The sequence below is a fragment of the Marinobacter persicus genome, assembly GCF_900114155.1.
GTDB classification, from domain to species: Bacteria; Pseudomonadota; Gammaproteobacteria; order Pseudomonadales; family Oleiphilaceae; genus Marinobacter; species Marinobacter persicus.
Genome location: NZ_FOSC01000008.1, coordinates 112,227 through 167,130, shown reverse-complemented (window position 1 = coordinate 167,130; position 54,904 = coordinate 112,227). Strand labels below are relative to the sequence as shown.

55 protein-coding genes (2 of these 55 only partly in view) are annotated in these 54,904 nt (G+C 59.3%); 19 read left to right on the top strand and 36 right to left on the bottom strand.

The features are described from left to right. Together sufB and trhP are read right to left on the bottom strand one after the other, a co-directional pair. Nucleotides 1-1,327: the 5' portion of a Fe-S cluster assembly protein SufB gene (gene sufB / locus BMZ63_RS10420; RefSeq protein WP_091705294.1), read on the bottom strand. 122 nt of this gene lie to the left of the window's left edge; only the first 1,327 of its 1,449 coding nucleotides appear in the window; its start codon is at nucleotides 1,325-1,327; its stop codon lies beyond the left edge, outside the window. 291 nt (nucleotides 1,328-1,618) lie between these two features. Next, complete coding sequence (trhP, locus tag BMZ63_RS10415) at nucleotides 1,619-2,935, bottom strand: prephenate-dependent tRNA uridine(34) hydroxylase TrhP (protein WP_091705292.1); 1,317 nt, start codon at nucleotides 2,933-2,935, stop codon at nucleotides 1,619-1,621. A 185-nt stretch (nucleotides 2,936-3,120) separates the two neighbouring features. On the opposite strand from trhP, the gene BMZ63_RS10410 reads away from it, so the two are divergent. Continuing rightward, a complete protein-coding gene (locus BMZ63_RS10410) occupies nucleotides 3,121-3,477 on the top strand; it encodes a helix-turn-helix domain-containing protein (protein ID WP_091705291.1) in 357 nt (118 codons plus the stop codon). Here the strand turns inward: BMZ63_RS10410 and fabB are convergent. The 3 genes from fabB to BMZ63_RS10395 form a co-directional block, all read right to left on the bottom strand. Further along, nucleotides 3,464-4,675, bottom strand: coding sequence for a beta-ketoacyl-ACP synthase I (fabB, locus tag BMZ63_RS10405; RefSeq protein ID WP_091705289.1), 1,212 nt, complete (start codon nucleotides 4,673-4,675; stop codon nucleotides 3,464-3,466). The genes BMZ63_RS10410 and fabB overlap by 14 nt on opposite strands. A gap of 11 nt (nucleotides 4,676-4,686) precedes the next feature. Further along, nucleotides 4,687-5,196, bottom strand: coding sequence for a bifunctional 3-hydroxydecanoyl-ACP dehydratase/trans-2-decenoyl-ACP isomerase (fabA, locus tag BMZ63_RS10400; protein WP_091705287.1), 510 nt, complete (start codon nucleotides 5,194-5,196; stop codon nucleotides 4,687-4,689). Nucleotides 5,197-5,296: 100 nt separating this feature from the next. Next, nucleotides 5,297-6,481 carry an NnrS family protein gene (locus BMZ63_RS10395; protein ID WP_091705286.1) on the bottom strand — a complete coding sequence of 395 codons (1,185 nt, stop codon included), beginning with the start codon at nucleotides 6,479-6,481 and terminating at the stop codon, nucleotides 5,297-5,299. Nucleotides 6,482-6,605: 124 nt separating this feature from the next. Here BMZ63_RS10395 and BMZ63_RS10390 point away from each other — a divergent pair, with 124 nt between their 5' ends. Beyond that, entirely contained in the window at nucleotides 6,606-6,983 is a 378-nt protein-coding gene (locus BMZ63_RS10390; RefSeq protein WP_091705284.1) for a SirB2 family protein, read from the top strand. A gap of 15 nt (nucleotides 6,984-6,998) precedes the next feature. Here BMZ63_RS10390 and BMZ63_RS10385 read toward each other — a convergent pair whose 3' ends face one another. Beyond that, on the bottom strand, nucleotides 6,999-7,823 hold the full coding sequence (locus tag BMZ63_RS10385) for an ion transporter (RefSeq protein WP_091705282.1): 825 nt from the start codon (nucleotides 7,821-7,823) through the stop codon (nucleotides 6,999-7,001). A gap of 81 nt (nucleotides 7,824-7,904) precedes the next feature. Here BMZ63_RS10385 and BMZ63_RS10380 point away from each other — a divergent pair, with 81 nt between their 5' ends. Continuing rightward, the gene (locus BMZ63_RS10380; RefSeq protein ID WP_091705279.1) at nucleotides 7,905-8,531 is read left to right on the top strand and encodes an ankyrin repeat domain-containing protein; all 627 of its coding nucleotides are present in this window, start codon (nucleotides 7,905-7,907) and stop codon (nucleotides 8,529-8,531) included. Nucleotides 8,532-8,588: 57 nt separating this feature from the next. On the opposite strand, the gene trhA is transcribed toward BMZ63_RS10380, so the two are convergent. Further along, nucleotides 8,589-9,236: a PAQR family membrane homeostasis protein TrhA gene (trhA, locus tag BMZ63_RS10375; RefSeq protein ID WP_227663619.1), complete on the bottom strand. Its 648-nt coding sequence runs from the start codon at nucleotides 9,234-9,236 to the stop codon at nucleotides 8,589-8,591. Nucleotides 9,237-9,484: 248 nt separating this feature from the next. Here trhA and wrbA point away from each other — a divergent pair, with 248 nt between their 5' ends. Next, on the top strand, nucleotides 9,485-10,084 hold the full coding sequence (gene wrbA, locus BMZ63_RS10370) for an NAD(P)H:quinone oxidoreductase (protein WP_091705274.1): 600 nt from the start codon (nucleotides 9,485-9,487) through the stop codon (nucleotides 10,082-10,084). Between the two features lie 80 nt (nucleotides 10,085-10,164). Here wrbA and BMZ63_RS10365 read toward each other — a convergent pair whose 3' ends face one another. The 9 genes from BMZ63_RS10365 to BMZ63_RS10325 all read right to left on the bottom strand — a co-directional run bounded on the left by BMZ63_RS10365 (nucleotide 10,165) and on the right by BMZ63_RS10325 (nucleotide 18,422). Beyond that, nucleotides 10,165-10,809 carry a Crp/Fnr family transcriptional regulator gene (locus BMZ63_RS10365; RefSeq protein ID WP_091705272.1) on the bottom strand — a complete coding sequence of 215 codons (645 nt, stop codon included), beginning with the start codon at nucleotides 10,807-10,809 and terminating at the stop codon, nucleotides 10,165-10,167. Between the two features lie 80 nt (nucleotides 10,810-10,889). Next, nucleotides 10,890-12,332: a cytochrome D1 domain-containing protein gene (locus BMZ63_RS10360; RefSeq protein WP_091705359.1), complete on the bottom strand. Its 1,443-nt coding sequence runs from the start codon at nucleotides 12,330-12,332 to the stop codon at nucleotides 10,890-10,892. Between the two features lie 106 nt (nucleotides 12,333-12,438). Further along, nucleotides 12,439-13,302 (bottom strand): uroporphyrinogen-III C-methyltransferase, encoded by an 864-nt coding sequence (gene cobA / locus BMZ63_RS10355; RefSeq protein ID WP_091705270.1) that lies wholly within the window; start codon nucleotides 13,300-13,302, stop codon nucleotides 12,439-12,441. Nucleotides 13,303-13,313: 11 nt separating this feature from the next. Beyond that, the gene (gene nirJ / locus BMZ63_RS10350) at nucleotides 13,314-14,513 is read right to left on the bottom strand and encodes a heme d1 biosynthesis radical SAM protein NirJ (protein WP_091705267.1); all 1,200 of its coding nucleotides are present in this window, start codon (nucleotides 14,511-14,513) and stop codon (nucleotides 13,314-13,316) included. A gap of 167 nt (nucleotides 14,514-14,680) precedes the next feature. Continuing rightward, nucleotides 14,681-15,205 (bottom strand): siroheme decarboxylase subunit beta, encoded by a 525-nt coding sequence (gene ahbB, locus BMZ63_RS10345; RefSeq protein WP_091705264.1) that lies wholly within the window; start codon nucleotides 15,203-15,205, stop codon nucleotides 14,681-14,683. Next, complete coding sequence (locus tag BMZ63_RS10340) at nucleotides 15,180-15,680, bottom strand: Lrp/AsnC family transcriptional regulator (protein WP_091705261.1); 501 nt, start codon at nucleotides 15,678-15,680, stop codon at nucleotides 15,180-15,182. Before BMZ63_RS10340 ends, ahbB (BMZ63_RS10345) begins: the two co-directional genes overlap by 26 nt. Beyond that, a complete protein-coding gene (gene ahbB / locus BMZ63_RS10335; RefSeq protein ID WP_227663621.1) occupies nucleotides 15,664-16,209 on the bottom strand; it encodes a siroheme decarboxylase subunit beta in 546 nt (181 codons plus the stop codon). The genes BMZ63_RS10340 and ahbB (BMZ63_RS10335) overlap by 17 nt, the downstream gene beginning before the upstream one ends. Beyond that, nucleotides 16,206-16,670, bottom strand: a complete 465-nt coding sequence (locus BMZ63_RS10330; protein ID WP_091705258.1) for an Lrp/AsnC family transcriptional regulator — start codon at nucleotides 16,668-16,670, stop codon at nucleotides 16,206-16,208. Before BMZ63_RS10330 ends, ahbB (BMZ63_RS10335) begins: the two co-directional genes overlap by 4 nt. A 27-nt stretch (nucleotides 16,671-16,697) precedes the next feature. After that, nucleotides 16,698-18,422, bottom strand: a complete 1,725-nt coding sequence (locus BMZ63_RS10325; RefSeq protein WP_091705256.1) for a nitrite reductase — start codon at nucleotides 18,420-18,422, stop codon at nucleotides 16,698-16,700. 290 nt (nucleotides 18,423-18,712) lie between these two features. Here BMZ63_RS10325 and BMZ63_RS10320 point away from each other — a divergent pair, with 290 nt between their 5' ends. From BMZ63_RS10320 to BMZ63_RS10300, 5 genes are read left to right on the top strand one after another with little or no spacing between them, the layout of a single operon-like run. Beyond that, a complete protein-coding gene (locus BMZ63_RS10320; RefSeq protein WP_177187065.1) occupies nucleotides 18,713-18,982 on the top strand; it encodes a c-type cytochrome in 270 nt (89 codons plus the stop codon). Between the two features lie 39 nt (nucleotides 18,983-19,021). After that, entirely contained in the window at nucleotides 19,022-20,218 is a 1,197-nt protein-coding gene (locus BMZ63_RS10315) for a cytochrome D1 domain-containing protein (RefSeq protein ID WP_091705251.1), read from the top strand. A 1-nt stretch (nucleotide 20,219) separates the two neighbouring features. Next, nucleotides 20,220-20,963: a PhnD/SsuA/transferrin family substrate-binding protein gene (locus tag BMZ63_RS10310; protein WP_227663622.1), complete on the top strand. Its 744-nt coding sequence runs from the start codon at nucleotides 20,220-20,222 to the stop codon at nucleotides 20,961-20,963. Further along, nucleotides 20,960-21,742 carry a CbbQ/NirQ/NorQ/GpvN family protein gene (locus tag BMZ63_RS10305; RefSeq protein WP_091705247.1) on the top strand — a complete coding sequence of 261 codons (783 nt, stop codon included), beginning with the start codon at nucleotides 20,960-20,962 and terminating at the stop codon, nucleotides 21,740-21,742. Before BMZ63_RS10310 ends, BMZ63_RS10305 begins: the two co-directional genes overlap by 4 nt. Beyond that, nucleotides 21,714-22,088 carry a hypothetical protein gene (locus BMZ63_RS10300; protein ID WP_091705245.1) on the top strand — a complete coding sequence of 125 codons (375 nt, stop codon included), beginning with the start codon at nucleotides 21,714-21,716 and terminating at the stop codon, nucleotides 22,086-22,088. The genes BMZ63_RS10305 and BMZ63_RS10300 overlap by 29 nt, the downstream gene beginning before the upstream one ends. A gap of 181 nt (nucleotides 22,089-22,269) precedes the next feature. Here BMZ63_RS10300 and BMZ63_RS10295 read toward each other — a convergent pair whose 3' ends face one another. From BMZ63_RS10295 to BMZ63_RS10270, 6 genes are all read right to left on the bottom strand, one after another. Next, nucleotides 22,270-22,509: a cytochrome C oxidase subunit IV family protein gene (locus BMZ63_RS10295; RefSeq protein ID WP_091705242.1), complete on the bottom strand. Its 240-nt coding sequence runs from the start codon at nucleotides 22,507-22,509 to the stop codon at nucleotides 22,270-22,272. A gap of 12 nt (nucleotides 22,510-22,521) precedes the next feature. Further along, a complete protein-coding gene (locus BMZ63_RS10290; protein ID WP_091705240.1) occupies nucleotides 22,522-23,097 on the bottom strand; it encodes a cytochrome c oxidase subunit 3 in 576 nt (191 codons plus the stop codon). A 9-nt stretch (nucleotides 23,098-23,106) separates the two neighbouring features. Further along, complete coding sequence (locus tag BMZ63_RS10285) at nucleotides 23,107-24,930, bottom strand: nitric oxide reductase activation protein NorD (RefSeq protein WP_091705237.1); 1,824 nt, start codon at nucleotides 24,928-24,930, stop codon at nucleotides 23,107-23,109. A gap of 13 nt (nucleotides 24,931-24,943) precedes the next feature. Further along, nucleotides 24,944-25,912, bottom strand: a complete 969-nt coding sequence (locus BMZ63_RS10280) for a 4Fe-4S binding protein (protein ID WP_091705234.1) — start codon at nucleotides 25,910-25,912, stop codon at nucleotides 24,944-24,946. 97 nt (nucleotides 25,913-26,009) lie between these two features. Continuing rightward, the gene (locus BMZ63_RS10275) at nucleotides 26,010-27,425 is read right to left on the bottom strand and encodes a cbb3-type cytochrome c oxidase subunit I (RefSeq protein ID WP_091705231.1); all 1,416 of its coding nucleotides are present in this window, start codon (nucleotides 27,423-27,425) and stop codon (nucleotides 26,010-26,012) included. 10 nt (nucleotides 27,426-27,435) lie between these two features. Continuing rightward, complete coding sequence (locus tag BMZ63_RS10270; protein WP_091705228.1) at nucleotides 27,436-27,885, bottom strand: c-type cytochrome; 450 nt, start codon at nucleotides 27,883-27,885, stop codon at nucleotides 27,436-27,438. A 186-nt stretch (nucleotides 27,886-28,071) separates the two neighbouring features. Between BMZ63_RS10270 and BMZ63_RS10265 the strand changes: the two genes are divergently transcribed. Then, nucleotides 28,072-28,989, top strand: coding sequence for an AEC family transporter (locus BMZ63_RS10265; protein WP_091705225.1), 918 nt, complete (start codon nucleotides 28,072-28,074; stop codon nucleotides 28,987-28,989). A 144-nt stretch (nucleotides 28,990-29,133) separates the two neighbouring features. Here BMZ63_RS10265 and BMZ63_RS10260 read toward each other — a convergent pair whose 3' ends face one another. Next, a complete protein-coding gene (locus BMZ63_RS10260) occupies nucleotides 29,134-30,033 on the bottom strand; it encodes a cation efflux transmembrane domain-containing protein (RefSeq protein ID WP_091705221.1) in 900 nt (299 codons plus the stop codon). A 132-nt stretch (nucleotides 30,034-30,165) separates the two neighbouring features. Between BMZ63_RS10260 and BMZ63_RS10255 the strand changes: the two genes are divergently transcribed. Then, nucleotides 30,166-31,788: a BCCT family transporter gene (locus tag BMZ63_RS10255; protein ID WP_091705218.1), complete on the top strand. Its 1,623-nt coding sequence runs from the start codon at nucleotides 30,166-30,168 to the stop codon at nucleotides 31,786-31,788. Then, a complete protein-coding gene (locus BMZ63_RS10250; RefSeq protein WP_091705215.1) occupies nucleotides 31,760-32,233 on the top strand; it encodes a universal stress protein in 474 nt (157 codons plus the stop codon). The genes BMZ63_RS10255 and BMZ63_RS10250 overlap by 29 nt, the downstream gene beginning before the upstream one ends. Here BMZ63_RS10250 and BMZ63_RS10245 read toward each other — a convergent pair. The 5 genes from BMZ63_RS10245 to BMZ63_RS10225 all read right to left on the bottom strand — a co-directional run bounded on the left by BMZ63_RS10245 (nucleotide 32,230) and on the right by BMZ63_RS10225 (nucleotide 37,088). Beyond that, a complete protein-coding gene (locus BMZ63_RS10245; protein ID WP_091705212.1) occupies nucleotides 32,230-33,759 on the bottom strand; it encodes an FAD-binding domain-containing protein in 1,530 nt (509 codons plus the stop codon). The two genes, BMZ63_RS10250 and BMZ63_RS10245, sit on opposite strands and share 4 nt — an antisense overlap. Next, a complete protein-coding gene (locus BMZ63_RS10240) occupies nucleotides 33,756-33,905 on the bottom strand; it encodes a DUF2256 domain-containing protein (RefSeq protein WP_177187064.1) in 150 nt (49 codons plus the stop codon). Before BMZ63_RS10240 ends, BMZ63_RS10245 begins: the two co-directional genes overlap by 4 nt. Before the next feature lie 98 nt (nucleotides 33,906-34,003). Next, nucleotides 34,004-34,597, bottom strand: a complete 594-nt coding sequence (locus BMZ63_RS10235; RefSeq protein ID WP_091705208.1) for an SCO family protein — start codon at nucleotides 34,595-34,597, stop codon at nucleotides 34,004-34,006. After that, entirely contained in the window at nucleotides 34,594-35,445 is an 852-nt protein-coding gene (locus BMZ63_RS10230; protein ID WP_091705356.1) for a cytochrome c oxidase assembly protein, read from the bottom strand. The genes BMZ63_RS10235 and BMZ63_RS10230 overlap by 4 nt, the downstream gene beginning before the upstream one ends. Before the next feature lie 110 nt (nucleotides 35,446-35,555). Continuing rightward, a complete protein-coding gene (locus BMZ63_RS10225) occupies nucleotides 35,556-37,088 on the bottom strand; it encodes a cryptochrome/photolyase family protein (RefSeq protein WP_091705206.1) in 1,533 nt (510 codons plus the stop codon). A 192-nt stretch (nucleotides 37,089-37,280) separates the two neighbouring features. On the opposite strand from BMZ63_RS10225, the gene hemN reads away from it, so the two are divergent. Further along, nucleotides 37,281-38,699, top strand: a complete 1,419-nt coding sequence (gene hemN, locus BMZ63_RS10220; RefSeq protein ID WP_091705203.1) for an oxygen-independent coproporphyrinogen III oxidase — start codon at nucleotides 37,281-37,283, stop codon at nucleotides 38,697-38,699. A gap of 54 nt (nucleotides 38,700-38,753) precedes the next feature. On the opposite strand, the gene BMZ63_RS10215 is transcribed toward hemN, so the two are convergent. The 6 genes from BMZ63_RS10215 to BMZ63_RS10190 are packed head-to-tail and all read right to left on the bottom strand — an operon-like array spanning nucleotide 38,754 to nucleotide 44,550. Further along, entirely contained in the window at nucleotides 38,754-39,017 is a 264-nt protein-coding gene (locus BMZ63_RS10215; RefSeq protein ID WP_177187063.1) for an amphi-Trp domain-containing protein, read from the bottom strand. Next, nucleotides 39,014-40,330, bottom strand: coding sequence for a metallophosphoesterase (locus BMZ63_RS10210; RefSeq protein ID WP_091705198.1), 1,317 nt, complete (start codon nucleotides 40,328-40,330; stop codon nucleotides 39,014-39,016). The genes BMZ63_RS10215 and BMZ63_RS10210 overlap by 4 nt, the downstream gene beginning before the upstream one ends. Before the next feature lie 12 nt (nucleotides 40,331-40,342). Further along, nucleotides 40,343-41,023 carry a histidine phosphatase family protein gene (locus BMZ63_RS10205; protein ID WP_091705196.1) on the bottom strand — a complete coding sequence of 227 codons (681 nt, stop codon included), beginning with the start codon at nucleotides 41,021-41,023 and terminating at the stop codon, nucleotides 40,343-40,345. Next, entirely contained in the window at nucleotides 41,023-42,126 is a 1,104-nt protein-coding gene (locus BMZ63_RS10200; RefSeq protein ID WP_091705194.1) for an HprK-related kinase B, read from the bottom strand. The genes BMZ63_RS10205 and BMZ63_RS10200 overlap by 1 nt, the downstream gene beginning before the upstream one ends. Beyond that, nucleotides 42,123-43,019, bottom strand: coding sequence for a GAK system ATP-grasp enzyme (locus tag BMZ63_RS10195; RefSeq protein WP_091705193.1), 897 nt, complete (start codon nucleotides 43,017-43,019; stop codon nucleotides 42,123-42,125). Before BMZ63_RS10195 ends, BMZ63_RS10200 begins: the two co-directional genes overlap by 4 nt. Further along, on the bottom strand, nucleotides 43,012-44,550 hold the full coding sequence (locus BMZ63_RS10190; RefSeq protein WP_091705190.1) for an aminoglycoside phosphotransferase family protein: 1,539 nt from the start codon (nucleotides 44,548-44,550) through the stop codon (nucleotides 43,012-43,014). The genes BMZ63_RS10195 and BMZ63_RS10190 overlap by 8 nt, the downstream gene beginning before the upstream one ends. Nucleotides 44,551-44,740: 190 nt before the next feature. Here BMZ63_RS10190 and BMZ63_RS10185 point away from each other — a divergent pair, with 190 nt between their 5' ends. Further along, the gene (locus BMZ63_RS10185; protein WP_091705188.1) at nucleotides 44,741-45,958 is read left to right on the top strand and encodes a GAK system CofD-like protein; all 1,218 of its coding nucleotides are present in this window, start codon (nucleotides 44,741-44,743) and stop codon (nucleotides 45,956-45,958) included. Between the two features lie 20 nt (nucleotides 45,959-45,978). Here the strand turns inward: BMZ63_RS10185 and BMZ63_RS10180 are convergent, their stop codons facing one another. Together BMZ63_RS10180 and BMZ63_RS10175 are read right to left on the bottom strand one after the other, a co-directional pair. Continuing rightward, on the bottom strand, nucleotides 45,979-48,723 hold the full coding sequence (locus tag BMZ63_RS10180; protein WP_091705185.1) for an EAL domain-containing protein: 2,745 nt from the start codon (nucleotides 48,721-48,723) through the stop codon (nucleotides 45,979-45,981). A 16-nt stretch (nucleotides 48,724-48,739) separates the two neighbouring features. Continuing rightward, entirely contained in the window at nucleotides 48,740-50,764 is a 2,025-nt protein-coding gene (locus BMZ63_RS10175) for a methyl-accepting chemotaxis protein (protein ID WP_091705182.1), read from the bottom strand. Nucleotides 50,765-51,044: 280 nt separating this feature from the next. On the opposite strand from BMZ63_RS10175, the gene ubiU reads away from it, so the two are divergent. The 5 genes from ubiU to BMZ63_RS10150 form a co-directional block, all read left to right on the top strand. Continuing rightward, nucleotides 51,045-52,040 carry a ubiquinone anaerobic biosynthesis protein UbiU gene (gene ubiU, locus BMZ63_RS10170; RefSeq protein WP_091705180.1) on the top strand — a complete coding sequence of 332 codons (996 nt, stop codon included), beginning with the start codon at nucleotides 51,045-51,047 and terminating at the stop codon, nucleotides 52,038-52,040. Between the two features lie 12 nt (nucleotides 52,041-52,052). After that, nucleotides 52,053-52,952, top strand: coding sequence for a U32 family peptidase (locus BMZ63_RS10165; RefSeq protein WP_091705177.1), 900 nt, complete (start codon nucleotides 52,053-52,055; stop codon nucleotides 52,950-52,952). Nucleotides 52,953-53,050: 98 nt separating this feature from the next. After that, entirely contained in the window at nucleotides 53,051-53,563 is a 513-nt protein-coding gene (locus BMZ63_RS10160; RefSeq protein ID WP_091705174.1) for a hypothetical protein, read from the top strand. Nucleotides 53,564-53,568: 5 nt separating this feature from the next. Continuing rightward, nucleotides 53,569-54,540, top strand: a complete 972-nt coding sequence (locus BMZ63_RS10155; RefSeq protein ID WP_091705172.1) for a putative bifunctional diguanylate cyclase/phosphodiesterase — start codon at nucleotides 53,569-53,571, stop codon at nucleotides 54,538-54,540. Nucleotides 54,541-54,625: 85 nt separating this feature from the next. Continuing rightward, nucleotides 54,626-54,904, top strand: partial view of a DUF488 domain-containing protein gene (locus tag BMZ63_RS10150; RefSeq protein ID WP_091705170.1) — the 5' portion only. It continues 84 nt past the right edge of the window; the window shows 279 of its 363 coding nt (coding positions 1-279); the start codon lies at nucleotides 54,626-54,628; the stop codon falls past the right edge of the window.

The following is a 54,904-nucleotide window of genomic DNA, read 5'->3' as shown; positions in this document are numbered from 1 at the left end:
CCGGGTCGATACCACGCTGACGGCACAGGAACATCTGCTCGTCGCTGACCTTGGAGGTGGTGGCCTCGTGCTCCACGATGGCGGACTTGTTCTTGCTCTCGATGTACGGGAACGTATGCGCCCCGCAGCGGTCGCCGATCAGCAGCGAGTCGCACTGGGTAAAGTTGCGCGCGCCTTCCGCGCCGGGCTGGAACTTGACCAGGCCCCGGTAGGCGTTGGAGCTGCGACCAGCAGAAATACCCTTGGAGATGATGGTGCTGGAGGTGTTTTTGCCCAGGTGAATCATCTTGGTGCCGGTGTCGGCCTGCTGGAAGTTGTTGGTCAGGGCCACCGAGTAGAACTCACCCACGCTGTTGTCACCCTTCAGGATGCAACTCGGGTATTTCCAGGTAACGGCGGAGCCGGTTTCCACCTGGGTCCAGGAGATCTTCGAATTGTCTCCCAGGCAGGCGCCGCGCTTGGTCACGAAGTTGAAGATGCCGCCTTTGCCTTCTTCGTCGCCCGGGTACCAGTTCTGTACCGTGGAGTATTTGATCTGGGCATCGCCGAGGGCGACCAGCTCAACAACCGCAGCGTGCAGCTGGTTCTCGTCGCGCATGGGCGCGGTGCAGCCTTCCAGGTAGCTGACGTAACTGCCTTCGTCGGCGATGATCAGGGTGCGCTCGAACTGACCGGTGTTGGCGGCGTTGATGCGGAAGTAGGTGGACAGCTCCATCGGGCAGCGCACACCCTTGGGCACATAGACAAAGGTGCCGTCGGAGAAGACCGCGGAGTTCAGCCCGGCGAAGAAGTTGTCGCTGTGGGGAACCACGGTGCCCAGATATTTCTGCACCAGTTCCGGGTAATCACGGATGGCTTCGGAGATGGAGCAGAAGATCACGCCGGCCTTGGCCAGTGGCTCTTTGAAGGTGGTCGCCACGGAGACGGAGTCAAACACCGCATCCACCGCAACACCGGCCAGCTTTTCCCGCTCGTGCAGAGGAATGCCCAGCTTTTCGTAGGTGCGCAGCAGTTCCGGATCGACTTCGTCCAGGCTCTGGGGCATGTCTTCCTTGCGCTTGGGGGCTGAGTAGTAGGAAATCGAGTTGTAGTCGATTTTCGGGTAGCCCACGTGCGCCCAGTTCGGTTCGTCCATTTCGAGCCAGCGACGGTAGGCCTTAAGGCGCCACTCCAGCATCCATTCCGGCTCCTTCTTCAGGCCGGAAAGGCGGGCGATGACGTCTTCATTCAGGCCGGGTTCGAACGTGTCGGCTTCTATGTCAGTGACGAAGCCGTGTTCGTATTCCCGTTTGATCAGCTCATTCACCTCTTGGTCGGTGGTCGCCATGATCGTTGCTCCGTTATTCTCTCATCGTGGGCTGGTGCCTTGGTCACCAATCCCGTGCATTCTGGCGAGTGATTATACAATACCAGAGTAAAATAGTCAGGTATTAAATCGGGCTTGCGCTGAGTATACATTAATCAGGGTGATAGCCCCATTTTAACGAGTTCGTGCTGGGTGTGAGCGGGTAGACCTTTCCAAAACTGTCTGCAGCCAGGGATGGCTGCAGTCAAGCCCTACAGGGATGTACTTGCGGGGCGTGTTTTGGAAAGGTCTACCCGCTCACTCCTTTGACCTTCAGTTATTTTCAGGCAAAATCCGTGTCAGATAGCTGAACGCCAGCGATTCCGGCAAATTGTCCGGCTTGGGTATGCGCACCACATGCCCGCTGCCCGGCGCGTATTCCATGGGCTCGCCCTTGCGGTTTTCCATGACATTTGCCGAGAACCGTAGATTGCCGGCGGGATTGATCAGCTCCAGCTGGTCGCCGACGGCGAATTTGTTTTTTACGTCGATGGTCAGCCAGTGGTCGTCCCGCTCAACCACGGTGCCCACCACCTGCTGGGTGCCCAGAAAGGACGAGCCCTGTTCGTAGGTCTGGTATTCCTGGGGCACGTGCCGGCGCAGGAAGCCCTCGGTGTAACCCCGGTTCGACAGGGCTTCGAGCTCGTCCATCATGCCCATGTCGAAGGGCTTGCCGGCCATGGCGTCGTCGATGGCCTTGCGGTAGACCTGGGTGGTGCGTGCTACATAGTAGGTGCTCTTGGTGCGCCCTTCGATCTTTAGTGAGTGAACCCCCATTTTGACCAGTTCCGCCACGTGTTGTACGGCGCGCAGGTCTTTTGAGTTCATGATGTAGGTGCCGTGCTCATCCTCGTAGGCGGGGATGTAGCCGCCGGGGCGGTTGGGTTCTTCCAGCAGGATTTCCTTGGGTTCGAATTCCTGAACGGCGTCGGCCGTGCTGGCGATCAGGTCGCCGGTCTGGTCGTGGCTGTGGGCCACTTCTTTATAGTTCCAGCGGCAGGCGTTGGTGCAGGCGCCCTGGTTGGCGTCCCGGTGGTTCATGTAGCCGGACAGCAGGCAGCGGCCGGAGTAGGCCATGCACAAGGCGCCGTGCACGAACACTTCCAGCTCCATTTCCGGCACTTTTTCGCGGATGGTGCGGATTTCTTCCAGTGCCAGTTCCCGGGACAGGATCACCCGGCTGACGCCCTGGCGGCGCCAGAATTCCACGGTGGCCCAGTTCACGGCGTTGGCCTGTACGGACAAGTGAATAGGCTGGTCCGGCCAGTTTTCCCGCACCAGCATGATCAGCCCCGGGTCGGACATGATCAGTGCATCGGGTTTAAGTTCGACAATCGGCGCCAGATCACGGAGATAGCTACGCACTTTGTCGTTGTGGGGCGCGATGTTGGAAACAAGATAGAACTGCTTGCCCAGCTCGTGGGCACGTTCGATGCCGCCGGCCAGGGCGTTGATGTCCTTGAAGCTGTTGTTGCGCACGCGCAGTGAATAGCGGGGCTGGCCCGCGTACACGGCATCGGCGCCATAGGCAAAGGCGGTTTCAAGGTGTTCGGGGGTGCCGGCGGGTGCAAGCAGTTCCGGGGTGGTCATGGTGTCTCCGGGGTTGGTCAGAACGGGAAAAGCCAGTCGGTTATTATGGAAAACTTCGGGTGCGCTGGGAAGGCGTGACCGATTTTTCATGTCGCCAAAGTATTATTGATTCTTTTCAGCTAACAAGTGTACGCTGATTGCCGTAACTCATAGTCTGCCCGTTTTGATTGCAGGAGGAAAACAGCATGGCAGCAAAGCCTGTAGGGCATGAAATTCCAAAGCGCTCACTGGGCAATAAGGTCAGCACGCTGATTCAGGTGCAGCTTGACCGAGGCAAGGTGGGCGTGGAAACGGTTGCCGGTCAGCTCAATATGAGCCGTTATACGTTGCACAAGAAACTGAAGCAGGAGGGCGTTACCTTTGCTCATCTGTTGGAGCAGGTGCGGCGTGAAAAGGCATTGGCTTACATGAAGGATAAAACCAAGCCGCTGGTGGAAATCGCCGAGCAGCTTGGTTTCTCGGAACTCAGTGCATTCAGCCGGGCGTTCAAGCGCTGGATGGGCACTTCCCCGGCTGAATACCGCTCCGTCAGACTTTCTTGAAGATCAGGGTGGCGTTGGTGCCACCGAAGCCGAAGCTGTTGCTCATCACCAGGTCCAGATTCTGGTTGTCCTGGCGTTCGCGCACGATCGGATAGCCTTCGGCACCTTCATCCAGGTCCTGAATGTTGGCGGATGGCGCCAGGAAGCCTTCACGCTGCATGATCAGGGAGTAGATGGCTTCGTGAACACCTGCCGCGCCCAGGGCGTGGCCACACAGCGGTTTGGTGGAGCTCAGCGGCGGAATCTTGTCGCCGAAGGTTTCCTTCAGAGCCTTCAGCTCCGTGATGTCACCGGCCGGTGTGCTGGTGCCGTGGGTGTTGATGTAGCTGATCTCGCCATCAATATTGGCCATCGCCTGCTTCATGCAGCGAATGGCGCCTTCACCGCTCGGCGCAACCATGTCGGCGCCGTCTGACGTGGCGCCAAAGCCGACGATTTCACCCAGAATGTTTGCGCCGCGTGCTTCGGCATGCTCCAGGGCTTCCAGTGCCAGAACACCACCGCCGCCGGAGATAACGAAGCCGTCGCGGTTGGCGTCGTAGGTGCGTGAAGCCAGTTCCGGGGTGTCGTTGTATTTGGTGGACAGTGCGCCCATGGCATCGAACATCAGGCTCAGGGTCCAGTGGATGTCTTCACCGCCGCCGGCAAACATCACATCCTGGCGGCCCAGGGCAATCTGGTCAGCCGCGTGGCCGATGCAGTGGGCACTGGTGGCACAGGCAGAGGTGATGCCATAGTTAATGCCGGTGATGCCGAAAGCGGTGGCAATGGAGGCGTTGATGGCGCTGCCCATGGTGCGCGGTACCCGGTAGGGGCCCACACGGCGAATGCCTTTCTCCCGCTGGGTGTCGATGGCATCGATCAGCTCAACGGTGGAGGCGCCGCCGGTACCGAACACGATGCCGGTGCTGTTGGCACGGATCTGCTCGTCGGTCAGGCCGGACTGCTCGATGGCTTCTTTCATGGCCAGGTAGGTGTAACCGGAGGCCGGGCACATGAAGCGCCAGAGTTTACGGTCAATCAGTTCCGGCAGGTTCAGATCGATCTTGCCGGTGATGTGACTGCGCAGACCCGCATCTTTCGCTTCCTGGCTGAACGCAATGCCGGAGCGGGACTCTTTCAGGGACTGGGTCACTTCTTTTTGATTGGTGCCAAGGCTGGAGACAATCCCCATGCCAGTAATAACTACGCGACGCATCGTATCAACTCCTAAAAATCATCAGTCGAGGTGAACAGGCCAACCCGAAGGTCCTTGGCGGTGTAGATTTCACGGCCGTCCACTTCCATGCTGGCATCGGCAATCGCCATGGTCAGTTTGCGGCGGATGTGCCGCTTGATGTCGAGGCGATAGGTAACCTTTTTGTTCTCGGGCAATACCTGGCCAAAGAATTTTACCTCACCGGCGCCCAGCGCACGGCCCTTGCCTTTGCCGCCGGTCCAGGCGAGGAAAAAGCCAACCAGCTGCCACATGGCGTCCAGGCCCAGACAGCCGGGCATGACCGGATCGTCTTTGAAGTGGACTTTGAAGAACCACAGGTCCGGGTCAATGTCGAGCTCGGCGACCAGGCTGCCTTTGCCGTAAGCGCCGTCTTCCGCGCCGATGTGGGTGATGCGGTCAAACATCAGCATTTCATCGGTCGGCAGGCGCATGTCGCCCTCGAACAGCTCGCCGTGGCCGCAGCGGATCAGGTCTTGTTTGTCAAAATGGTCAGGATGCATGTTGCCTGTTTCTCTGTTGCAAAATGATTTCCTGATACTTTAACGCCTTTCCGCTTTGGAGCTATTGACCTTTAGTGGATGATTTTGGAGTTGATCAAGTTCAGCCGGGTTTTCCGTCGGCCCGTGGGCGTGCCAGAACGCCGGTATAGCGCACCAGGAACAGCCCGTAGGCCAATACCCACAACAGGGTGCTGGTACCAATACCCGGGTGCCAGGGAATCATGTTCAGGGCTGTGATGACACGAATCACAGCTGCCAGCTGTATGGCCACAAATGCCAGCACCATGCCTTTGGGCAGAACCAGGGGACGGCCGGTATGCCCCAGTGAGACCCGGGCTATCACACCCAGGATGAGGCAGCCGATGGCACCGGTGCCCGCAGCGTGACTCCAGGCGTTGGACGGCCAGTCAGCCAGTAGCGTGCCGGCCAACAGCAGCAGTGCAACCGGCACCCAGAGAATGGAGAGATGCAGGATCCAGAGCAGGGGTTCACGGCGGGCCAGCCAGCCTTTCCAGTTGTAAAGACGCACCAGCATCAGCCCGGCGGCAATTACCGCAACCACGGCAGCCAAGGTATGCCAGCCAGCCAGCAATGTGACCAGCAGGGCGATCATTGAAAACAGTGCAGCCATGTCCAACTGCGGAATCATTTTCACCGTCGAGCCGTCAGGACTGTTCCGGTTAAGCCAGCCGTTCGTGAAAGCCGGGGTGATGCGACCGCCGACAATGCTGATCAGCGCCATGGCCATGACCAGCGCGCCATAGCTGAAGATCATTTCCAGCCGGGTAACAAAACCGATCTGCATGGCCCACAGCAGGCCCAGAACGACCAGGATCATCAGCTGACGCTTCTGCCGCGCCTTGACCACTCGCCAGCCGGCGTCAATCATCACCAGCGGCAGGAATGCCAGGTTTACGCCCTGAACCAGCCAGTCCGGCAGGCCAGCGCCCATAAGTAAAAGCAAACGGCCAGCCAGCCAGACACCCCAGAGCAAAACCAGAGGCCAGCCATGGGTGCGTTCGGTGCCGGTCCAGACGCACACTGCCGTCAGCAGAAAGCCGGCAATGGCTGCGGACAGGAAACCAAACAGCATTTCATGCTGGTGCCAGAACAGACCCGGCATGGCCAGAGGCAGGCTGAAGGCACCGGATACTTCCAACACCCAGAGTGGGATGGTCGCCAGGGTCAGCACTGTCATGGACAGGAAGAAAATCCGGAAGGGGTAGGCGAACAACTGGCCAACGCTGGCGCTGGTCTGTTCGGCGGTAGCGGTATGAGCCGGCATCGGGATCTCCCTTATACATGCATTTAAGTTGTATGTTAAATGTGAAGCCGGACGATCACCATACCTGCTTGGGGGTATTTTGCGTACAATGCCCGACTTAACCAGACTTTGACCGGGAGCCTCTATGAGCGCCTATGTGATTCTCAAGCATCTGCACATGACCACCGCCTACCTGACCATCAGCCTGTTCGCCCTGCGGCTGCTGCTGGACATGGTGGGTAAACCGGGCTGGCGGCAAACACCATTGCGCTGGATTCCCCACGCCAACGACACCGTTTTGCTGGTCACGGCGATCTCATTGCTGTTTGTTGCCGGCTACATCTCGGCCATGCCGGGCTGGATAATCGCCAAAATTCTGTTGCTGGTGGGTTATATTGTCGCAGGCACCTTTGCGATCAAGCCGGCATTCGGCAAACCGGTTCGTATTGCCGGCGCTGTTCTGGCGCTGGTTCAGGTTAGCGCCATTCTCCATCTGGCCATGGCCAAGCCGGTCTTCGGTTAACGGAGCAGAGGCGGGTTAGTCCCGCTTCTCACCCACCTGCCTGCTGAGCTCCTGCAGCTGTTCCTGTACAGCGCGGAGCTGGCGGGCGATTTCATCCCGCTCGTCGTGAGCCTGTTTGGCTTCTTTGGCATTTTGCTCCTCGCTCATCACCTCCAGAATGGCCCCGATCATCATGTTCAGGAACACGAACGCCGTCAGGAAAATGAACGTGAGGTAGTAAAGCCAACTGAGGGGATACACTTCGAGGGTGTCGTACATGACATCGGTCCAATCCTCGAACGTGGCAATGCGGAACAGCGTGAGCATGGAAATGGCCACATCGCCCCACAGGTATTCATCCACTTTGGCGAAAAACATGGAGCCCATGGCCGCATAAATGTAGAAGATGATGAACATCAGCAGGGCAATGTAGCCCATGCGAGGAATGGCCTTGAGCAGCGAATTGATTAGAAATCGCAGCTCCGGTACTACAGAGACCAGACGAAGGACCCGAAATACCCGCAACAAGCGCCCCAGCAAAACCGCCTCGGAATTGTCCAGGGGGATCAGGCTGCCGATCACGACAATGGTGTCGAACACGTTCCAGCCATCCATGAAGAAGCGTTTTTTGTTGGGGCAGGCAACGAAGCGAAACAGGATTTCTGCCAGGAAAAATACAGTAATGGCGGTATCCAGTACGCGCAGGGACCGCTCCACAAACGCCGGTAATTCGTAGGTCTTGGCGCCGATGGTAAGGGCCGACAGGATAATGATGGCAATCACCGCGCCCTGGAACAATTTGCTGGACTCAATACGTTTGAGTTGGTCAAAACTGGTGGCAGGACTCATATCCACAGACATGCACAGGCTCCGGGGTTGATTCAGAGCCGGCAATTCTACGGGTATGGTAAGGCTCAGGGTAGTTTTCTAGAGGTAATAGGCATGGAATTTGTGGAACGCTGGTCGGGTGTGCTGGGTGGTCTGGCCGCCTTGCTGGTTTTGCTGCTGGTCTGGCAGGTTTTCTCCGAAGGGGAGGATCTGGAAGCCCGCGACAGTCGCGGTCGCACACCTTTGATTATCGCTGCCGAAGAAGGCGACGGCGACCGGGTGCGAGACCTGGTGGGCAAGGGCGCGCGGGTGGATGCCGGTGATGATTGTGACTGGACCGCGATGATGCGGGCGGCGTCTCGCGGGCACACCGATATTCTTTCCTACTTGCTGGATCAGGGCGCAGACATCAACCACCAGGAGAAAACCGGTTATACGGCCTTGATGGGGGCGGTCATCAGTAACCGGCCGCAGGCTATTGAACTGCTTCTGGCGCGGGATGCCGACCCCAATCTTCAGGAAACTGAAAAGGGGCAAACGGCATTGATGATGGCGGTGCGCAACCGTACGCCGGAGCTGGTAAGCCTGCTGCTTGAGGCTGGCGCTGATCCCGAGATCAGGAACGATGAAGGCCAGAGTACCAAAGATCTGGCCTTGCAGCTGAGTGCCGGGAAAGAGGGCGTGGGCAGCGATATCCGGCAGATGCTCGGCTGCGAGCCGGAAAGCGCAGACAAAAACTGAGTTTCCCAGGGTTGCTTCAATTGTCGCTTTGTTACAGGCCGGCCCAGAAACTCCGGTTCAGGCCGTATGCGGCAGAACGCCGACATAAATGGCGGCGAAATGGCAGGCGCTGCCGCCAATCACGAACAGATGCCAGATGGCATGCATATAGGGAATGCGGTCAGCCAGGTAAAAGGCCACGCCCAGGGTATAGACCACGCCGCCGGCAATGGTCAGATACAGGGCTGTTTCACTGATGTTGGCAGCAAGGTCCGAGGCGGCAAAGATGATCAGCCAGCCCATGGCGATGTAGATGCCGACCCGGGCCAGCTTGAAGCGGTGTTTGAAGGCGATCTTGAGCGCCACGCCGGCCAGAGCCAGTGACCAGACAACCGCAAACAGCGTCCAGCCGGTGGTGCCGCGCAGATTCACCAGAACAAGAGGGGTGTAGGTGCCGGCAATCAGAAAGAAAATGGCGCAGTGATCGAGCGTTTTGAAGACCGCTCGCCATTTCGGATTACGGGAACCGTGATACAGGGCCGAGGCCAGGTAAAGCAGGGCCAGGGAGGCGCCAAACACGGCAAAGCTGACAATCTTCCAGACATCCCCTTGCCGGCTGGCGCCAATGATGAGGGCAATCGTGCCGACAATGCTGAGCACCGCGCCGATGCTGTGGGTCGCGCTGTTGATCCATTCTTCAATGCGATGATGGATGGAATCGGTCATGGTTGGCGTTGCTGATGTCATAGTGCCCGTTTGTGCCGTTGCCTGGCGTTTTCGATGTTCGCCAGTGCGCGGCAATAAAATAATAAGGTCTTTCAGCGTACAGGTGTACCGTGATTTTGGCTACGGTTGTTTGTAGCTTCATCAGAAAAACTGAATGACCTGTCGGAAAACTTCCGTTTTCCTCTCTGTCACCATGCCGTTAGGCTAACAGCCATTCATGACGGAATTCAGACAAAGGAGATCGCAAGATGGCAAAAGTTCTGGTGCTTTACTACTCGATGTACGGTCATATCGAGACCATGGCCAACACCGTCGCTGAAGGCGCCCGCAGTGTTGAAGGTGCGGATGTGGTTATCAAGCGCGTACCGGAGACCATGGCCGACCAGGCGTTTCTGGATGCCGGCGGCAAGACCGACCAGCAGGCGCCGGTAGCCGATCCGAAAGAACTGGCGGATTACGATGCCATTATCTTCGGTACGCCCACCCGTTTCGGCAACATGGCCGGACAGATGCGTACCTTCCTGGACCAGACAGGCGGTCTGTGGGCTGAAGGCAAGCTGCACGGGAAAATCGGCAGTGTGTTCACCTCCACCGGTACCGGTGGCGGCCAGGAGCACACCATCAGCTCGTTCTGGACCACCCTGGCCCACCACGGCATGGTGCTGGTGCCGCTGGGTTACGGCATTCCGGAGTTTTTCGATATTTCTGAAGTGAACGGTGGCACACCCTACGGTGCCTCCACCATTGCCGGCGGGGACGGGTCGCGTCAGCCCAGCGAAAAGGAAACCGCCATTGCCCGTTTCCAGGGCAAGCACGTAGCCGAATTGGCGGTGAAGCTGCACGGCTGATTGTTGGCAGTCACTGACGTGTTAACTCAGGTTTGAAGCGGCAGGGTAAAACCTGCCGCTTTTTTTGTTGCAACCGCTTGTTAACGGTGTCCGGTTTTCAGGCGTGAAAACGTTGCCGGTACCACGCCCAGCCAGGAGGCCAACTGGTTGTCTGGCACCCGGCGAACCAGCTCCGGGTATTCCTCCAGCAGGATTTGATACCGTTGCGTTGCGGGCATGGTTTGTTTGCGATACTCCCGCATGCTGGTCAATTCTGCGATTTCTTCCGTCAGCACCAGGGCAAATTTCTGCCACCGACCATCGCCGTGGTTCTGGATGGCTGCGCGGAACGCACTGAAATCCGCTACCCACAGTTTTGCCGGCAGGGAGCTGGTGAGGCAAAGGGTGTTACGCACGGTTCGGCTGCGACCAAACACCGGCCATACCAGGTCTCCTTCAGAAAAGAAGTGGTGCACGGCAACCTTGCCAGTGGGAGACTCCCGGAACAGGCGCAGCACACCGGATTCGATCAAATAAACGTTGGTCCATGGCGAGTCATGCTTTTCCAGCGATGTTTCGGCATCGACCTGATGCGGGTGAAAAAGCCGGGCCAGGTCGCCGAGGAAGCAGGCGTCCGGGCCGTCCTGCTTGCCATTCAGGGAAATGCCAAAAGCCCTGCTGAGTCCATTCAGCAAGGCGATATCGGTGGTCGGTGACGTTTCTGGCGGGCGGAACCTGCTGTTCATCGATTGACCCCGGTTGTGTTGATGTGGGTCAATCATACTACCACAATAAGATTTATTTAAAATAAATGTTTATTGTGGGGTCAGTGGCTGGTGCCTTCCTCATAATTGATCTTGTTCCAGACATTGTATTTGCCGGAAGGCTTGTTCATGGGAATGCGCTTTTCCTCCTCCAGCGTGTCTGCGTCGTACACGATAATGGCACCGTCATCATCCCAGATGCTCAGCAACAGTTTCTCGCCGTGGCGGTCGAATTCCACGTGGGCCGCGACCTTGCCTGGCTCCGGCTGCAGGGTTTTGACGATTTCCAGGGTTTGTTTGTCGATGATATGCACCTTGTCGGCGTTCGGGCCGAAAAAGACATCTGCCCATGCGTAGCGGGAGTTCTCGTGGCTGCGCATGAAGAAGCCCGGGCCGTCGGTTTTCAGAGTTTTGATCACTTCCCAGGTGTCCATGTCGATGATGGAAATGGCACCGGCACGGAAGTGTGGCGTGGCCATGACCCGCCGGCCCTCGTATTCCCAGGTAATGCCTGACCCAAGGTGGGGCATGCCGGGCAGGGGCAGTTCGGCGACGGTCTCGCCGGAATCCAGGCTCATGACGATACCATGCTTGCCATCCCGGGCGGCGCCGATCAGATGGTCATAGCCGGGATCAAAGAAAAAGTCGTCCAGCAGGGTGTCGGATTTCATCCTCCGGACCCGGGCCTGTTCGTCCTCCACGGTGATTTCCCAGGCTTCCGGAATGTCTTTCAGGGCAGCGATAAAGCTGTCCCGGGGCGGTGCGGTATACACGGCGCTGACCCGTGAGCTGTCGCCCGCGTCGTTTTCCACCGGGATGAAATCGAGCATTTCCAGGTTGTCGGCATCAAAAAGCACCAGGGTGTGGGGCAGGTAGTTGGCGGCCATCACGTACTGGCCATCGGCCGAGACGGCAATGTTGCGCATGTTGATGCCGGCACGTACCTCGGCCACCACTTCCAGGTTGTAGATGTCGTATTTGGTGATCCAGCCGTCCCGGGAGCCAAAATACACATAGCGGCCTTCCGGGCCGTATTTCGGGCCACCGTGCAGGGCGAAGCGGCTGGGGAAGCGATGGATGGGCTCCATTTTGTCGCCGTCCAGCAGGGTGACGTGGTGATCACCGATTTCCACCACCAGGAACAGGTTCATCAGGTCGTCCACCTCGAACACCGGTTCGTCCGGCAGCGAGCCGTGCGGGTGATTGACGATGCGGCTGTCGCGGATTTCCCTCTCGCCCCAGGTCAGCTCGTGGCTGGGGGGCTGGTAGATGTAGTCGGTCAGGTTGGCTATTTGCTGGTCGTTGAGGGTGTTCTCGTACCCGAGCATCTGGGTGGCGGGCCTCCCTTCACGGATTACTTTTTCCGCTTCGGATTTTTTCAGGCGCCCGAGGTTCTCCGGCAGCAGGGCGGGGCCCATGCCGCCGAGCCGGTCCGGGCCGTGGCAGGCGGCGCATTGCTGCAGGTACAGGTTGTGGGTGTCGTTCTGGTTATTGTCCTGCGCCATCAGTGGGCCGGACAGTGCGGCACTGGCCAGCACGGTGGCGGCCAGCTTGTGGAAAGAGAGTCTGAATGTCACCAGCAACTGCTCCCGGTTAACAATAATGGATGAATCAGGCCGGCCGGCGGCCAGCGTGGGCGGCAGCTGGGCCGGCCAGTGCGCTGTTCCAGCCGGCCTGGGCAGGGCGCGCGAGTTTTTCCGCCAGTTGCACCACTTCGCCGACAATAATCAGGGTTGGCGGCTGGAAATCTTCCCGGTCGATGGTTTCAACCAGATCGTCCAGGGTGGTCACGGTCATGTGTTGCAATGGCGTGGTGCCACGTTCCACCAGCGCTACCGGGCATTTGGCGGAAACGCCGTGGGCGGTCAGTTCTTTTACGATGGTGGGCGCGTTATGCAGGCCCATGTAGAACACCCGGGTCTGGCCAGGGGCGGCGAGGGTCTGCCAGTTCAGCTCCAGGCTCTGGTCGCCCTTGCGGTGGCCGGTGACGAAGGTCACGCTCTGGGAGTAGTCCCGGTGAGTCAGCGGGATGCCGCAGTAGGAGGCGCAGCCAGCGGCGGAGGTAATACCTGGCACGACCTGGAAATCGATGTCGTTTTCCACCAGGAATTCGGCCTCTTCGCCGCCCCGGCCAAAGATGTACGGGTCACCGCCTTTCAGCCGCACTACCCGGCGCTGGCGGGTGGCCAGTTGCACCAGCAGTTCGTTGGTTTCTTCCTGGGGCACATAGTGGCAGCCGCTGGCCTTGCCCACGTGTATGCGTTCGGCGCCGGGGTTCACCAGTTCCATGATCTGGGGCGAGACCAGGCGGTCGTACACCACCGCGTCGGCCTGCTGAATCAGCATCAGGGCGCGCAGGGTCAGCAGGCCCGGGTCGCCGGGGCCGGCACCAACGATGGCTACTTCACCGGGGCGCAGGGGCTGTTCGGCCAGCTGGAACTCCACCAGACATTTTTTCCGTGTGTTGGTATTCATGGTGTGGTTCCTTACAGGTTGTGAACCGGAATTTCGACGGCACCCGCCGCCACCCGCCGTGGCATGTCGTCCATCACGCCGATTTCCTCGTTGGTGAGGTAGCAGCCGGGGTCTTCTTCCCAGAAATCCCGGGAAATGTTGTAGGCCCGCACCCGGGTGTTGCCGTTACAGATGGGCAGGTATTTACACTCGGCGCATCGGCCCTTGACCGGTCGCGGATGCTGACGGAAGCCCTGCATCAGCGGGTCGGTGGTTTCGGACCAGATTTTCGAGAACGGTGTTTCCCGCACGTTGCCCAGGTTGTAGTCCCACCAGAAGGTATCCGGATGCACCACGCCCAGGTTGTCGATATTGGAGATGTTCACGCCGGAGGAATTACCGCCCCAGTTGAGCAGACGCTGCTCCAGAGCCGGTACCTGGTCGGGATAGTATTCTTTCGCCCATTCGATCAGGAAAGGGCCGTCCGCGTCGTTGTTGCCGGTGACGTATTCCCGCTCAATGCCTCGTTTCAGTTCGTCGTGGCAGTGATTGAACAGCAGGGTCATGGCTTCGCGGGTCATGTCGTACCAGGCATCCCGCTTTTTGTTCCGGCCGCCGCGCCCGGAGTAGTTAAGGTGCGAGAGGTAGAACTTGTCGATGTCGTGTTCATCGAGCATTTCCAGCATGGCCGGCAGTTCCGGGTAGTTGTCCTGGGTCAGGGTGAAGCGCAGGCCCACTTTGATGCCGGCCTGCTTGCACAGGGCCACGGCGTGCATGGATTCCTTGAACGCGCCTTTTTTCTGCCGGAATTCGTCGTGGGTGGCTTCCAGGCCGTCGATGCTGATGCCCACGTAGTCATAGCCAACGGCGGCGATCTTGTCGATGTTGTCTTCGGTGATCAGGGTGCCATTGGTGGACAGGCCAACATAAAAGCCCATTTCCTTGGCGCGGTGGGAGATCTCGAAAATGTCCGGGCGCATCAGCGGCTCGCCGCCGGACAGGATCAGCACCGGCACGCCATAGGCCTTGAGGTCGTCCATTACGGTGTAGACTTCGTCGGTGCTCAGCTCGCCCTTGAAATCCACATCGGCGGAAATGGAATAGCAGTGTTTGCAGGTGAGGTTGCAGCGCCGGATCAGGTTCCAGATCACCACCGGGCCGCTGGGCCCGGGCATCGGGCGCACCGGTGCCGGGTTCATCAGGCTTTTGATGTAGCGGGTCATGCGAAACATAGTGTATCTCTCTCATCAGGAGTGGCTTTTGCCTCTCCGGGCGGGCCTTTATCGGCTCTCTGCCCTTAAGCAGCCTTTTGATTAACTATCCCCCCTGGTGCCTTGCCAATCCATACCTTTGATGGAGTATATCGGGGGTACTTTTCTGTCTGTTTCCGTGCTGCTGGCTAGTTTTTATCTGTCTGTTTTCTAAGCCGTAACCCGGTTTTTTTCAGAATCGCCGAGCTGTACAGAATGGTGTGGCCGGAGCAGGCCTCGCCCAGCACGTCGGCAATCTTTCCGGCCTTGTTTTCCACTTCGTCCCGGCTGGTGCCGTGCACCATGGCGAACAGGTTGTAGCTCCAGTAGGGCAGGTGGCGCGGGCGCCGGTAGCAGTGGCTGACAAACGGCAGTTCGCCCACCCGTTCGCCCAGCTCGGCAATGGCGTCGTCCGCCACGTCCCACACGGTCATGCCGTTGAATTGGTAACCCAGCCGGTAGTGATTGGGTACGGCAGCGACCCGGCGAATCACGCCGCTCTCTTGCATGGCCTGGAAGCGCTCAAGTACCTGGTCAGCGCTCATGTTCAGCTGCTCACCCAGCTCGCCCCAGGGATCTGGCACCAGGGGCAGGCCGTTCTGCGTGGCCAGAATCAGCGCCCGGTCCTGTTCACTGAGCGTGGCAGGCTCAGACTTCGAAATGGAGGTGGACATGAAATTCCTGCTCCTTGGGCATGTTGTAGACCGGGTAGCCGGTCAGCTGCTCGATGCGCTCGATGGTCTCGCTGATGCCTTCCGGGGTTTCGGTGGCCAGCACGAACCACATGTTCAGTTCGTGTTCCCGGCGGTAGTTGTGGGCGACTTCCTCGAAGCTGTTGACCTGTTCGGTGACGGTGTCGAAATGTTCGGGAGGAATGCGCATGGCGGCCAGGGTCAGCCCGCCGCCCATTTCACCGGCGTGGAACATGGGGCCAAAGCGGGTCAGCGTGCCGTCGGCCAGCATGGCTTTCAGGTGGTCCAGCAATTCCTGCTCGCCAATACCCAGTTCGCTGGCCACATCCCGGTAAGGGGTGGCGGTCAGGGGCAGGCCGTGTTGCAGGCGGTTGATGATGGCTTTTTCGGTGTCGCTGAAGGCCGGAACGGTGGCCCCTGGTTCCGGCTTTTTGCGGCGTTCAGCCGTGACTGACATAGCGTCCTCCCCGCTGTAGATAGGCTTTGGTACTGAACAGCACTGCGTGGGGAATATCGGTGAGTTGATGGTCTTTGATCAGGGTGTCGAGTTGAGCCAGAACCCGGTCGCGACTGACCCCGTGAATCATGCAGAACAGGTTGTAGGGCCAGTCTGGCAGTTGCCGCGGGCGCTGGTAGCACAGGGTGATGAACGGTATGGATGCCATGGTCTTCCCTAGCTGTGATACCTGTTCATCCGGCACATCCCATACCACCATGGCGTTGGCGTTGTAGCCCAGGGTGCGGTGCTTGACCACCAGCCCCAGGCGTTTAATCAGCCCCTGTTGTTGCCACTGCTCGATGGCAGCCATGACCTGCTGCTCGGTCAGGCCGGTGTTTTCCGCCAGAGTCTGGTAGGGCCGGGGTGTTAACGGCAGGCCGTTTTCGAGTTGCTGGCGCAAACGTAACAAACCCCATGCGCTGATGGAGTCTGTGTTGAATAGAAAGGGTTTGGGCACATGCCCTTTGTGGCTCTGCGGCATGCTCATGAAAGCGCCTCCCAGTCGATTTGGAAACCGAGGTCGATGTGGTAACCCTCAATCATGGGAAGCCGGAGCATGGGCAAGCCCAGTTGTTGTTCCAGCTCGTCAAGGCGGCCTTTGAGTGTGCGTTCATCCGCTGCGGTCATCACGAACCAGAGGTTGTATCGGTGCTCCCGGGCGTAGTTGTGATTCACGCCGGGTGCCAGGTTAATCCGGGCTGCCGCCGCGTCCATTTGCTCGGGCGAGGCAGCCACGGCAGCCAGCAGGCTGGCGCCTGCCTGGCTGTGTTCAAAAACCGGACCGACCCGGCTGAGAACCTTTTGCTCCTTCAGGGCAGCCAGACGCCGGATAACCTCGTTTTCGGTCAGACCCAGGTTCTGGGCCATGGCCTGGTAAGGTCGTTCACACACCGGCAAGCCCCGTTGGTAGCTGTCGATGAGTGCCTTGTCTGCTGCATCCAGTTGCATGGGGTTCTCCTCCGGGCCGGTGGCCGATCAGTACACGTCGTGCTGGGTGTTGTAAGTGTTGAACTTACCGGTCGGGGTGACCATGTAGTCGCCCTTCAGCACCTTCTTCAGCTCGCGTGTTTCATCGTCGACCACAACAATGGCGGAGTTCTTGTCCTGGGTGTTCCAGACAGAGAACCAGACTTCATCGCCCGCCTTGTTGTATTCCGGCTGTACCACCCGCTTGGGGCCTTCGCCCAGGTCTGCCCATTCAGCAATCGGCAGCACTTCGTAGCCGGCATCAAAATCATTGATGTCGAATACCGCGATGCTCTGGCTGATAGCTTCGTTCGGGTTCAGTGCGGTGTCGACCCACAGGTTGTCGGATTCAGGATGGGTCTTCACGAACAGTGAACCACCGCCCTGGCCTTCAACCGTGCGCACCACTTTCCAGGCCTTGTCCGGATGGCCTTCCGGGTCGGTACCGATCATCTGGATGGTGTTGTCACCCAGGTGAGAGGTTGCCCATACCGGACCATGCTCGGGGTCAATGAAGTTGGCGCCACGACCCGGGTGAGGGATCTTGCCAACGTCTACCATGGCTTCCAGGTTACGGTCCTGAGCGTCAACAACGGCAATCTTGTTGGAGTTGTTGGCGGCGGTCAGGAAGTAACGCATGCTCGCATCCCAGCCGCCATCGTGCAGATAGCGGGCGGCATCAATGGTGGTGATGCTCATGTTGTCCAGGTCTTCGTAATTGACCAGCTTGATCTTGCCGGTTTCCTTCACGTTGACGATGAACTCAGGGTGCGCATGGGAGGCCACGATGGCAGCAACACGCGGCTCAGGATGGTATTCCTGCGGGTCTACCGTCATACCACGGGTGCCGACTACCTTCTTCGGCTCCAGGGTCTGGCCATCCATGATTACGAACTGCGGCGGCCAGTAGGTGCCGGCAATGGCCAGCTTGTCTTCCCAGCCCTTGTACTTGGAGGTTTCGACAGAACGCGCTTCCATGCCCACCTTGATCTTGGCCACGGTCTGCGGTTCTTCCGGCCACAGGTCGATCATGTTGATCAGTGCGTCACGGCCGATCACCATCACGTAACGGCCGGAGGCGGACATCCGGGAGATGTGTACTGCGTAACCGGTGTCGATGATTTTCACAACTTCCTTGGAATCGCCGTCGATCAGCGCGATCTGGCCGGCGTCACGCAGGGTGACACTGAAGATGTTCTCCAGGTTCAGGTCGTTCATCTGCTTGGTCGGACGATCTTCCGGCGGCACGATCACTTCCCAGGTTTCCTTCATGTCAGCCAGGCTGAATTCCGGCGGCTGGGGCGGCTCGTGCATGATGTACTTGGCCATCAGTTCCACGGTTTCTTCGTCGAAGTCACCGGAGGTCAGCCAGTTCGGCATACCAGCCGGAGAGCCGTAACTGATAAAGGCTTTCAGGTAATCAATGCCACGCTCCTGGGTAATGTCCGGAGTCAGTGGCTTACCAGTGGCGCCTTTACGCAGTACACCGTGGCAGCCGGCGCAGCGTTCGAAGTAGATCTGCTTGGCTTTTTCAAACTCGGCTTCGGTCAGGTCCGGTGCGCCGGGTGTGCGCACGGACTTGGCTGAGGATGGGTCAACGGTACTGGGCGTACCTTCATAGGCAACGGAAGATTTATCCGCATCTTTCGGGGCGGCCTGGGCGGTCATTACGCCAATAGACGCAAAAGCCACAGCCATGGCCAGGGGCTTGATCATCATTTTAGTTACTCTCATCAGGTTCTCTCCTTGGGGAATCAAGAGCACTCCTAGAGTTCTCTTGTTAGGGATTCTGAACATTGATTAATGTCATATATTTACGACTTTTCAAGCGAGTACCCCTCCATGGGTATATCGAAAGAACACTGGATACCCCTGAATTATTTAAGCAATATCAATGTTCAGGATGTACTGTGGTTACAGCAGCGTAGCCGGTGGTCGGGAGACGGAAAATGAAGGCTCGGTGTGAATCAGTTGGCCCGCTTGTCGGGTTTGTGTTGGCGGTGTGGTTGACGCCGGCGGCTTCGATGGCTGAACTCAACGTGGATGAAGCCGAACTGGAGAATTTTGTCATCCAGGATTGCGGTTCCTGCCATGGACTGACCATGCGCGGCGGCCTGGGGCCGCCCCTGCGTCCGGAAGATCTGGAGCAACTGCCGGCGGAGGCCATTGCGGCCATTATCCGCGAGGGTGTGGATGGCACCGCCATGCCGCCCTGGAAAGCGTTGCTGAGCGATGACGAAATGTTGTGGATCGGCCGGCAGCTGAAGTCCGGCGCGCTGGTTGCCGATGACTGATGACCGGCACACCGAATGCCAAGCCAGGAGAAATTGCCCATGAAACGTTTATTGTTGCCCTTGGCCATTGCCACCACGTTGCTTGCCGGCTGTCAGTCCACGCAGACTCCGGAGCCTGACCAGCTCCGTGGTACCGGTGATCTTGGCCTGATTATCGAGCGGGCAACCGGGTCGGTGCTGGTGGTGGATCATTCCGAATACGAGATTCTCGACCGGGTGGAAGGCCTGGGCGATCTGTCCCACGCCTCGGTGGTTTATTCCCGGGACGCCCGCTACGGCTATGTATTCGGCCGTGATGGCGGCTTGACCAAGGTGGACCTGCTTACAGGCACCATCGACGAGCGGGTGATCCAGTCCGGTAACAGTATTGGTGGCGCCATTTCCCAGGACGGAGAGTATGTGGCGGTGTCCAATTATGAGCCGGGTGGGGTGAACGTGTTTGACAGCGACACCCTGGAAACCGTCGCGGAAATTCCAGCGACCTATGTCAATGAGGAAGGTAAACAGGACCAGTCCAAAACCGTGGGGCTGGTGGATGCGCCGGGCAACCGGTTTGTGTTCTCCCTGTTCGAAGCCGGTGAAATCTGGACGGTGGATATGCTCACCACCCCGCCGGATGTTAGCCGCCATGATGCCGGCGAGGAGCCCTACGATGCCCTGATCACTCCCGATGGCCGTTACTACATTGCCGGGCTTTTCGGTGAAGACGGATTATCAATGATGGATTTGTGGAATCCCGGGCAAGGCGTGCAAACCATCCTTCCGGATTACGGTAAAGGTGAGCAGCGTTTACCGGTATACAAAATGCCGCACCTTGAAGGCTGGGCAATTGCCGACGGTAACGCCTTTGTGCCGGCGGTGGGTCGCCACGAGGTGCTGGTGGCGGACATGGCGGACTGGAGCATGGTGGAGCGCATTCCGGTACAGGGCCAGCCGGTCTTTGTCATGGCCAGCCCGGACAACCGTCAGATCTGGGTGAGCTTCGCCCATCCGAAGAACAATGTGGTGCAGGTGATTGATTCGCAGACCCGGGAAATCATTCGCACGCTCGAGCCGGGCAAGTCTGTGCTGCACATGGAGTTCACTCCACGCGGTGAGGAAGTCTGGGTGTCGTCCCGGGACAGCGACCGGATTACCGTTTACAGCACCCGGACCCTGGAGGAAGTAGCACGCCTGCCGGCCCGGAAACCATCGGGCATTTTCTTCACCAACCGGGCCCATGCGCTGGGTTTGTAGTGTGAAACGCCCCTGGTTGCCAGTGGTACTGGCTGTGCTGGCGACAGCGGGTCCGGTTCGGGCCGAGCCGGTGTTCCGGCTGCACATCGAGACGGATGCCCGGTCCACCACTGTCGCCGCCAACCGCTTGCAGTCGTGGCTGGAGCGGGCAGGTTGCCAGGTGGAGCTGAATTTTAATGAAGATGCCGGGAGCGATCTGGCCTTCCGGTTGGACAGCGAAGGGGAAAGACCGGTTCTGGCCGCCGTGAACCGTGATGGCCGATACCCCGTGCCCGTGTGGGTGACCCGCAAAACCGCCGGCGTTCGGTCAATCGCCGAGCTGGCGGGCCGGGATGTCTCTCTGGTGGACAGCGAAGACGCCCTGGGCCGGGATTTGCCCTTGCAGGCGCTTTCCCGACACGGTGTTCACCCGACCCCGGGGCAGCGGTATGAAGCGGGGGATTTCAGCTCGGCTTTGGGGCTTTTGTTGCACAACAATACCCATGCGGCGGCCTCCGAACTTGGCCTGGTTCGCCCTATGCTGGAAAGTCAGGGACTGGCCATCACCTGGCAGGGCGAGCCGGTGCCCGGAGCCGGCTGGTATCGCCCGGCAACAGCCAATAACAATCCTCTGGCCAAACACTGTACTGATGCGCTGCTAAGTTTGCGGCGCGACCATGACCGACAGATTTTCCGGATTTTCCCGGAGTGGGTGTACCGCTTTGCGGCCCCTGAATCCATTGCAGAAAAGGAAACCCGTCCATGAGCTTTTACCAGCCCGTTGGCAATGAAGTGGAACTGTTCACCGCCGCCGCCGAGAACGGCCTGCCGGTACTGATCAAGGGGCCGACCGGCTGCGGCAAAACGCGGTTCGTCCGGCACATGGCGGAAAGACTGGACCGGCCGGTTTATACCGTGGCCTGTCACGACGACCTGACCGCCTCCGATCTAGTCGGCCGTCACCTGATCGGCCCGGATGGCACCTACTGGCAGGATGGCCCGCTCACCCGCGCCGTGCGCGAAGGTGGTATCTGCTATCTGGATGAGGTGGTGGAAGCCCGCAAGGACACCACGGTGGTATTGCACCCGCTGGCCGATGACCGCCGCGAGCTGCCCATCGAACGCACCGGCGAACTGTTGCAGGCCGCTCCCGGCTTCATGCTGGTGGTGTCTTACAACCCCGGTTATCAAAGCCTGCTCAAAGGCATGAAGCCCAGCACCCGGCAGCGTTTTGTTTCCATGAGTTTCGACTACCCGGAACCGGACGTGGAACTGGGCATCGTTCAGCAGGAGGCGGGCTGTGACGAGGACCTGGCAAAACAGTTGGTTGGTCTGGCGGCCTCCCTGCGCAACCTGAAAGACCACGATCTGGAAGAAGCAGCATCTACCCGTCTGCTGATTCACACCGCACATTTGATCCGCTCCGGTATGCCGCCAGTGGCCGCCTGTCGGGCGGCCATGATCGAACCCTTGTCGGACGATGTCGTGACCGTTAATGCCCTGATGGAGGTGGTGTATGCCGTATTCGGTCAATCCCAAGACTGAAACCGCCGGGGCTTACGTCCCGGTTGTCTGGTACCTGTTGAACCTGCTGGCTTTGCCAATCATTGGTTTTGTGGTGCTGTTGATGATTTCCATGAACGCTCGCCCGGAGCAGGTGGTTCGCCGGGCTCATGCCAAAGCCGGTGTTTATATGTCCATTCTGGGGGCGATACTGATTGGCTCTGGTGTAGGCATTGCCTGGCTCCTTCTGGGCAATACCGGTAACTTCTGGACCTGGGCCATTGTCTGGGCGATTGTTCTGCACACCTCGTTCGTGCTCTGGGGCATGATTGCTCTGGCGCAGGCGATTGGTGGGAAGCCGCCTTATTTTCCGAAAAGCCTGATGTAACTGAAAAGCCCGGTGCGTCAGGGTGGGGGAGGCCTTTCCAAAACTGTGCGGAGCCATGGATGGCGGAGCTCAAGCAACACAGGGACGTGCCGCAAGGAGCGTGTTTTGGAAAGGCCTCCCCCATCCTGGCGCTTGCTCCGTTACTGTCTGCGAACGGTTTTGGGCCCGAGACGAAAGCCGCCTAACCGACCGCGTGAATCCCCGCCAACACGGTAACGACGACCACTGCCCATCCTTGTGTAGCCAGCCTCCAGCCGGCCGGCGCATGCTTCATTTCCATGAAATGGTCCACCAGTAACAGCGCCTTCACCAGCACCAGTGCAAACACCAGCCAGATCAACACCGAGGCATCGGCGCCTGCCTGCATGGCGATAACCGGGGTCATGGTGCACACCATCAAGGCTATATAAACCGCAATCATTGTTGCTTCTCCTTAGGCCAGAACGTAAAGCATGGGAAACAGCACCAGCCAGACCAGGTCCACCATGTGCCAGTAGGAGGCGCCGGACTCCATGCCGTTCATGTCGTCGCCGTTGTAGTCGCCTTTTTTCACCTTAACCGCCAGAACCACCAGGATGATCTGGCCCAGCACCACGTGCATGAAGTGGAAGAAGGTGAGGAAGAAATAGAACATGAAGAAGGTGTCGGTACCCAGATTGTAGCCGTTGGCGTACAGGTTGGCGTATTCCCACAATTTGCCGAAGGTGTAGATGGCGGATGCGGCAATGGCACCCCAGAGCAGGAGTGCGGTGCCGGTTCTGCGTTCTCGTAACCGGTGTACGGACAACGCCACCAGGTAGCTGGCGGTGATCAGGCCGATGGTGTTGATCAGCCCGGTCCAGGGGTGCAGGGCCGCCCGGCCGGCGGAGAAGGTGTCCGGGTCCAGGCTGCGGGCGACGCCGAAACCGATGAACAGAATGCCGAATACCGCCAGTTCCGCGAAGATGAAGAACCAGACGGCGATGTCGCCGGGCAGGTGTTTGCGGGTGGCTTCGCCGGTGTGCGCCATGGCGTGCTCCTATCGGGTCAGGTTCAGGTACAACTTGGGCAGCTGGGCGGGCAGTTGCGTGGGGTCCTTGATCACCACGTAGTTGCTGCTGCCGAACACATAGGGAAGGTATTCGTTCGCTTCTTCGTCGATGGTCACGCAGAACGGCGTCAGCCCTGCCCGATGGGCTTCCTGCACGGCCATACGGGTGTCTTCGACACCGTAGCGGCCTTCGTACAGATCCAGGTCGTTGGGTTTGCCGTCGGTCAGCAGCAGGAGGATTTTCTGGTGCTCCGGCCGGGTTTGCAGCAATTTGATCGACTGGCGGATGGCCGCCCCCATGCGGGTGTAGTAGCCCGGTTCCAGCGCTTCAATGCGGCCCCGGCTGGTGTCGTTGTAGGGCTCGTCAAAGCTTTTGATGTGATGGAAGCGCACATGGTCGCGCCGCCGGGACGAAAAGGCGAACAGGGCGAATGGGTCGCGGCTGGCGGTCAGGGCTTCGCTGAGCAGGGTCAGGCCATCGCGGGCAATGTCGATCACCCGTTGGTGGTTGTTGATGTAGGTGTCGGTGGACAGGGAGATGTCTGCCAGCACCAGGCAGGCCAGGTCCCGCTGGTTCTGTTTGCACTGGCGGAACAGTTTCTGATCCATCTCGCCAATGCCCCGCTTGTGCTGAACGGCCCGTTCCAGGCAGGCATCCAGGTCCAGCTCTTCGCCGTCCAGCTGGCGGCGTTCCCACTGGCGCAGCGGCTTCAGGGCACTGAACTGCCGGCGCAGGGACTGGGCCGGACGTTTCAGGCGTTCCGGCAGGGGCGTGGCCACCGATTCTTTGCTCAACAGAGGTTGCAGGCAGCAGAATTTCTCCCGATAGCCTTGCCGGCGCCAGTCCCATTCGGGCAGGTGAATACCTGGGCCAAGATGCAGGTCGTCGTTTTCTTCCGAGGGCAGGTCGAGGTCGAACTTGATGGCCGAGGAAGCTTCGCGCCGGTCTTGCGACACGGAGATCATGTCCATGTCGTCCGCCACCGCATCGGCGTCGTCTTCCTCGCTGTCGTCACCGGCCCGGTCAACCGGAATGAATTCAGACCAGGAAAACAGGTTTTCCAGACGGAACAGCATCAGGCCCTGGTCTTTGTCGAAGGCATCCACCCGCTCGGCACGGCGGCGCTTGCGCTTTTTGGCCAGGCCGCCGGGTTTGGAGCTGGTGTTGTCATCGCCGATCACCTGGCCATTGAGCTTGCCACGCCCGAGCACCGGGTACAGCCACAGCACGACTGGCCAGGGGTCGGTCAGGGCTTCCGGCAGGTCGGTCACGCTGCCCGGGTGGATCAGTGCCTGGCGGATGGCCTGCTCGCGCCGGGCCTCTTCGCCCGACAGGCTTTCGGGCTTTGGCCGCCATTGCAGGGTGTGTTTGACCAGGCGCTGGTACATCGGCTCCAGGCCCGGCCATTGGGCCAGCACATCCTGAACCATGGCCTGGTTGCCTTCCAGCCAGTTATGGATCTGGATTTCACCCCGGGAAGCCAGGGCCGCCAGCCAAAGATAGAGGTCCCGGTTTACCTTGCGGGACGGGAACAACGCCAGCCGGTCCGGCAGGCGCAGGCTTTCTTCGTCACGCCAGGCCAGCTCGAACTTGCGGTGGGTGCCGGCCAGTTTCTGCAGAAACTTCCGGCGAATCTGGAAGTGACGGGGCTCGGCGGTGACCAGACTCAGGGCCGGGTCACCACCCATGGCGCGGAACAGCACGCCCAGGGTGCGGGCTTCGTCTTTCAGGTGCACGGCGTATTCAGGGAACTCGCCCATGGCCTGGCGGGTGACGTAATCGTGCCATTTCAGTCCGACCCATTCTTCCATTTTTATTCCTCCTTCAGGTGCGTTGCTGGCGCGGGCTGGTGTCCAGCTGGCGCACCGGAATCAAGACGGTTTGCTTGCCCGGTTCACCCGGCTCCCAGGTGAGCAGGGAGCCGTCCGGGTTGTCTTTCTGCACTTCACGGCAGGCGCTCACGCACTGCAGGCACTGGGTGCAGGAAAATTTCGCTCGCTTGTGGCTGCGGGTGGGCAGACGCATGGGGCAGGCGGCATCGCAGGCCTTGGTGCAATCACGGCAGGCGGCTGCGCGTTTGGCGTCGAAGGTCACCACGCGGCTACGGCCGTTGGTCATCCAGGCAATGCTCTGCACCAGACCGAAGGCGCAGCCGTATTTGCAGAACAGATGCCGGGCAAACAGGAAATCAAAGGTAAACACGGCGGTGGCTACGGCCAGGAAAATGGCCGGGTACAGGCCGATCTGGCCGGTAAACAGGTCAATATACAGGGGCATGGGCGGCAGCAGGTACGACAAAAGCGCCAGTGCCCAGGAAAAGCCGATGAGTCCGCACACCAGAATCAGCCCGGCCCAGTGAATGGCCTTGCCGGTATGGCCTTTTTTCAATGCCTCCCAGAGGGTGGGGCGGCCGGTAATGCGGGTCATCAGGTCGTTGATGGTTTCGACCACGGAAAAATGCGGGCACAGCCAACCGCAATACAGGCGCCCCCATTTAAAGGAAATCCAGAGAACAATCGGCACCAGCACCAGAATGGGCATCACAAACCAGAACAGGATCTGGCCGGCAACCTCGGTGGGGGTGCTGTGGGCGACCCAGTCCAGGTTCAGGTTGAACGACAGCGGGAAGCCGAAAAGAATGAACCGTGTTTCGGTCAGGTCGTAACGGAAAATATTGAGCACAGGCGCGAGCAGAAACAGCAGGAAAAAAGCGCTGCGGGTGATCAGGCGCTTCTGCTGAAGAGTGTCCTTCCGGTTGTTAATGTCTTTCGGATTGACGGTTTGCGCATGCACGGAATTGGTCCAGGGTTAAATTGAGTAACGAGCGAATGCCGGAGACGAATGCCGAAGAAGAGCGCCAGGGCCCGAAGGCCCCGGCGGTTCAGCCTGTTCAGGCGTCCTGGGTGGGTGTGCCGCGCACTTCCTCATCCGGGGCAGCCTGGCCCTTGACGAAGAAACTGCCCAGATACACCACCAGACCGGCCATGAAGAAGGCCCCGGCGACGAATCGCATCCAGTAGAACAGGGCGAGCTGGTCCTGGCCCGCCATGAACGACAGGGCGGAGCCGCTTTCGGGAATCCGCTGCAGCCATACCTGCAGGACGCCGGCGGCGGTCAGGAACAGGGTGATAAACACCATGGAGATGGTCATCAGCCAGAAACCCCACATTTCCACAATCTGCGCCGTATTGCTGTTGCCATACGGACGGCCACGCATGATCGGCACCGCGTAGGAAATGATGGTCAGTACGATCATCACGTAGGCGCCGTAGAACGCCATGTGGCCGTGAGCCGCGGTGATCTGGCTGCCGTGGGTGTAGTAGTTCACCGGAGCCAGGGTATGCAGGAAGCCCCATACGCCGGCACCCAGGAAGGCCATCACGGTGGTGCCCATGGCCCATAGCATGGCGGCCTTGTTCGGGTGGTTACGGCGGCGACGGTTGATCATGTTGAAGGCGAACACCACCATCATGAAGAACGGCAGGGGTTCCAGCGCGGAGAACACGGAGCCCAGCCACAGCCAGTACTCGGGCGGCCCGATCCAGAAGAAGTGGTGGCCGGTACCGATGATGCCGGTAATCAGCGCCATGGCGATAATGACGTACAGCCACTTCTCGATCACCTCGCGGTCAACACCGGTCAGCTTGATCAGCACATAGGCCAGGATGGCGCCCATGATCAGTTCCCACACACCTTCAACCCACAGGTGCACCACGAACCACCAGAAATACTTGTCGGTGGCCAGGTTGCTGGGGTTGTAGAAGGAGAACAGCCACAATACCGCCAGACCAAACAGGCCGGTCATCAGCACGATGTTGACCACTGTCTTGCGGCCTTTCAGGGCGGTCATGCCAATGTTGTACAGGAAGGCGACCACCACCACGGCAATACCGATCTTGGTGATCGTGGGTTGTTCAAGGAACTCCCGTCCCATGGTGGGCAACAGCTTGTTCAGCGTGACATCCGCCAGGGTGGCGTAGTCGACGAACAGGTAGCCCAGAATGGTCAGAGTGCCGGCAGCGGCAAAAACCCAGAACAGAATCCATGCCAGTAGCGGGCTGTGCAGCTCGGTCTGGGCCTCTTCCGGTACCAGGTAGTAGGTTGCACCCATAAAGCCGAACAGCAACCAGACAATCAGCAGATTGGTATGCACCATCCGCGCGACGTTGAACGGAATTTCCGGAAACAGGAAATCACCGACAACGTATTGGAGACCCAGAATCAGGCCGAACACAATCTGGCCGGCAAACAGAATCAGGGCGAAGACAAAGTAGGGCATGGCGACCCTTTGAGATTCGTATTTCATATCTGTTCCCTCAGCCTTCGATGTTGGGTGGCCAGTCGTTGTCGTCGATCTTCGATGTCCACTCCAGGAAAGCAGACAGATCATCGATTTCCTGGTCGGTCAGGTTGAAGTCCGGCATCTGCCGGCGGCCCGGAATGTTGGTGGGCATCGAGTTCATCCAGGCCCGCATGTAGGACTTGAAGACTTCTGTGTCGCCACCGCCACGGCGGTCAAACACGTTAGCCAGTTCCGGCGCGAAATACGCACCTTCACCCATGATGGAGTGACAACCCACGCAGTTGTTGTTCTCCCAGAGGTGTTTACCACGAACCACCTCTTCGGTGAGTTCGTTGCGGTTGTCCCGCTCGGGCATGGCCCGTAGTTGTGTGTCAAAAGTCAGAGCCAGGAACAGCAGGACGAAGAAGGCACTTCCCCCCAGATATATGTTCCTGGCCATGCTTTTGGTAAAGCGCTCGGCCATAGGTCTCTCTCCTTGGTTTTTGGAATACCTGACTGCCACACTAGGATATAAACATGCATTAGAAATGCTATTGATGATTATCAAAGAGAAACCGGCATTTCACCATTGCGCCGGGGAGTTACCTCCAGGGGGGTAGGTGCTAGACTTCCATTTTTTCGTATCTGACCTGCTGATTCCGGAGACCCTATGGCTGCCGCCCTGGCGTTGTTGATCAAATTGCTTCCCTTGTACGTCACGGTGGTACTCGGTTGGGTGGCCGGCCGCTTCCTGCAGGCCAGTGGCAAGCACATTGCCGGCATCATGCTGTACATCGTCACCCCGTCGGTGGTGTTCTCTGGCGTTATGGCCGCCCCCCTGAGCACAGAAGTCATCTTGCTGCCGGTGCTGGTGTTCGGTTTGTGCTCTGTCATGGCCCTGACCCATCTGGCCATCGCCCGGCGCTGGCTGTCGGATGGCAGCGCGGCGGTGATTCCGCTGTCGGTGGGTACCGGCAACACCGGCTATTTCGGCATTCCGGTGGCTTTGCTGTTGTTCGGGGAAGAGGGGTTGGCGCTGTATATCGTCTGCATGCTTGGCACCACACTGTTCGAAAACTCCCTGGGCTTTTACCTGGCGGCCCGGGGGAAATACAGTATTCGTGATGCCTTGAAACGGGTGGCGAGACTGCCGTCGGTTTACGCCTTTCTGCTGGCGGTGGTGTTGAACCTCTCGGGCGCGGGTATTCCCGAGACCTTTGTGCCGCTGTTCGACAACCTGCGCGGTGCCTACAGTGTTCTGGGTATGATGATCATCGGCATGGGTATCCTCAGCTTTCGCGGGCTGGCGGGCAACCCCGTGTTCACCGGCCTGGCGTTCTTCGGCAAATTTGTCTCCTGGCCGCTGCTGGCACTGGCTTTCTGGTGGGTGGATGCCAACTGGCTGGGGATCTACGACACCGCCGTTTACCAGGCGATTTTCCTGATCTCCATTACCCCGATCGCCGCCAATACCGTGGTCATTGCCACACTGCTGGACGCCTCGCCCCGGCAGGCGGCGGGGACGACGCTTCTTAGTACGTTGTTTGCCCTGGGATTTATACCGGTGATGATTGCACTGGTGTTTTGACGATTCCGAAGTTAGTCAGTGGGCGGGTAGGGCTTCCCAAAACTGTGCGGAGCCAGGGATGGCGGAGCTCAAGCGACACAAGGATGTGCCGCAAGGAGCGTGTTTTGGGAAGCCCTACCCGCCCACTGACGAGAGGGCAACCACTTAACTCTTCAGAGCCAGAATCCGCCGCGCCCCGTTCAGGACAATCAGCCCCACCACGGTGCCGATAATCAGATCCGGGTAGTTGGAACCGGTCACCGCCACCAGCCCGCCGGCCAGGATGATTCCGAGATTGATGATCACATCATTGGCGGAAAAAATGTAACTGGCCTTCATGTGAGCGCCACCCTTACGGTGTGCGGAAATCAGGTACAGGCAGATGCTGTTGGCAATCAGAGCGACAACCGCCATAGCGATCATCAGCGTGGATTGCGGTTCACTGCCGAACCAGAACCGCCGGCCTACTTCCAGCAACACGCCAAGAGCCAGAATCAACTGCAACACACCGGCCACATGGGCCGCCCGCACCTGCATCTTCACGCTGTGGCCCACGGCGTAGGTCGCCAGGCCATACACGGCGGCATCGGCGAACATGTCCATGGAATCGGCAATCAGGCCGGTGGACTGGGCGAGGATGCCGATGGCCAGTTCGATCACGAACATGGCCGCGTTAATCGCCAGAAGGATTTTCAGGGTGCCGGCCTCTCTGGCCGGATCAATGGCGCTGTTTCGGGCATTTTGGAGGGCTTCAGCGCTGGCCTGTTCCGTGCTCTCCAGCACGGTGCCGAGATTCAGCGGCTGCAGCTTGTCGGTAATAACGCCGGCGTCACCGTCGTGCATAACCGTCAACTCGCGTTGCTGCAGATCAAACGACAGCGCTTTCACGGCGTCTATACCGTCCAGCGCCATGCGAATCATTCGCTCTTCGGATGGGCAATCCATTTTCGGAATGCGGTAGCGGGTCTGCCATTCAGCGGAGGCGGTTTCCGTCAGACCGTTTCTGGGTTCCGGCTCGTTCCGGCTGCTGATGCAGCCGCAGCTGTTTTTGCAGGTGTCGGCCATGGGGCACTCCATTAAATGCATTTGTCACTATTGGAAAACCTTTTAGTAACAATAAGGTCAATAGCTGCATAAGAGAAGGCCGCCCGGTTATATGCTAGAGTCTCGTTTTTCTGACAACGACGGGAGTTTACTGTGCTGGAGCGGCTGCAACGACGACTGGGTTTGCAGACGATACCCGGAATATTCTTTACCTCGGCTGCGGTGGCTATCGTTTTTGTGGCCCTGGCGGTGCCTTTTGACAAGCAGGTGGCGGATGCCTTCGGCGTGCTGACCGGCTGGGTGGCCCGCAACCTTGGCTGGTTCTATATTCTTTCTGTTTCTTCCCTGCTGATTTTTCTGTTTGGTTTGGCCGTCAGCCGGTATGGCAGTATCCGGCTGGGCAGCGACGACAGCCGGCCGGACTATTCCAATCTCACCTGGTTCACCATGCTGTTTGCCGCCGGCATTGGCACCATACTGATGTTCTGGGGTGTGGCCGAACCGGTGTCGCATTTCGCCAGCCCACCGTTTGACGGCGTGCAGCCACGCACGGAACAGGCGGCCACCGATGCCATGACCATCAGCCTGTACCATTTCGGCCTGCACACCTGGACCATCTTCGCCATGCCTGGCCTGGCCATCGGCTATTTTGCCTACCGGCATGATCTGCCCATGCGCATCAGCAGCCTGTTCTACCCGGTGCTGGGCGAACGCACGTTCGGACCGCTGGGCTGGGCCATTGATGTGATTGCCGTGCTGGGCACACTGTTTGGTGTGGCGACCTCTCTGGGGCTGGGCACGCTGCAGTTGAACAGCGGGCTGAATTATTTGTTCGGTGTGCCTTCCAATGGCTTCGTACAGGTGGTGCTGATTACGGTGATCGCTTCGATTGCAGCCGTCTCGGTGGCGCTCGGGCTGGATAACGGCGTGCGCCGGCTGTCGCAGCTGAACATTGTGCTGGCCATCACCCTGATTTTGTTCGTGGCCGCCGTGGGGCCCACCATTTTCATTGCCGAGGGCATGGTGCAAAGCATCGGTGATTATTTCGATGCCCTGCCGTGGCTGGCGTTCTGGACAGAAACCTTCAAGGAAACGGACTGGCAGCGCCAGTGGACGCTGTTCTACTGGGCCTGGACCATTTCCTGGGCGCCCTATGTGGGCATCTTTATCGCCCGGATTTCCCGGGGCCGGACCATTCGAGAGTTCGTGGCCGGCGTACTGTTTGCGCCCACGGCGTTCACGCTGGTCTGGTTCGGGGTGTTTGGGCTGTCGGCGATTTCCGTGGAGAACAGTGGTGCGGTGGCGCTGGCCAGCCAGGTGGAGCAGGACCCGTCCGTGGCGATTTTTGCCTTCCTGGAGGCCTTCCCGCTGGCGGAAGTGGCGTCTGCCCTGAGTGTGGTGATCATCGTGATTTTCTTCACCACTTCATCGGATTCGGCGTCTCTGGTGATCGATATGCTGACCCGCCGGGAGGAGCAGCCTTCGCTGGTACGCCAGCGGATTTTCTGGGCGGCGGCCCAGGGTGTGGTGGCCGCAACGCTGTTGCTGGCCGGTGGCCTTGAGGCCCTGCAGAACGTGATCACCTCGCTGGGGCTGCCGTTCTGTCTGCTACTGTTGTTTATGGCGGTGTCCCTGTTCCGCGCCCTGCGGGCGGATTACCGGGGTTACGATGTGACAGACCTGGTGAAAGGGCGGGCCTTCCCGGAGGTGGAAGCCGTCGAGAGCGAACCGAAACGGGAGAATGAGTATGTACCGGAAGCTGTTAATCGCGATTGATCCGGAAGACGATCACGAAGGCAAACGGGCGCTGGAAGCTGGCCTGAACCTCCTGGATGAAGACGGTGAGCTGCACCTGGCCAGTGTGTATAACCCCGGTGGTGGCGGTTTTTTCCCGCACGTGACCGAGGATGCGCCGGAGGACAGGGAAGCCGAGGTGCACAAGAAGCTGGATTTGCTGGTGCGCAAATACCTGCCGATGAACCGGGACGCTACCATGCACGTGGTGGCCGGCAATATTGGCGAGAAGCTGGTGGCCCTGGCCGGCCAGCTGTGTGTGGACTTACTGGTGTTGGTGTCCCGGGGCAGTGGTAGCCCCTGGCATTTGCGCAAGGCCACCGTGGAGTATGCCTCGGTGAATGCTCCCTGTACCGTGCTGGTGCTGCCGTCACTGGAAAAGGCGGATGGTGAGGCTGAGGCAACCGAGGATAAGCCCGATAGCTAATCGAACAGAGACAGCTGGTTGGTCTGAGCGCTGCCGGCTGTCTTCCCTCTTGTGTTGCCGGATGGTCGGCGGGGTGCCCCTTTGCGGCTGCCGTGCCGCATCAGTACCCGGTCGGTTTCCGGCCCGCTGACGTGTTGTTTGCGAAATTCTCCAATGGCTTTACGTGCGGCCCGGGCGGCCTGTTCGTGGTCACAGACCGGCAGGGTATAGGTGTTGCCGCCATAGCGTTGCTTTTGCGCGGGCGTCATCAGCCAGGGCGTATGAATCATGCCGGCGGGCACGCCGGCCAGCTCTGGTAGCCAGCGGCGGATGAACTCGCCCTCCGGATCCAGCTTTTGGCTTTGCGTCACCGGGTTGTAGATGCGCAAGGCATTGATGCCGGTCAGGCCCGACTGCATCTGTGCCTGGGGATAATGGATGCCCGGTTCAAAGTCGGTGAACAGGCGTGCGAGGTGGAGCGCTGGTTCGCGCCAGTGCAGCCAGAGCTGATAACTGGCCACCGCCATCAGCATGGCGCGCATCCGGAAATTCAGCCAGCCAGTGTGCCGCAGGCTGCGCATGCAGGCGTCCACCAGTGGCCAGCCGGTCTGGCCTTCCTGCCAGCGTTGTAACCGTTCCGTGTCGTTTGGCGCGGCTTTCAGGTGCTCCAGTTGCCGGTGCATGGCGCGGAATTCCAGCTCCGGTTCGTCTTCCAGCTTTTGTATGAAATGGCAATGCCAGTGCAGCCGGGAGCGAAAGCTGGTCAGGCTTTTTTGTTTGCGAGGCAGGGAACTGCGATGTTGGCCGGTGGCCTTCGTCTGCTGATAAATGTCGCGCAGGCTGACGGTGCCATGGGCAATATGCGGGCTCAGCCTCGAGCAGGCCCTCACCGCCGTGTTCGGGCTGGAGATGTTGTATTGGTAACCCACGCAACGGCGGTCCAGAAACGAGGCCAGCAGCTTCTCGCCCCGGGCGCTACCGCCGGATTGTCGGTCCGGGCAATCCGGGCCATGGAGCGAAGGCGGCGCCTGCCAGTCCGTGGTCTGAAGGCCGGTTGGTAAGGGTGGTAAGGCGTTCGGGGCCGGTAGTTGCGGGGCCTTGATCAGCTCTGACCAGTAGCGATCCCAGTGATCCCGATTGGTCAGCCGGCGAACCACCCCGAAAGTCTGCCATTCCCTGAATTCGACCCCCGCTTCCTGGCACCAGCGAATAACCGATCTGTCCCGCTCGAACGTCCACTGCCCGCCGGTTTCCTGATGGCTCAAGACCCGGTTGATGCCGTGCTCCGCTTTCAACTGAGCAAGCAGGCCGGTCACCGGGCCGGTCATCACCAGCAAGTCCGAGCCTCGCCGGCGCAGCTGATTCTGGAGTTCCCTGAGTGAATCGTCGATAAACTCCCACTGGCGGGCGGACGTGTCTGGCTGTTGCCAGTATTCCGGTTCAATCACGTAAAGGGAAATCACCGGCTCTCCGAGCCGGGCTGCCGCATGCAAGGGGCCGTGATCGTGTACCCGTAAATCCCGTTTGTACCAGACAAGGGTGGTCATGCCAGGCTTCTCCGCGCTGAACGCCGGCAGCGCTCGCTGCAATAACGAACGTTAGGCCAGTCCCGCGCCCATTTCTTACGCCAGTTGAATGGGCGCTGGCATACCGGGCATTGTTTGCTGGGCAAGTGGGGCTTCTTGTGGCTCACGATCGGTTGCTGGTAGTGGTGATCAAAAGAGATCAGTAATGATCGATAGTGTAATGGAACTACGTCGGCCCCGGCCATCAGGATCAGCGCCGGCGCCCTCAGGTTCCGGTGTGCTCCCTGGACAGCCGTGCGAGATCTTCACTAATGGCTTGTGCGGACAGGTCCGGTCGCATGAGCAGTCTGGCCCGGCCCTGGTGGTCGAACACGTAAACGGCGCTGCTGTGGGAGACGTTGTAGTTGCCGTTCTCATCTGGCTCGTCATAGCCGAAGGTGGTGCGGTAGCGCTTGCTGAGTGCGCGTAGTTGCGCCTCGGTGCCGGTCAGGCCGGTGACGTGCTCGCCAAAGAAATTCACATAGCTGGCCAGTCGCTCGGGCGTATCCCGTTTCGGGTCCACGCTGACAAACAGCACTTCCACTTGTTCGCGTTTTGCTTCGGGTAACTGATTGATGGCCACGCGCAGCCGTGCGAGGGTATCCGGGCACACGTCCGGACAGGAGGTGAAACCGAAATACAGCAGGCGAAGCTGGCCGGCGGAGTCCGAGGCGGTGACTGTCTGGCCGTTGGTGCCGGTGAGCTCAAACGCCAGCTCCGGCATCAACCCGCTGATGTCCTTGCCATGCCAGGGTTGATTATTGCCGCAGCCTGCCAGTAAGGCCAAGGCGGCCAGCAGTGCCGCCAGTCCGGTTTTCATGAAACACCTCCATTCACCAGCGATCGGGGCTGGCCCGGGTGTGGCCGTGGCGTATCGGCGTGCATGGCCCGGCGCAGCAGAATCAGAATACCCAGAATGCTCATCATCGCCGGTGGTATCCAGGTTAGCAGTCCGCCCAGCAACTGGTCGGTTTCCGGTGCCAGTGGCCAGGCCCGGCCGCAGACTTCGTAAACGTCATACACCATGTCCCGGGAAAATACGATCCAGGCGCCCAGAATCATCTGTGGCAGCGCCACCAGTGCCAGTATGAGGATGCGTTTGCCATAGCCCAGTGCCGTGGTTTTCGCTGGTGAGCGCGGGTCAAACATCAGCCACCAGAACAGCAGGCCGTCCAGCAGCATGCTCCAGTTCATCAGCCAGTAAAGATCCCGGGACAGCATGGCGTCGAAATGCACGGCGGGCCAGAGCCAGAAGTAAATCAGGCCGACAAACAGCACCGCCGCGATCACCGGCTGTTGCAGCAGCCGGTACAGCCAGGCAACGGGCGCCAGCCAGGGTTTGTTGGCCAGCCCGAGTGCCCGGTACCAGAAGCGGAAGATTGGTAGCGGGTTGGACAGGGCAATAAGGAACGGGCCGAGGTGGTGCAGGATCAGGTGCTGGCCCCGATGTACGAAAAACATGTACTGGGAGAAGTAATCGAAGCGGGTCTGCATGACTCCATAGCAGAGCAGAACGCCCAGGGTGAAGGCCACAATGCGCACTGGCCCCGGTTGCTGGTCGGGCGCCATACGTAACAGCGCAATACCGTAGCCCGCCAGTACCAGTACAAAGGCAAGTATGGTCAGCGGCGAATAATCATAGGGAAGAAGAGCGCTGGCATCTGGCATGGGCACCACTTGGCAGTTGCAGTCGAAGAAGTTTTTGTTGTTCTGTGCAAGTGCTCAATGTTCTCTTGAGTGTTGACCTGAACCCTGCGGATTGCAAGCCGATCCCGGGCTTAGAGTGTGTCAATATTCGCCAGCAGGTATTCGGCCCGCGCTAGCAGTGCCTGGCGCCTTTCCGGCTTCTGGCGGTCCCAGTTGCGATACATCATGCCCATGCGAGGGTTGTTGGCGAAATCGTCCCGGTGCCGGTCAATGAAATGCCAGTACAGGGCGTTGAACGGGCAGGCGTTGTCGCCAGTGGCGTCCTGCACCTTGTAGTGGCAATGCTTGCAGTGGTCCGACATGCGCTGGATGTACTTGCCACTGGCGGCGTAGGGCTTGGAGCCCAGGTAGCCGCCATCGGCATGCATCACCATGCCCAATACGTTGGGCAGCTCCACCCAGTCGTAGGCATCGGCGTAGACGGCCAGGTACCAGTCGCAAATCTCCTCGGGTTTGATGCCGGCCAGCAGGGCGAAATTGCCAGTGACCATCAGCCGCTGGATGTGATGGGCGTAGGCGTTGCGCTGGGTGGCGTCGATGGCCTTGTGCATGCAGCGCATTTTGGTGTCCCCGGTCCAGTAAAACCAGGGCAGGCTGCGGCTATTGCCCAGCCGGTTTTCCCGGGCATAGCCGGGCATGTTCAGCCAGTAGATGCCCCGGACGAACTCGCGCCAGCCCAGGATCTGGCGAATAAAGCCCTCCACGGCATTGAGCGGTGCGCGTCCGGAATACCAGGCCTGGGCGGCGGCCTCGCAGACGGTTAACGGGTCCAGCAGGCCGCAGTTGATATACGGTGAGAGGATGGAATGGAACAGCCAGTCCTCGTTGTCGGAGATGGCGTCCTGGTAATCCCCGAAACAGGGCAGGCCAAAGTCGAGGAAATGCTCCAAGGCGGCCTGGGCGTTTTCGGCCGTGACCGCAAAGTGGAAGTCGTCGGTGGTGCCGAAGTGATCGGCGAAGAGGGTGTCCACCAGCTCGATCACCTCCCGGGTAATGGTATCCGGCTCCATCCGAAACGGGGCGGGCGCCGGCGGTTTGCCGCTCCACTTTTTCCGGTTGTCGGCATCGAAGTTCCACTGGCCACCTTCCGGATCGCCGTCCGGGGTCATCAGCAGGCCGGTTTTTCGGCGCATCTCCCGGTAGAAAAAATCCATGCGCAGCTGTTTGCGGCCCTTGGCCCAGCTGGCAAATTCGTCCTTGCTGGCGATAAAGCGGGTGTCCGGGCGAATCTCCACCGGCACGCCCAGGCGCTCGGGCCACTGCTGGATCTGTTCGTGCAGGCACCATTCGCCGCATTCGGTGGTGATCACCCGTTCGAAGTCGCGGTTGACCAACTGGTCGGCAAGTACGGCTTCGAGGGTCTGGTGCGGGTTGTCTGGGTGGTAGTGCTGGTAATGCACCCGCCAGCCTTGGTCACGCAACTGATCGGCAAAATGCCGCATGGCGCTGAACAGCAGCACCAGTTTTTTCTTGTGGTGGTTGGTGTAGCCGGCCTCCTCGGCCACTTCCGCCATGACAATCCGGTCCCGTGTTTTGTCGGCGTTTTCCAGGGCAGACAGCTCCGGGGACAGCTGGTCGCCGAGAACAAGAATCAGGTTGGCCATGGCCGGCTCCGTTTCAGGTTTATCCTTTGGGGTTATCCACAAGAGGTACGCACAATACGCCATGGGCGCAAGGGTGGTTCAGTGCACAAACTGGTACACTGCCGTGATTCGAATCAATCGATCAAGCGTGCCGGTCAGGCATAATGCCCGCCTTCCCGCACGCCGATATTATTTACGTTCAGAGTGTTAACTATGGCCTCCGATACCGCTGCTAACGCACATACTGTTGAACTGCCCGAATTCATCTGGGATGAGAACCTGATCCGCCGCTATGACTTGAGCGGCCCACGCTACACCTCTTATCCCACGGCGGTGGAGTTCAATCGCGACTATTCCGTGGAAGACATGGTGAAAGCGGCCGGGCGCAGCAAGGCCGCCGGTGGCCCGATCTCCCTGTATACCCATCTGCCGTTCTGTGCGCACCTGTGCTACTACTGCGCCTGCAACAAGGTGATCACTAAAAAGCGCGATAAGGCCATGCCTTATGTGGAACGCCTGCTGAAAGAGGCCGCCATCCAGGCGAAATTGTTCGGTGCCGACCGGCCGGTGAAACAGCTGCACTGGGGCGGCGGCACACCAACCTTCCTGCCCAAGGATGTGATGCAGCACCTGATGGCCGGCTACGGCGAGCTGTTCAATCTGCAGTCCGGCGATGACCACGACTACAGCGTGGAGATTGATCCGCGGGAAGTGGACCAGGACACCCTGCCCACCCTGTGGGATCTGGGCTTCAACCGCATCAGCCTGGGGGTTCAGGATGTGAACCCGGAAGTGCAGAAGGCGGTGAACCGTATCCAGCCCCAGGACATGACCCAGGGCGTGCTGGATGAAGCTCGGCGCATCGGTTTCCAGTCCATCAACCTGGATCTGATTTACGGGCTGCCGTACCAGACCCCGGAAAGCTTCGCTGAAACCCTGGAAGAGGTGATCCGCATGTCGCCGGACCGGCTGTCCGTGTTCAGTTACGCGCACCTGCCGGACCGTTTCTATCCGCAGACCCGCATCCAGGCGGAGACCCTGCCCAGCCCGCAGCAGAAACTGACCATCCTGCACAACACCATCAACCGTCTGCTGGAGGCCGGTTACGAGTACATCGGCATGGACCACTTCGCCAAGCCGGACGACAGCCTGGCGGTGGCCCAGCGCGAAGGTCGCCTGCACCGGAACTTCCAGGGCTATACCACCCATTCGGATTGCGATCTGGTGTCACTGGGCGTGTCGGCCATTGGCCAGACCGACGATGCCTATTTCCAGAACAACCATGACCTGGAAGCCTGGGAGAAGTCCATCGATGCCGGCCAGCTGGCCATCATCCGGGGCGTGAACCTGACCCGGGATGACCGCATCCGCCGCTGGGTGATCGGTCAGTTGATCTGCCAGTTCCGGCTGGATCGCCAGCAGTTTGCCGACCAGTGGGGTGAGAACTTCGACCGCTATTTCGCCGACGAGCTGCAGCGCCTGAAGCCGATGATGGAAGACGAGCTGATTGGTGATGATGGTCGGCTGCTGCAGGTGCAGCCCGCTGGGCGTCTGCTGATTCGTGCGATCTGCCAGATCTTCGATCTGTACCGCAAGGAAGGCGCCAGCCAGCGCTTCTCGCGCATTATCTGAAGACCTGTCGGTGCAGCCGGTTCCGGGAGGTATTTCGGGCCCGGCTGCCATCGTTTATTTGATTTTTGGCGGTTTGTCGGCCACTTCCCGGGCCTGGGTGCGCCACTTCAGTTTGATCTCCACTTCCTGCTTGTCCCCCTCGTCGCTGGCCCGGACCCCGACTTCCAGTAACTTGCCTGGCGTGAGCCGCAGACATCCTTCCTCCTCCTGGAACTCGAGTTCGCCTTTTTTGATGGCCTTGCCCAGGGTTTCCAGTAACTCCCGGGTTGTCTGGCGGTCCAGCAGCGAGTCGTGGCTGAATTTCGTTTTGGACTTCACTGTTGAGCTCCTTTCGGATGAAACACTTTGGCCCGAGGGTAGTCGCAGCTGATACCAACCACGCCGCGCTTTTTGTCGATCAGGGTGGCACCGATGCCATAACCATCCAGCCCTTCGCGGCTGCGGGAGTGCGCGTCCAGGGTGATGTCGGCTTCAATGTGTACCAGCCCGTTTTTCAGGGCAATGCGTTGGCCGTGATGCTGGTTGATGTGCCCGTGCACGAGCACATGAATGCCGGCCTTGCGGGTGGCTTTGGCACCCCTTGGCGTCAGGGGTAAATCGGCCTTGCGATACTTGGTGCGGAAGACGTTGGCCAGCGGGCTGTAGTAGAAGTTGAACAGGTTCTGGGTCATCAGGTTCTTCTTGAACGCCTTGTTGGCGTGCTTGATACCCTGTTTTGCCAGCAGCTCGGCCATGTGGTCGTCCAGGCCGGCGTGCAGAAACAAAAAGGAGCCATTTTTCTTCAGCAACCGCATTTTTTTGAAGAACCAGCTGAATTCCCCACGGTTGCCGAGAAACAGCGAACGGCATTTGATGGCGGCCGCGTAAACCTGCTGCAAAGACAGACCGGCATCGGCGCATTCCTGTTCGAACGTATCGACTTTTTTGCGCATTTTCCGGGTTTCCCGGTCGATGCCTTCGGCGGTGAGAAAGCCGGCGGCAAAATAGGGGAAACGGTCGAACCAGGTATCATCCGGAAACAGCAGAGCCCGGCAGGCGTTTTCGTCGGGCATGCCTGACTGCCAGCGGGTGTTGGCCAGGTATTGGTCAAACACCTCCCGGAACAGCGGGATGACTTTCTTGCCCATGCGCACGAACAGGTGCTGGCTACCCACATCGTTTTCCCGCTCCAGACTGAGCAGGCCCATTAATAACCGCAGGTCGTGATTGCCGGCCAGCAGGGTGACGTCTGCATTCAGCCTGTACAGGTGCGCCAGGCTGCGCAGCATGGCCAGGTTGCTGGGGCCCTTGTCCAGACAATCGCCGCCGATGATGATTCCGGTTTTTTTGCCGGCTTTGCTGAGCTTGTAATCGCACAGATTGGGGCCCACACGCTTGGCCACGCCGGCAGCAATCAGAGAGGCCTCGAAGGCCTCGGCATCTGCATGGGGATCGGAAATAAACACGGTCGGGCGGGATGGCCAGCGAAAATCCCGTTTGCTGGCCCGGTGCCGGAATGTGAGCAGGGCGTCGTCGGCATTGACCGACCCCGGCTCGTCTGGCCAGCTCTGCCACTGCTCTGGCAGTCGGTCGGCAATGGCCGAGTGATAGGTGGGTTTGCCGATCCGGGGGATAACAGTCTGGGCAGCCATGGTGTCTGGATTCTAGTCGATGGGGTCCGGGGCCTGGCGTTGCTTCCAGTTGCCGAACAGGCGGGCCCACCCGTGGTGCTGTTTTTCGAACACAACCGGATGGCCATGAAACATGCTGAGCCGTTTAATATCGCTGAACTTTATGACATTTAAATAATAGCTCGCGTGGCGGATGGAGGCGCCATGCCCGACAATCAATTGAACACCCTGGTCTGCATCGAAAACCGGCAGGGCTTTCAGGTGTGTTGCTACCCGTTGGCCGGCTTCGAGGTGGCTTTCCGCGCCCTCAAACGGCAGGCGGAACTGGCTGTCGGATTTCCAGTTGTCGGGCAAGGGATCAAGACGGGGATCGCGTTCGACAATGGCTTCGATTTCGCTGACCGAAAGGTTGGCGAGCGCACCGACACTGCGTTCACACAGGGCAGACACGCTTTGTACTCGCATGGGGTCCGGGCAAAGGTCCTGCAGCACTTGCCGGTAGATTTCGGCGGTTTGCCAGGCTCTTAGCAGCGTGGAGCAATGGATAACCGGCTCCGGTTGATAGCCGCTTTGCGCTAGCCAGTCGGCGAACTGTTGGGCCTGACCGCGCACTTCGGCCTCACCCTCGCCGGTCAGGGGGTGCGGCTGCAGCGCGCTCGGGGTATCGGGCTGTTGGTGGTATTGCCCGTGCCGGATGAAGGCCAGCGCCGCCATTACAACAACCCTCGGATTTTCAGCAGCTCAACGGCGCGGCCGAAATCCACCCGGCCCGTTATCCGCCAGACGGTCACACCGGACAGGTTGCTGGCGTAGGCCTCGCGCGAGCGGGCCTTCTCCGGTGGGAAGAGGCCGTTCGCATCCTGGAAAAACGGCCCGGGGCTTTTGCGCAGGCCATCCAGGGCCTCGGCAATGGCGTCGGCTGGCAGTGCCTGCAGGGCTGTTTCAGCGGGTGACTCCAGTGACCAGTCCAGCAGCACCAGATGCTTCAGGGTGCCGGAAAGCTCAATCTTGCCGGCGCCATAGTACTCCGGAATGGGCACATCGTACTTTTGCTCAATGTCCCAGAGTGCCTGCTCCGGCAGATTGGCAAACCGGTGTTGTTCCGGCTCCGGCAGAATGGACACCAGGCGCCGGGAATGCAGCAGGGTGCCCGGATTGACCCGGGGGTGTTTGGCAACGCCGAGCACCCGCGTGGTGCTGTTATCCGGGCGAAACAGAATCCGGTCATTGGACAGAAACCGCGCCTGTTCGGTTTCCAGAGCCTTGAGCATCAGGGTGGATTTGCCACCCCCGGAATTGGCGGCGATAGCCGTAGTCTGGCCATTGCAAGTGAGCGCGGCGGCATGGCCGAGCAAATAATCCTGCTGCTGGTAGTGGTTGAGAAACTGGTTGTTGACGAAATTCACCACCTGCGAGTGGTTGGCCTGCAACTCGCCGAACACCATCAGATCGGTCAGCGACTGAAACATCACCATGCCGGTGCGCACCTTGTGGATCCAGCGGCCGTCCGGCGTGTCCACATAAGCCTCTTTCAGCCCCAGCGGGCTTGGTTTTTTTCGTTGCACGGATGTCCATTGCGCGCCACAGGTATCCGCTGGCTGGTCGAGCAGAAATATCGACCGCTCGGCGGTGTTGGACGGCGTTGACTGAGGGCTGTCCGGCCAGGCGAGCCCCGAATAATAGTGGGCCAGATAATCCAGAATGGCGCGATTATCCGCGTGCAGCCGGAAACGGATGCCCTTAAAGGCCAGAGTCAGCTGTTCACGACAGGTGCGTTTCGCCCGGCTTATGGCCTCGGCGTTAAAAATATCGATCATGCGGATGTCCGTAAGGTTTCCAGAGCATGGTGGCACAGCTTTTCAGCGGCATCGATGCCGCATCCCTTGAGGGCGCCACTGAAGCCGCCAAAGGCCGAGACTTCGAACACCACCGGGCCCTGTTCGGTCAGGGCAATATCGACGGTGGTCATGCTCAGGTCAAAGCAGGCCTGAGCCTTGCTGCCCAGTTCGATCAGCTCCGGTGGGGCGTCATAATTCCGGTACTTGCCGCCACTGTGGATGGTGGTGTTCCAGGCACCGGCGTCGCCGACCCGGGCATAGGTGCACAGGTATTCACCGCCGAGAAACACCATGCCAAGGTCCTGCCCGCCCAGCTCGGCGAACTGTTGCAGATAAAACAGTCCGTGTTCGACCTTGAAGGCGTTCAGTTTGTCGGTGTTAGCGGACTCACCATCGCTGGCATCCAGCACCACCATGCCACGGGCCTTGGTGGAATAAAGCGGTTTGAGGATGGCCTTGCCGAACTGGTTAACGATGCCCAGCGCGGCGTCTGTGCTTTCGGTTACCCGGGTGGCGGGCATCGGGATGCCGGCCCGGGCCAGGGCAGCGGTGCCTTCCAGCCGGTTAAGCAGGCGGCCGACCTGGCTCGGGCGACTGAAACACGGCACGCCGTCTTTTTCCAGTTGGCTTAGCATTCGCACCCGGTCATCGGCGGCGGGCGAGTAGATCTCGCTGATTTTCTTGATGATCACGCCGTCCAGCTCGTTCAGCACCAGGTCCCGGTAATGCAGCCGGCCGCTGGCCAGTTCCAGTACCACCTCGGCCATGTCGACCACACAGCGGAAGCCGGTCAGCCGTTGCAGGTGGTCGGCCAGCACTTCGGTGGACCACTTGCCGGGTGTGCCTATCACGGCAATCCGTTTCTCAATCACTGAATATTTCCTCCAGGGGTAGCTGGTACCGGGGCAGAGCATCCACCGGTAACTGTGCCACGGCTTCCAGTAAATAGCGCGCCCGGAAGGCCAGTTTTTCGGCAAATTTCCGGTCGTAAATAAAACGGGTAGACGTGGCGAATGAACGGGCCAGGGCAATGGCCAGGCGCAGGTCGAAGGTGTCGTCTTCGCGGCTGCGGGCAAAGCGCCGGGCGAACCGATACAGCTGGCGCACCAACTCCATCATCCGTGCCCGGCGAGCCGCCTCGACAACCGGCATACGGTACACGGAAACCATCAGCACGGAGATGTCCTGCACATAGTCGGAATAGGACGCCCGATGCAAATCAATGAAATAGATTCGGTTTTTCGCGTCGTCAAAAAGCAGGTTGTCAACGTTGAAGTCGCCGTGAATCAGCACCGAAAACGGCGCCGGGCAGCGGTTTTCCAGTTCGGTTGCCTGTTGCATCAGGGTTTCAAAGCCCGGGCGGGTCAAGCCGCAAAGGATCTGTCGGCCGTTGAACAGCGATGAATGGGTCTGGCGCACGTCCGGCAGGCGGCTTGCCAGTTGCTGCATGTAGCCGGGCAGGCAACGCTCCCGGGTATGGGAGGCTTTCCAGATCTTGCGCAGCGTTTTCTCCAGTTTTTTCAGCAGCTGGCTGGCCATCGACCACTGGCCGTTCAGGATCAGCGCTTCAAGAGTGGTGCCCGGCAGGTGTTCGATCACCATGGAAGCCAGCCGGTCGTCGGCGTGAATATCGTGGGACAGCACCGAGGGCGCCACTTTCGGGAAGACCTTTTTCCATTGATCCACACCGTCGATCTCTTCTTTCACCTTGTGCGGCTGGCCCTCCTTGTAGACCGCCATGATGTCGCCACTGCCGGTCGGCTCGGTGGTCAGGCCGGCGATGGTGCTGCCGCTGCGGGTCAGCGCCAGACGCTCGACGCCAAAACTGCCGGCTTCGGATGTCAGGGCGTGGGCGGCCTGTTTCAGCTGCTTGTAATTCTGCAACCGAACGGCGGGCCCGAAATTGGCGGCCAGCAGGGCATCGGCCAGATCGTTTAACAGGCCAAGCATGCGGGCAATCTGGAAGTGCAGCACCGGGAACGGGCCAGTGTGGTTGTCGGCCGTGGCCAGATCGTTCAGGCGGCGCAGGGATTTGGCCGTCTGGCGGCCTATTTTCAGGCCCTGGCGGGTGGTGCTTTGGGCCGGGTCAATGGCCACCAGCGACAGGGATTTGCGGATGCGCCGGATCAGTTTGGCGTAATCGGCCAAGTGTTTTGCCGGCGGCTCAGCGGGCAGAGCCGGTTGGTCGGGAACCAGCGCCGTGAATTCCGTGCAGGCGCGGCCAATCTGGTCCAGCAACCGGGCCACGGATTCCAGCGATTTTGATTGCTGGAATCCCCGGCCATCGACCTTGCGCCGCTGAACGTCCAGGGCAACGGCCTGCTCCACTTTTTCCAGCAGGGTCTTGCGGTATCCCTGGCGGCCCCACAGTCGCTCGGCCAGGGGGGCGGCCGGGGATGTCACATAATCTTCAAGCAGCTTGCAGTGATTTTCTACTTCAAATCGCAGAAAATACAGATGCTCCAGAATGGATGGGTTAATGGCTTGCCTCTCTTCGCAAGGTAATCATTTTCGATATACATGGATTGGCTGACACTATAGGCAAGCCCGATGCCGATTGTGTTACGCTTTTTTGACAATTGGCTCGGCAAGTATGACAAAAAAACGATTTGATTGCGGCGGTTACCAGGTACCCCGCGCAGTGTTTCAGGGCAATGACCTGCGCCTGGCCCGTTACCGAAGGGTGCCGGAGCTGGGCCCGCGCGTGTTGTTTTTCAGTGGTGGCACGGCCCTGAAGCATTTTTCCGAAGTGCTGGCCGACTACACCCACAATTCCATTCACTTGGTGACCCCGTTCGATTCCGGCGGCAGTTCGGCCGAGTTGCGGCGGGCTTTCTCGATGCCGGCGGTGGGGGATTTGCGGGCCAGGCTGCTGTCACTGGCGGATCACTCGGTAACCGGCCACCCGGACATTGCCGCGCTGTTTTCCCTGCGCCTGGACGCAAACGCCGAAAAAGACGAGCTGATGCACACGTTGCTGTCACTTGTGCAGGCCCGGCATCCGCTCTTGAAGGCCATTGCCGAGCCCATGCGGTCGTTGATCCGAAGCTATCTGGAAGGCTTTTATCGCCAGATGCCGGAGGACTTCAATCTGGCCGGCGCCAGTGTCGGCAATCTGATTCTGACTGGCGGCTATCTGCTGCATAACCGGTCTCTGGATCCGATCGCGTTTCTGTTTGGTCAGCTGATCAAAACCCGGGGTATTGTGCGCACCACCACCGACGCGGATCTGCAACTGCAGGTGGAGCTGGAAAGTGGCCGGATCATTCACGGCCAGCACCGGTTTACCGGCAAGGAAACCGCGCAGATTGATTCGCCGGTCCGGTCGATTCGGTTGTCCGGTGATGCCGATGACGTTGATGCGCTGGGCGCCTCGAAGGTGTGCAAGGAAACCCGGCAGTTGATTGGCTCCGCCGAGTTGCTGGTGTTCCCGCCCGGCAGTTTCTACAGCAGTTTGATCGCCAATCTGTTGCCCAAGGGAGTGGTGAAGGCGCTGGCGCGCAACCCCGCGCCGAGAGTCTATGTGCCTAACCTGGGGACGGATCTGGAGGCGCTGGGCATGACGTTGTCGGATCAGGTACGCGTGCTGGCCCGGCATCTGTCATCGGGCAAACAGGCGGCGGAACGCCAGAGGCCGCCAATTGATTTTTTGCTGCTTGATTCCTGCCTGCTGGATGTCCCCGAGAGCCGGCTGGCTCAGATTCGCGATCAGTGGGGCATTCAGGTGATCGATGTGGATCTCGCCAGTGAGGCGGAGGTTGAACGGTACGACGACCGGAAGCTGGCCGAGGCGCTGCTGGCACTGACCTGATCTGAACAGGGCGGGGTCGCTCAGCCGGCTTTGCGCTGTTGCCAGGCCGCCGGTGGCTCCCAGGTCTGCTGCCAGGATTCGAATTTATCTGCGGGCATGGGGCGGGCAATACCGAAACCCTGGGCGTTCAGGCAACCGAGTTCGATCAGGGTGGCGCCCTGGTCGGCGGTTTCCACGCCTTCGGCAATGACATCAAAACTGAATGCTTTGGCCAGCCCGATAATGCCCTTGATGATGGCCAGGTTGCCTTTGTCGTCCTCGTCCATTCCCCGGACAAAGGTCTGGTCGATTTTCAGGGTGTCCGCCGGTAGGCGTTTGAGGTAATCCAGCGCGGCAAAGCCGGTGCCGAAATCATCCAGCGATACGCTGACGCCCAGCTTCCGGCAGGCTTTGATGACCCTTGCGGCCCGGTCAATGTCGTTGATGGCGGTGCTTTCGAGAATCTCCAGTTCCAGATTAGCCGGATTCACTTCCGGATGGTTGCGGAGATGCCGGCGCAGCGAAGGCACAAAATTCGGCTCCAGCAAATGCACTGCGTTGATGTTTACGCTGATGCCGGCGCTCAGGCCCCGGGCCTGCCAGGTCTCCATCTGAGAGATGGCGGTTTCCAGTACCCAGTTGCCGATGTCGATGGAAATTCTGTGCTGCTCCACCTGGGGCAGAAACTCGCCCGGCGGCACCATGCCACGTTCCGGATCATGCCAGCGCAACAGTGACTCTACCCCCAGCAACTCGCCGGTGACCATGTTCACCTTTGGCTGGTAATGCAGGCACAGTTCGTTCTCGGTCATGGCTTTTTGCAGGCGTTCCAGCAACTGGGAGAAGGCGCTCTTGTCGCGGCCGTGTTCCGGATCAAACCAGCTCAGGCGTGCCCGGCCATTGTGTTTGGCCTGGTGCAGGGCCTCTGTAGCGTGGCGGATCAGGGTGTCGGCGTCGGCCTGGTCGTCGGGGAAGGCGGTGGCGCCGGCGCTGGCGGTCAGGGCCACGGTGGCGTTGTCCAGCTCAAACGGTTGCGCCAGTTCCTGCTGCAGGCGTTCAAGCAGCTGCTGGCCTTCGTTCCGGTTTTCCAGTTGTTCGATCACCAACAGCAGCTCATCGCCGCCGATGCGGGCCAGGGTGTCGCATTCCCGAATGGAGTCCTGCAGACGATGGGCAACGCGTTCAATCAGGGTGTCGCCCGTGGCGTGGCCGTATTGGTCGTTTACCAGGCTGAAGTGGTCCAGGTCGAAGGCTGCTATGACAATCTGGTTGTCGGTGCGTTTGGCCAGGGTGATGGCGTGTTCCAGCCGGTCGCGCAGCAGGATCTGGTTGGGCAGGCCGGTGAGTGGGTCATGGTAGGCACGGTGCTCCAGCTCCTGCTGGTGTGCCACGGCACGGTCGGTGATGTCCGAGGAAATGGACACGTAGTTTTCCACGCTGCCATGGCGGTTGCGTATGGCGTTGATGGTGGTTAGTTCGGCAAAAAACTCGCCATTTTTTCGACGGTTCCATATCTCGCCCTGCCAGGTGCCCGTGCTTTTCAGCGTTTGCCACATCTGCTTGTAGAATTCCGGCGTTTGCCGGCCGGACTGCAACATGTTGGGGTTGCGACCGATCACTTCCGGCCGGGTGTAACCAGTGTTGCTGGTGAAGGCCTCGTTCACCTCAATGATCCGCGCGCGGTTGTCGGTCACGGTGATGCGGTCGTGGGTGTGCTCGAATACCGCTTTGGACAACAGAAAGCGCAGCTGCGTTTGCTGGAAAATCATCACGGCAAACGTCAGGCAGGCCAGCAGCGTCAGTGGCGAGATGATCACGTAACGCCAGAGTTCCTGCCGGGTTTTGGCGAGCAGTCCGTCAATGTCGGTCTGGATGCCGACGACCAAGCGTTCCTCAATATCAAAAACGCCCTGCATGCGGTCGGTTTGCCAGTCGAACCATTGCTGCGGCGTGACCTGTCCGAGCAGGGATTGGGTATTACTTTCGCCCAGCAGGCTGTCACGAAATTCAGTGGCCGGTGAGTTCAGGGAGAGTTCCGGGTATCTGGCATCCTGCCCGGCCTGGCTCAGGTAGCCGTTAACGGCGTTGAGTTGTTGCCCGGCGAGCATGGCCAGTTGCCGCTGCTGGCTTTCACTCAGTTCACCGTTGATCAGTGCCCGGCCTATCAGCAACCGTTCCTGGCCCAGCAGTTCCTTCAGACGATTCAGCACAAAGTAGGCGTTGAGCTGACGACCAATCTGGTTGTGCTCGGTCATCGCGGGCAACTGGCCGATCAGCTCGTTGAAGTGGCTGATGTGGTCAGTGAACCAGGCTTCGGTGGTGTCCGGGGTCGTCGCCCGGGAATCAATGTTTTCGCGGATATTGGCCAGGCCGCTCAGAGAGTGGCTGAGGGTGCGCATGTCGGCGAGATAGCTGGAGCTGGCGCCCCGGGGCATGGGTGTGCTCAGGGCAACGCCCAGGGACGTGCGATGGCTGTCGGTTATCTGCCGGGCGTTATCCAGTTGCCGGCGCAGGGCGTGGGCGTTCTCGTTTTCCAGCAGCATGGTGCTGAGGCCACGTTCCCGTTGCAGCTGGTTGATCAGGTTGCCGGCCTCGATGGCCAGAACGGAGTGTCGCTCCAGTTTTTCCAAACTGTGAGTGGCCTCGTAACGATCGCCGGCATTGAAGAAGGTCATCCACGCCACGGCGATGACCAGTGGCGTGAATGCCAGCATGAAGCGGACCGACAGGGGTAGCCGGTCGAACTCTCTGAGTGCTTTGGTGAGCCAGGGCGTCGTGTCGTTCAATCTCGGTTATCCGGCCTCAAGTTTCTTTGACTTTAAATTCGTTAGCCAGATCCTGTAGCTCTCGAGCAAGACGCGCCTGCTCTTGGGTAACTTCCGTGATCTCCTGCGACCCGGTCAGGGACAGGATAGCAACTTCACTGACAGACTCCATGCTGACGGCCAACTCCCGGGTGACCGCCACCTGTTCTTCCGAGGCGGTGGCAATCTGGGTGGCCATATCGGAAATCCGGTTCACGTCAGTGAGGATTTCCGAGAAGGTTCTTTCCATTTCCGAGGCCTGCTCGCTGGCTTCATTGGCCAGCTTGTGGCTGGCAATGATCGAACGGCTGGCATTGTCGGTGATGTCCTTGAACCCGTTAATAATGTCCTCAATCTGGGTGGTGGACTCGTGAGTCTGCTGCGCCAGTGTGCGCACTTCGTCAGCCACCACGGCAAAGCCTCGACCGTGTTCGCCGGCCCGCGCCGCCTCGATAGCGGCGTTCAATGCCAGCAGGTTGGTCTGGTCCGCCACCTTGCGGATGACGTCCACCACATCGCTGATGGTGCCGCTGCGTTTCTCCAGTTCTTCAATGACCTGGTTAACTTCCTGCACGGACTTCGCCAGCGACCGGATCTGCGAAACGTTGGAGTGTAACACGCGCTCGCCGGTTTCGCTCTTTTCCATGGCGCGGTTGGATGCGTCGGCCACTTCCTGGGTGTTCTGGGAAATCTCCTCTGAGGTAGACGACATTTCCTCGGTGGCCGCCGCCACCTGTTCGATCTGTTGCTGTTGTTTCTTCATCTGGCTGGCGTTCTGGTCGGCCGTGTTGCTGGTTTCCTCGGTGGCTGTGGCCAGCTGAACGCTGGATTTGTCAATTTGCAGCAGCGCTACGCTGAAGCGGGAGAACAGCTGGTTGATGGCTTCGGCAATGGTGCCGATCTCGTCCTTACTGGTGACCGGGATCTCGTGGCTCAGGTCTTTGTTGTCCATGGCCTCATGCAGATTGCTGCGCAGGGTGTGCACCTGGCGATGAATGGCATGAATGATCACCAGCATCAGGATAATCACCAGTGCCACGGCGGCGGCTGTAATAACCGAGACGGTAATCAGGCTGTTGCGGGCCGCAGCAACGGCTTGTGCAGACAGCTGGTCAACCTGTTCCAGCATGTCGGTGCGAATGTCGTTCATGGCATCAATTCGGTCGGTGGTCGCGGCGAACCAGTCAGTAGCCTCCAGCGCATACATGCCGGAAGGGCTGCTCAGAAGGGTTTCACGCTGTTCCGCTACGGCCTGATGTTCGGCGGAATCCGGGAAGGCCTCGATACGTTCACGCAGTGGGCTGTTGCTGGGCAGCGTGGCGGCAGCCGCGCGCTGGTACGCATCCTGGCGACCCGCCAGGGCGGTAACCTGGCCAACCGAAGGCAGGTCAAAATCACCGCTGCGTATCAGGCCGGCACCGGTGGCGCGCTCACGGCCGGACATCTCGGCGGCTTCGGCCAGGGCAAAATAGCCGTTGATCTGGCGGGTCAGCTCGGGATCGGTAGCCCGACGCACCAGCAGTGGTACCCGGTTGACGATTTCCATGATGAATCCGGTGTACTGGCTGGCCGAGCCGGCACCGCCAATATCCCGGTTGTCGATCTGCTGGCGCAGGGTCTTGAGCTCTTCAATATGGCGTTCGAAGGTATTGATGCTGCGGCGCACGGAGTCGTCGAAATCCGCACTTTCCAGCAGTTGGTTCAGACCATTCTGGTAACCCGTCAGGGCCCGGTTGCTTGCCTGCCGTTGTTTCTTCAAGGCATCGGCGGCGGAGTTGGCGTCACTGGAGCCGGCCTGGCTGGCCAGGAAAACAGCTGAGCGTCCCCGCTCCCGCTGCAGCTCTTCGGCCACCGGGTCACCCAGCTCGGCGAGCTTGACCATGTTCTGCAGTTGTCGGGTATTCGACAGTTCATTAACACTGCCCATGATGCTCTGGGCAGCAAACAGAACCAGTACGATCAGGGCGGGAAGCACCAGGATAGTCAGCTTGCCGCGCATTGAAAGGTTGTTGATGAAAGTCATGGTCGAGCCCCTTCGAATAATTGCTCCGACGATTATGGGTGAGTGTAGCTAAATGAGATATCGACGTGTTGGGGTAAATATTTAGGTAGCTTGTTGTTCGTAACGTTTTGTAAGTGTTTGTTAGGTCTATGATTTTAAAAGATTAAAGTATGGCTAAGGGGTAGTGCGTAGAGTACCTCTTTATGGGTACCCCGGGATTGTTCGTTTGTTCTGACAAAGGTCAAGGTGGCCATGGCCGTGACCGCCTAAGGTGATCCGGTCTGTTTTACCGGAGAGCGTCATGGAACTTGTGTGCCCGGCGGGTAGTCTGCCCGCCCTGAAAAAAGCCATCGACCACGGAGCCGATGCGGTGTACATCGGTTTCAGGGACAGCACCAATGCCCGCCAGTTTGCCGGCCTGAATTTCAATGATAAACGCGCCAGTGAAGGTATTGATTATGCCCACGCCCGCGGAAAGCGGGTGTTCTGCGCCATCAACACCTATCCCCAGCCCGATGGCTGGCAACAATGGAAAGCCGCTGTGGACCGGGCAGCCGGTCTGGGTGTGGATGCCATTATCCTGGCGGACATGGGATTGCTGGATTACGCCGCGAACAAGTACCCGCACATTCCGCGCCATTTGTCAGTGCAGGGTTCGGCCACCAGTCACGAGGCTCTTTCCTTCTACAAAGATAACTTCGATATCCGCCGTGCCGTGTTGCCCCGGGTATTGTCGCTGGACCAGGTGCGGGGCGTGGCCAAACACAGCCCGGTGGAGCTGGAAGTGTTTGCTTTCGGTAGCCTGTGCATCATGGCCGAAGGCCGGTGTTATCTCTCTTCTTATTTAACCGACGAATCCCCCAATACCCGTGGCGCCTGTTCGCCCGCCAAGGCCGTGCGCTGGCAGGAAACACCGGATGGCCTGGAATCACGCCTGAACGAGGTGCTGATTGACCGCTACGGACCGGGAGAGTCGGCCGGTTACCCCACCCTGTGCAAGGGGCGGTTTGAAGTGGAAGGCAGTGTTTACCACGCCATCGAGGAACCGGTGAGCCTGAACACTCTGGATTTGTTGCCGGAGCTTAAAGAGCTGGGCATCAGCGCGGTGAAAATTGAGGGCCGCCAACGCAGCCCCGCCTACATTGCCGACGTGGCGGGTACCTGGCGGCAGGCTCTGGACCGGGTGAGTGCCAACAGCCAGCATTTCTCCGTGGAGCCTGCCTGGAACCATACGCTGGCCGGGCTTTCCGAGGGCGGGCTGACCACCATCGGTGCCTATCATCGCAAATGGAAATAGGGTGTACCTTTTATGATGAAACTTTCCCTGGGTCCGATCCTCTGGTTCTGGAGCAAGCAGTCGGTTTTTGATTTCTACGGTCAGGCCGCGGAATGGCCGGTGGATACAATTTATCTGGGCGAAGTGGTGTGCTCCCGCCGCCGGGAACTGAAACCGGATGACTGGCTCGACCTTGCCCGGGACCTGAAAGCCTGTGGCAAGAACGTGGTGCTGTCCACTCTCACGCTGGTCGAGTCCGAAGCCGACCTGCGCCGGCTTCGCAAGTTCTGTGAGCAGGACGAGTTTCTGGTGGAGGCGAATGACCAGAGTGCGTTGCAGGTAGCCATTCGCAACAACCTGCCGTTCGTCACCGGCCCCTCCATGAATATCTATAACACCGCGACCCTGAAGATTCTGGCCAGACAGGGATTGCAGGGCTGGAACCTGCCGGTGGAGCTGGGTAAAGAGACACTGGCACAGCTGATCGCCGAGCTGGAGCAGGAGGGTCTGGACTTGCCGGCGGAAGTGTTCTCCTGGGGGTTCCTGCCCCTGGCCTGGTCGTCCCGCTGTTTTACCGCCCGCCATTACAACCTGCCCAAGGACAACTGCCAGTTCCGTTGCCTGGAGCACCCGGATGGCATGGAACTGCGTTCCCGGGAAAGCCAGGAACTGTTCCGGATTAACGGCATATCCACGCTGTCCGGCTCCCGCTATGACCTGATGAGGGAATTGCCGGATATGGAGCGTATGGGCGTTGGCACCGTGCGTCTGAGCCCGGAACACCAGGGCATGGCGGATGTGGTGAAACGTTTTGATCAGGTGCGCCGCGGAGAAATGCCCGATACCGACCCATTACAATTGGTGGAAGCGCCACCTTGTAACGGCTATTGGTACGGCAAGCCGGGAATGGACTTCCTTAAAGAAAGCGTCTGAAGGACGGCGATTCAAAAGAATTCCTGGTTGTCGCTTTAAGATCACAACTGAGGATAATCGATGAACAGGGTCGTCTCGTCTTCCTGTGTTTTGCCGGGTTGAATCGTGATCTGCCAGACACCCAGAAGAAGGTGATCTGGTTTTCCTGGGTGGGTGCACTGTTTCCGGCCTTGATTTCGTCATTCCTGGTGGCCCTGCTGTCGCTTTATCTGAACGGACCGGCAGACTGGCAAACCTTCGGCAATGCTTTTCTCTGGTGGTCCGTCTCACGCTTCACCTCCATTGCGCTGGTCGCCCCGGCCATATTGTTTCTTATTGAGCAATACGAATCCGAGAGCGGCTTCAGTGATGAATTCTGGGGTGGCCAATTCCCTTTGTTTGCTTTTGGTGCCGTTATGGCCGCGCTGGTGCTTTTCTCCGTGGCCAACCCGCGAGGGCCAGAATTACCCAGTTACAGCTACTTCTCTACCATCCTTCTGGTGGCCTCTGTGCGGTTTCCGCTTTACCAGAGTCTTCTTGTGCTGCTGCTTGTCGGGCTCGCCAGCTATACCGCTGACGCGATTGCCTCTTCAGGCGTGGAAGGTTTACGGGAGAGCAGTTCGATGCCATAAAACCCGTGTTCGATATTGAGGGCGCGCGGCTGCACGTGGGCGCGAGTGTCGGTGTCGCGGTGCTTTTTCTGGATGGAGATACGTTGGGTGAATTGATACAGGCGGCTGATACGGCAATGTATCAGGCAAAAAACGAAGGGCGCGGCAGAGTCAGCTTTTTCGCCAAATCCATGCAGGATAAAGTTCAATTCCGCGTCGCTCTGAAACCGGCATTGCAAAAGGCCATTAGCGAAGATGAGCTGTTCCTGTTGTACCAACCGAAAACCGAGTTTGCTGCGGATGGCCGCTTCCGGACTGTCGGGTATGAAGCCTTAGTCCGCTGGAACAAGCCGGAGACGGGGATGGTGTCTCCCGGTGAATTCATCCCGGCAGCGGAAGACAGCGGGCAAATTGTTGAGGTGGATCGTTGGGTCATCAAGGCAGCTGTTGCCCAGTTGGCGCAATGGTTAAAGGAGCCGCAGACACCGGTTTTACCCGTAGCGATCAACGTTTCGGCGGCGCTCTTCTCCCGGTCCGAATTTGTGGATGATCTGAGAGCTATTCTTGACGCCACCGGGGTGCCTTCCAGCCTGATAGAGCTTGAGATAACCGAGCATGCCGCAACCGTCCACATCGAAAACACCCTGAAGACGCTTCGAGAGCTGAGAGCCATGGGCTTCCGCCTGGCCATCGATGACTTTGGAACCGGGTATTCAAGTCTGTCCTATCTGAGAGAATTTCCCATAGACCATCTGAAAATTGATCTGAGCTTCGTTCGAGATGTCCATCTTGATCCCAAAAAACAGGGATTGGTGAAGGCGATCATCGCAATGGCCCATTCGCTGGAGTTGACCACAATCGCCGAGGGAGTGGAAAGCAGAGAAGAGCTTGAGCTTCTGGTTGCGAATGAGTGTGACGCCTTTCAGGGCTACTATTTCAGCAAGCCGATTCCCGCATCGGAGTGTGTCAAGCTGGATCTGCCTTCAGTAATGACCTGAGGCTGCCATCAGCCTCTTACCTTTTTGAAACTCCCGATATCCGGGAGTAGGCTGGAAATTCCAGTTATTATTCCGGAGTGTACCCATGGAAGTTCGCCTGAAAAGAGCCTACGACACCGCTGCCCGCTCCGACGGCCCGCGAGTATTGGTTGATCGTATCTGGCCCCGGGGGGTCTCTAAAGAAGATGCCGACATTGCCCATTGGCTGAAAGGACTGGCCCCGTCTACCGAACTGCGCAAATGGTTTGGCCACGAGCCGGGCAAGTGGCCGGAGTTCCGCGAGCGCTATCTGAAGGAACTCAAAGCCGACGAGGCCGAGGAAGACCTGAGTACACTCCGGCAGTTGCTTGATGACCACCAGCGG

What these genes read in the sequence shown, in the direction of transcription:
- BMZ63_RS10410 (WP_091705291.1), top strand. Translation starts at nt 3,121, where the DNA reads ATGGCAGCAAAGCCTGTAGGGCATGAAATTCCAAAGCGCTCACTGGGC.
- BMZ63_RS10245 (WP_091705212.1), bottom strand. Translation starts at nt 33,759, where the DNA reads ATGACCACCCTTGTCTGGTACAAACGGGATTTACGGGTACACGATCAC.
- BMZ63_RS10285 (WP_091705237.1), bottom strand. Translation starts at nt 24,930, where the DNA reads ATGGAAGAATGGGTCGGACTGAAATGGCACGATTACGTCACCCGCCAG.
- ubiU (WP_091705180.1), top strand. Translation starts at nt 51,045, where the DNA reads ATGGAACTTGTGTGCCCGGCGGGTAGTCTGCCCGCCCTGAAAAAAGCC.
- BMZ63_RS10265 (WP_091705225.1), top strand. Translation starts at nt 28,072, where the DNA reads ATGGCTGCCGCCCTGGCGTTGTTGATCAAATTGCTTCCCTTGTACGTC.
- BMZ63_RS10320 (WP_177187065.1), top strand. Translation starts at nt 18,713, where the DNA reads ATGGCTGAACTCAACGTGGATGAAGCCGAACTGGAGAATTTTGTCATC.
- BMZ63_RS10250 (WP_091705215.1), top strand. Translation starts at nt 31,760, where the DNA reads ATGTACCGGAAGCTGTTAATCGCGATTGATCCGGAAGACGATCACGAA.
- BMZ63_RS10390 (WP_091705284.1), top strand. Translation starts at nt 6,606, where the DNA reads ATGAGCGCCTATGTGATTCTCAAGCATCTGCACATGACCACCGCCTAC.
- BMZ63_RS10260 (WP_091705221.1), bottom strand. Translation starts at nt 30,033, where the DNA reads ATGGCCGACACCTGCAAAAACAGCTGCGGCTGCATCAGCAGCCGGAAC.
- BMZ63_RS10325 (WP_091705256.1), bottom strand. Translation starts at nt 18,422, where the DNA reads ATGAGAGTAACTAAAATGATGATCAAGCCCCTGGCCATGGCTGTGGCT.
- ahbB (WP_091705264.1), bottom strand. Translation starts at nt 15,205, where the DNA reads ATGTCCACCTCCATTTCGAAGTCTGAGCCTGCCACGCTCAGTGAACAG.
- BMZ63_RS10330 (WP_091705258.1), bottom strand. Translation starts at nt 16,670, where the DNA reads ATGCAACTGGATGCAGCAGACAAGGCACTCATCGACAGCTACCAACGG.
- nirJ (WP_091705267.1), bottom strand. Translation starts at nt 14,513, where the DNA reads ATGTTTCGCATGACCCGCTACATCAAAAGCCTGATGAACCCGGCACCG.
- BMZ63_RS10365 (WP_091705272.1), bottom strand. Translation starts at nt 10,809, where the DNA reads ATGAACAGCAGGTTCCGCCCGCCAGAAACGTCACCGACCACCGATATC.
- BMZ63_RS10305 (WP_091705247.1), top strand. Translation starts at nt 20,960, where the DNA reads ATGAGCTTTTACCAGCCCGTTGGCAATGAAGTGGAACTGTTCACCGCC.
- BMZ63_RS10165 (WP_091705177.1), top strand. Translation starts at nt 52,053, where the DNA reads ATGATGAAACTTTCCCTGGGTCCGATCCTCTGGTTCTGGAGCAAGCAG.
- BMZ63_RS10360 (WP_091705359.1), bottom strand. Translation starts at nt 12,332, where the DNA reads ATGGCGCAGGACAATAACCAGAACGACACCCACAACCTGTACCTGCAG.
- BMZ63_RS10270 (WP_091705228.1), bottom strand. Translation starts at nt 27,885, where the DNA reads ATGGCCGAGCGCTTTACCAAAAGCATGGCCAGGAACATATATCTGGGG.
- BMZ63_RS10275 (WP_091705231.1), bottom strand. Translation starts at nt 27,425, where the DNA reads ATGAAATACGAATCTCAAAGGGTCGCCATGCCCTACTTTGTCTTCGCC.
- BMZ63_RS10175 (WP_091705182.1), bottom strand. Translation starts at nt 50,764, where the DNA reads ATGACTTTCATCAACAACCTTTCAATGCGCGGCAAGCTGACTATCCTG.
- fabA (WP_091705287.1), bottom strand. Translation starts at nt 5,196, where the DNA reads ATGCATCCTGACCATTTTGACAAACAAGACCTGATCCGCTGCGGCCAC.
- ahbB (WP_227663621.1), bottom strand. Translation starts at nt 16,209, where the DNA reads ATGAGCATGCCGCAGAGCCACAAAGGGCATGTGCCCAAACCCTTTCTA.
- BMZ63_RS10290 (WP_091705240.1), bottom strand. Translation starts at nt 23,097, where the DNA reads ATGGCGCACACCGGCGAAGCCACCCGCAAACACCTGCCCGGCGACATC.
- BMZ63_RS10225 (WP_091705206.1), bottom strand. Translation starts at nt 37,088, where the DNA reads ATGGCCAACCTGATTCTTGTTCTCGGCGACCAGCTGTCCCCGGAGCTG.
- cobA (WP_091705270.1), bottom strand. Translation starts at nt 13,302, where the DNA reads ATGAATACCAACACACGGAAAAAATGTCTGGTGGAGTTCCAGCTGGCC.
- BMZ63_RS10385 (WP_091705282.1), bottom strand. Translation starts at nt 7,823, where the DNA reads ATGTCTGTGGATATGAGTCCTGCCACCAGTTTTGACCAACTCAAACGT.
- BMZ63_RS10230 (WP_091705356.1), bottom strand. Translation starts at nt 35,445, where the DNA reads ATGCCAGATGCCAGCGCTCTTCTTCCCTATGATTATTCGCCGCTGACC.
- BMZ63_RS10210 (WP_091705198.1), bottom strand. Translation starts at nt 40,330, where the DNA reads ATGGCTGCCCAGACTGTTATCCCCCGGATCGGCAAACCCACCTATCAC.
- BMZ63_RS10380 (WP_091705279.1), top strand. Translation starts at nt 7,905, where the DNA reads ATGGAATTTGTGGAACGCTGGTCGGGTGTGCTGGGTGGTCTGGCCGCC.
- BMZ63_RS10300 (WP_091705245.1), top strand. Translation starts at nt 21,714, where the DNA reads ATGCCGTATTCGGTCAATCCCAAGACTGAAACCGCCGGGGCTTACGTC.
- BMZ63_RS10315 (WP_091705251.1), top strand. Translation starts at nt 19,022, where the DNA reads ATGAAACGTTTATTGTTGCCCTTGGCCATTGCCACCACGTTGCTTGCC.
- fabB (WP_091705289.1), bottom strand. Translation starts at nt 4,675, where the DNA reads ATGCGTCGCGTAGTTATTACTGGCATGGGGATTGTCTCCAGCCTTGGC.
- wrbA (WP_091705274.1), top strand. Translation starts at nt 9,485, where the DNA reads ATGGCAAAAGTTCTGGTGCTTTACTACTCGATGTACGGTCATATCGAG.
- BMZ63_RS10235 (WP_091705208.1), bottom strand. Translation starts at nt 34,597, where the DNA reads ATGAAAACCGGACTGGCGGCACTGCTGGCCGCCTTGGCCTTACTGGCA.
- trhP (WP_091705292.1), bottom strand. Translation starts at nt 2,935, where the DNA reads ATGACCACCCCGGAACTGCTTGCACCCGCCGGCACCCCCGAACACCTT.
- BMZ63_RS10185 (WP_091705188.1), top strand. Translation starts at nt 44,741, where the DNA reads ATGACAAAAAAACGATTTGATTGCGGCGGTTACCAGGTACCCCGCGCA.
- trhA (WP_227663619.1), bottom strand. Translation starts at nt 9,236, where the DNA reads ATGACCGATTCCATCCATCATCGCATTGAAGAATGGATCAACAGCGCG.
- BMZ63_RS10295 (WP_091705242.1), bottom strand. Translation starts at nt 22,509, where the DNA reads ATGATTGCGGTTTATATAGCCTTGATGGTGTGCACCATGACCCCGGTT.
- hemN (WP_091705203.1), top strand. Translation starts at nt 37,281, where the DNA reads ATGGCCTCCGATACCGCTGCTAACGCACATACTGTTGAACTGCCCGAA.
- BMZ63_RS10340 (WP_091705261.1), bottom strand. Translation starts at nt 15,680, where the DNA reads ATGTCAGTCACGGCTGAACGCCGCAAAAAGCCGGAACCAGGGGCCACC.
- BMZ63_RS10205 (WP_091705196.1), bottom strand. Translation starts at nt 41,023, where the DNA reads ATGGCGGCGCTGGCCTTCATCCGGCACGGGCAATACCACCAACAGCCC.
- BMZ63_RS10395 (WP_091705286.1), bottom strand. Translation starts at nt 6,481, where the DNA reads ATGCCGGCTCATACCGCTACCGCCGAACAGACCAGCGCCAGCGTTGGC.
- BMZ63_RS10200 (WP_091705194.1), bottom strand. Translation starts at nt 42,126, where the DNA reads ATGATCGATATTTTTAACGCCGAGGCCATAAGCCGGGCGAAACGCACC.